This is a genomic window from Cedecea sp. AS113, from assembly GCF_037152415.1.
Classification (GTDB): Bacteria; Pseudomonadota; Gammaproteobacteria; order Enterobacterales; family Enterobacteriaceae; genus Cedecea.
The window spans coordinates 284,010-340,720 of record NZ_JBBCMI010000001.1 but is presented as its reverse complement, the minus strand read 5'-3'; the positions used below and the strand labels follow the sequence as shown (position 1 = coordinate 340,720).

At 56.6% G+C, this 56,711-nt stretch carries 50 protein-coding genes and 2 riboswitches; of the genes, 27 read left to right on the top strand and 23 right to left on the bottom strand.

Annotated features, from left to right (window positions below; translation table 11 throughout):
* Positions 1–37: 37 nt before the first annotated feature.
* The 5 genes from sanA to ldtB all read right to left on the bottom strand — a co-directional run bounded on the left by sanA (position 38) and on the right by ldtB (position 4,083).
* The gene (gene sanA, locus WFN87_RS01640) at positions 38–757 is read right to left on the bottom strand and encodes an outer membrane permeability protein SanA (protein ID WP_008455244.1); all 720 of its coding nucleotides are present in this window, start codon (positions 755–757) and stop codon (positions 38–40) included.
* Positions 758–888: 131 nt separating this feature from the next.
* On the bottom strand, positions 889–1,776 hold the full coding sequence (gene cdd / locus WFN87_RS01635; RefSeq protein ID WP_336981643.1) for a cytidine deaminase: 888 nt from the start codon (positions 1,774–1,776) through the stop codon (positions 889–891).
* Positions 1,777–1,904: 128 nt separating this feature from the next.
* On the bottom strand, positions 1,905–2,600 hold the full coding sequence (locus WFN87_RS01630; protein WP_008455241.1) for a CidB/LrgB family autolysis modulator: 696 nt from the start codon (positions 2,598–2,600) through the stop codon (positions 1,905–1,907).
* Positions 2,597–2,998 (bottom strand): CidA/LrgA family protein, encoded by a 402-nt coding sequence (locus WFN87_RS01625; protein WP_039295384.1) that lies wholly within the window; start codon positions 2,996–2,998, stop codon positions 2,597–2,599. Before WFN87_RS01625 ends, WFN87_RS01630 begins: the two co-directional genes overlap by 4 nt.
* Positions 2,999–3,168: 170 nt before the next feature.
* Positions 3,169–4,083, bottom strand: a complete 915-nt coding sequence (gene ldtB / locus WFN87_RS01620; RefSeq protein WP_008455237.1) for a L,D-transpeptidase — start codon at positions 4,081–4,083, stop codon at positions 3,169–3,171.
* A gap of 238 nt (positions 4,084–4,321) precedes the next feature.
* Between ldtB and WFN87_RS01615 the strand changes: the two genes are divergently transcribed.
* Positions 4,322–5,917: an ABC-F family ATPase gene (locus tag WFN87_RS01615; RefSeq protein ID WP_008455235.1), complete on the top strand. Its 1,596-nt coding sequence runs from the start codon at positions 4,322–4,324 to the stop codon at positions 5,915–5,917.
* Positions 5,918–6,019: 102 nt separating this feature from the next.
* Here WFN87_RS01615 and WFN87_RS01610 read toward each other — a convergent pair whose 3' ends face one another.
* Complete coding sequence (locus tag WFN87_RS01610; RefSeq protein WP_336981639.1) at positions 6,020–8,383, bottom strand: glycoside hydrolase family 31 protein; 2,364 nt, start codon at positions 8,381–8,383, stop codon at positions 6,020–6,022.
* A gap of 14 nt (positions 8,384–8,397) precedes the next feature.
* On the bottom strand, positions 8,398–9,699 hold the full coding sequence (locus tag WFN87_RS01605; protein WP_008455232.1) for an MFS transporter: 1,302 nt from the start codon (positions 9,697–9,699) through the stop codon (positions 8,398–8,400).
* A gap of 295 nt (positions 9,700–9,994) precedes the next feature.
* On the opposite strand from WFN87_RS01605, the gene WFN87_RS01600 reads away from it, so the two are divergent.
* The gene (locus WFN87_RS01600; RefSeq protein ID WP_336981637.1) at positions 9,995–11,065 is read left to right on the top strand and encodes a LacI family DNA-binding transcriptional regulator; all 1,071 of its coding nucleotides are present in this window, start codon (positions 9,995–9,997) and stop codon (positions 11,063–11,065) included.
* Positions 11,066–11,156: 91 nt separating this feature from the next.
* Positions 11,157–11,329, top strand: a riboswitch (M-box (ykoK) riboswitch).
* Positions 11,330–11,401: 72 nt separating this feature from the next.
* Complete coding sequence (locus WFN87_RS01595) at positions 11,402–12,448, top strand: magnesium transporter (RefSeq protein WP_205246625.1); 1,047 nt, start codon at positions 11,402–11,404, stop codon at positions 12,446–12,448.
* Positions 12,449–12,483: 35 nt separating this feature from the next.
* Here the strand turns inward: WFN87_RS01595 and moeB are convergent, their stop codons facing one another.
* Both moeB and moeA read right to left on the bottom strand, forming a co-directional pair.
* Positions 12,484–13,230, bottom strand: coding sequence for a molybdopterin-synthase adenylyltransferase MoeB (gene moeB, locus WFN87_RS01590; RefSeq protein WP_336981633.1), 747 nt, complete (start codon positions 13,228–13,230; stop codon positions 12,484–12,486).
* Position 13,231: 1 nt separating this feature from the next.
* Positions 13,232–14,464, bottom strand: coding sequence for a molybdopterin molybdotransferase MoeA (moeA, locus tag WFN87_RS01585; protein WP_336981631.1), 1,233 nt, complete (start codon positions 14,462–14,464; stop codon positions 13,232–13,234).
* Positions 14,465–14,707: 243 nt separating this feature from the next.
* Here moeA and WFN87_RS01580 point away from each other — a divergent pair, with 243 nt between their 5' ends.
* The 7 genes from WFN87_RS01580 to WFN87_RS01550 all read left to right on the top strand — a co-directional run bounded on the left by WFN87_RS01580 (position 14,708) and on the right by WFN87_RS01550 (position 23,979).
* A complete protein-coding gene (locus WFN87_RS01580) occupies positions 14,708–16,651 on the top strand; it encodes an autotransporter outer membrane beta-barrel domain-containing protein (protein ID WP_442892739.1) in 1,944 nt (647 codons plus the stop codon).
* Positions 16,652–16,865: 214 nt separating this feature from the next.
* Positions 16,866–17,819 (top strand): beta-aspartyl-peptidase, encoded by a 954-nt coding sequence (gene iaaA, locus WFN87_RS01575; RefSeq protein ID WP_166991090.1) that lies wholly within the window; start codon positions 16,866–16,868, stop codon positions 17,817–17,819.
* Positions 17,819–19,693 (top strand): glutathione ABC transporter ATP-binding protein GsiA, encoded by a 1,875-nt coding sequence (gsiA, locus tag WFN87_RS01570; RefSeq protein WP_336981626.1) that lies wholly within the window; start codon positions 17,819–17,821, stop codon positions 19,691–19,693. The genes iaaA and gsiA overlap by 1 nt, the downstream gene beginning before the upstream one ends.
* Before the next feature lie 12 nt (positions 19,694–19,705).
* Complete coding sequence (gsiB, locus tag WFN87_RS01565; protein ID WP_039304840.1) at positions 19,706–21,244, top strand: glutathione ABC transporter substrate-binding protein GsiB; 1,539 nt, start codon at positions 19,706–19,708, stop codon at positions 21,242–21,244.
* Between the two features lie 123 nt (positions 21,245–21,367).
* Positions 21,368–22,288, top strand: a complete 921-nt coding sequence (gene gsiC, locus WFN87_RS01560) for a glutathione ABC transporter permease GsiC (RefSeq protein WP_336981623.1) — start codon at positions 21,368–21,370, stop codon at positions 22,286–22,288.
* 2 nt (positions 22,289–22,290) lie between these two features.
* A complete protein-coding gene (gene gsiD / locus WFN87_RS01555; RefSeq protein ID WP_008455211.1) occupies positions 22,291–23,202 on the top strand; it encodes a glutathione ABC transporter permease GsiD in 912 nt (303 codons plus the stop codon).
* A gap of 36 nt (positions 23,203–23,238) precedes the next feature.
* Complete coding sequence (locus WFN87_RS01550; RefSeq protein ID WP_336981620.1) at positions 23,239–23,979, top strand: MipA/OmpV family protein; 741 nt, start codon at positions 23,239–23,241, stop codon at positions 23,977–23,979.
* A 680-nt stretch (positions 23,980–24,659) separates the two neighbouring features.
* Here the strand turns inward: WFN87_RS01550 and rimO are convergent.
* Positions 24,660–25,985, bottom strand: a complete 1,326-nt coding sequence (rimO, locus tag WFN87_RS01545; protein WP_008455208.1) for a 30S ribosomal protein S12 methylthiotransferase RimO — start codon at positions 25,983–25,985, stop codon at positions 24,660–24,662.
* Positions 25,986–26,228: 243 nt separating this feature from the next.
* Between rimO and WFN87_RS01540 the strand changes: the two genes are divergently transcribed.
* Positions 26,229–26,612: a biofilm formation regulator BssR gene (locus WFN87_RS01540; RefSeq protein WP_166872396.1), complete on the top strand. Its 384-nt coding sequence runs from the start codon at positions 26,229–26,231 to the stop codon at positions 26,610–26,612.
* Positions 26,613–26,723: 111 nt separating this feature from the next.
* The gene (locus WFN87_RS01535; RefSeq protein WP_336981617.1) at positions 26,724–27,845 is read left to right on the top strand and encodes a PQQ-dependent sugar dehydrogenase; all 1,122 of its coding nucleotides are present in this window, start codon (positions 26,724–26,726) and stop codon (positions 27,843–27,845) included.
* 1 nt (position 27,846) lies between these two features.
* On the opposite strand, the gene WFN87_RS01530 is transcribed toward WFN87_RS01535, so the two are convergent.
* Positions 27,847–28,473, bottom strand: coding sequence for a glutathione S-transferase family protein (locus WFN87_RS01530; protein ID WP_336981615.1), 627 nt, complete (start codon positions 28,471–28,473; stop codon positions 27,847–27,849).
* 248 nt (positions 28,474–28,721) lie between these two features.
* Between WFN87_RS01530 and dacC the strand changes: the two genes are divergently transcribed.
* Positions 28,722–29,927, top strand: coding sequence for a serine-type D-Ala-D-Ala carboxypeptidase (dacC, locus tag WFN87_RS01525; protein ID WP_008455204.1), 1,206 nt, complete (start codon positions 28,722–28,724; stop codon positions 29,925–29,927).
* Positions 29,928–29,931: 4 nt separating this feature from the next.
* Here the strand turns inward: dacC and deoR are convergent, their stop codons facing one another.
* The 3 genes from deoR to WFN87_RS01510 form a co-directional block, all read right to left on the bottom strand.
* On the bottom strand, positions 29,932–30,696 hold the full coding sequence (gene deoR, locus WFN87_RS01520; RefSeq protein WP_008455203.1) for a DNA-binding transcriptional repressor DeoR: 765 nt from the start codon (positions 30,694–30,696) through the stop codon (positions 29,932–29,934).
* Positions 30,697–30,769: 73 nt separating this feature from the next.
* On the bottom strand, positions 30,770–31,378 hold the full coding sequence (gene ybjG / locus WFN87_RS01515) for an undecaprenyl-diphosphate phosphatase (RefSeq protein WP_166992884.1): 609 nt from the start codon (positions 31,376–31,378) through the stop codon (positions 30,770–30,772).
* Entirely contained in the window at positions 31,375–32,097 is a 723-nt protein-coding gene (locus tag WFN87_RS01510; protein ID WP_336981613.1) for a phosphatase PAP2 family protein, read from the bottom strand. Before WFN87_RS01510 ends, ybjG begins: the two co-directional genes overlap by 4 nt.
* A 193-nt stretch (positions 32,098–32,290) precedes the next feature.
* Here WFN87_RS01510 and WFN87_RS01505 point away from each other — a divergent pair, with 193 nt between their 5' ends.
* Entirely contained in the window at positions 32,291–33,523 is a 1,233-nt protein-coding gene (locus tag WFN87_RS01505) for an MFS transporter (protein ID WP_336981611.1), read from the top strand.
* A 37-nt stretch (positions 33,524–33,560) separates the two neighbouring features.
* On the opposite strand, the gene metG is transcribed toward WFN87_RS01505, so the two are convergent.
* Complete coding sequence (gene metG, locus WFN87_RS01500) at positions 33,561–35,597, bottom strand: methionine--tRNA ligase (protein ID WP_336981609.1); 2,037 nt, start codon at positions 35,595–35,597, stop codon at positions 33,561–33,563.
* A 163-nt stretch (positions 35,598–35,760) separates the two neighbouring features.
* On the opposite strand from metG, the gene apbC reads away from it, so the two are divergent.
* Positions 35,761–36,873: an iron-sulfur cluster carrier protein ApbC gene (apbC, locus tag WFN87_RS01495; protein WP_336817927.1), complete on the top strand. Its 1,113-nt coding sequence runs from the start codon at positions 35,761–35,763 to the stop codon at positions 36,871–36,873.
* Positions 36,874–36,939: 66 nt separating this feature from the next.
* On the opposite strand, the gene WFN87_RS01490 is transcribed toward apbC, so the two are convergent.
* On the bottom strand, positions 36,940–37,365 hold the full coding sequence (locus tag WFN87_RS01490) for a GNAT family N-acetyltransferase (protein WP_008455191.1): 426 nt from the start codon (positions 37,363–37,365) through the stop codon (positions 36,940–36,942).
* A gap of 168 nt (positions 37,366–37,533) precedes the next feature.
* Here WFN87_RS01490 and WFN87_RS01485 point away from each other — a divergent pair, with 168 nt between their 5' ends.
* Positions 37,534–38,007 carry a DUF1456 family protein gene (locus WFN87_RS01485; RefSeq protein WP_008455188.1) on the top strand — a complete coding sequence of 158 codons (474 nt, stop codon included), beginning with the start codon at positions 37,534–37,536 and terminating at the stop codon, positions 38,005–38,007.
* A 68-nt stretch (positions 38,008–38,075) separates the two neighbouring features.
* Here the strand turns inward: WFN87_RS01485 and WFN87_RS01480 are convergent, their stop codons facing one another.
* Entirely contained in the window at positions 38,076–39,005 is a 930-nt protein-coding gene (locus WFN87_RS01480; RefSeq protein ID WP_008455185.1) for a LysR family transcriptional regulator, read from the bottom strand.
* Between the two features lie 71 nt (positions 39,006–39,076).
* Between WFN87_RS01480 and WFN87_RS01475 the strand changes: the two genes are divergently transcribed.
* The 3 genes from WFN87_RS01475 to WFN87_RS01465 all read left to right on the top strand — a co-directional run bounded on the left by WFN87_RS01475 (position 39,077) and on the right by WFN87_RS01465 (position 41,798).
* The gene (locus WFN87_RS01475; RefSeq protein ID WP_336981605.1) at positions 39,077–40,078 is read left to right on the top strand and encodes an aldo/keto reductase; all 1,002 of its coding nucleotides are present in this window, start codon (positions 39,077–39,079) and stop codon (positions 40,076–40,078) included.
* Between the two features lie 69 nt (positions 40,079–40,147).
* Complete coding sequence (locus tag WFN87_RS01470) at positions 40,148–41,371, top strand: MFS transporter (protein ID WP_336981602.1); 1,224 nt, start codon at positions 40,148–40,150, stop codon at positions 41,369–41,371.
* Positions 41,372–41,381: 10 nt separating this feature from the next.
* Positions 41,382–41,798 (top strand): GlcG/HbpS family heme-binding protein, encoded by a 417-nt coding sequence (locus WFN87_RS01465; RefSeq protein WP_336707451.1) that lies wholly within the window; start codon positions 41,382–41,384, stop codon positions 41,796–41,798.
* 40 nt (positions 41,799–41,838) lie between these two features.
* On the opposite strand, the gene WFN87_RS01460 is transcribed toward WFN87_RS01465, so the two are convergent.
* On the bottom strand, positions 41,839–42,852 hold the full coding sequence (locus tag WFN87_RS01460) for a LacI family DNA-binding transcriptional regulator (protein ID WP_442892262.1): 1,014 nt from the start codon (positions 42,850–42,852) through the stop codon (positions 41,839–41,841).
* A 201-nt stretch (positions 42,853–43,053) separates the two neighbouring features.
* On the opposite strand from WFN87_RS01460, the gene ascF reads away from it, so the two are divergent.
* On the top strand, positions 43,054–44,511 hold the full coding sequence (ascF, locus tag WFN87_RS01455) for a PTS cellobiose/arbutin/salicin transporter subunit IIBC (RefSeq protein ID WP_336707453.1): 1,458 nt from the start codon (positions 43,054–43,056) through the stop codon (positions 44,509–44,511).
* A 12-nt stretch (positions 44,512–44,523) separates the two neighbouring features.
* Positions 44,524–45,954: a 6-phospho-beta-glucosidase gene (locus tag WFN87_RS01450; RefSeq protein WP_336981599.1), complete on the top strand. Its 1,431-nt coding sequence runs from the start codon at positions 44,524–44,526 to the stop codon at positions 45,952–45,954.
* Positions 45,955–46,043: 89 nt separating this feature from the next.
* On the opposite strand, the gene WFN87_RS01445 is transcribed toward WFN87_RS01450, so the two are convergent.
* Together WFN87_RS01445 and WFN87_RS01440 are read right to left on the bottom strand one after the other, a co-directional pair.
* Entirely contained in the window at positions 46,044–48,176 is a 2,133-nt protein-coding gene (locus WFN87_RS01445) for a TonB-dependent receptor family protein (protein ID WP_336981597.1), read from the bottom strand.
* A 191-nt stretch (positions 48,177–48,367) separates the two neighbouring features.
* Positions 48,368–49,498: an ABC transporter substrate-binding protein gene (locus WFN87_RS01440; protein ID WP_336981595.1), complete on the bottom strand. Its 1,131-nt coding sequence runs from the start codon at positions 49,496–49,498 to the stop codon at positions 48,368–48,370.
* A 189-nt stretch (positions 49,499–49,687) separates the two neighbouring features.
* On the opposite strand from WFN87_RS01440, the gene hopBF1 reads away from it, so the two are divergent.
* Together hopBF1 and WFN87_RS01430 are read left to right on the top strand one after the other, a co-directional pair.
* Entirely contained in the window at positions 49,688–50,299 is a 612-nt protein-coding gene (gene hopBF1 / locus WFN87_RS01435) for a T3SS effector protein kinase HopBF1 (protein ID WP_008455173.1), read from the top strand.
* Between the two features lie 11 nt (positions 50,300–50,310).
* Positions 50,311–50,766, top strand: coding sequence for a GNAT family N-acetyltransferase (locus WFN87_RS01430; RefSeq protein WP_442892738.1), 456 nt, complete (start codon positions 50,311–50,313; stop codon positions 50,764–50,766).
* On the opposite strand, the gene WFN87_RS01425 is transcribed toward WFN87_RS01430, so the two are convergent.
* On the bottom strand, positions 50,753–51,688 hold the full coding sequence (locus WFN87_RS01425) for a LysR family transcriptional regulator (RefSeq protein WP_336981593.1): 936 nt from the start codon (positions 51,686–51,688) through the stop codon (positions 50,753–50,755). The two genes, WFN87_RS01430 and WFN87_RS01425, sit on opposite strands and share 14 nt — an antisense overlap.
* A 255-nt stretch (positions 51,689–51,943) precedes the next feature.
* Here WFN87_RS01425 and WFN87_RS01420 point away from each other — a divergent pair, with 255 nt between their 5' ends.
* Positions 51,944–52,555, top strand: coding sequence for an FMN-dependent NADH-azoreductase (locus WFN87_RS01420; RefSeq protein ID WP_205246341.1), 612 nt, complete (start codon positions 51,944–51,946; stop codon positions 52,553–52,555).
* A 65-nt stretch (positions 52,556–52,620) separates the two neighbouring features.
* On the opposite strand, the gene lpxO is transcribed toward WFN87_RS01420, so the two are convergent.
* Positions 52,621–53,523, bottom strand: a complete 903-nt coding sequence (lpxO, locus tag WFN87_RS01415; RefSeq protein WP_008455165.1) for a lipid A hydroxylase LpxO — start codon at positions 53,521–53,523, stop codon at positions 52,621–52,623.
* 137 nt (positions 53,524–53,660) lie between these two features.
* On the bottom strand, positions 53,661–54,587 hold the full coding sequence (locus tag WFN87_RS01410; protein WP_336981588.1) for a YadA C-terminal domain-containing protein: 927 nt from the start codon (positions 54,585–54,587) through the stop codon (positions 53,661–53,663).
* 235 nt (positions 54,588–54,822) lie between these two features.
* Here WFN87_RS01410 and WFN87_RS01405 point away from each other — a divergent pair, with 235 nt between their 5' ends.
* The 3 genes from WFN87_RS01405 to thiD all read left to right on the top strand — a co-directional run bounded on the left by WFN87_RS01405 (position 54,823) and on the right by thiD (position 56,701).
* Entirely contained in the window at positions 54,823–54,984 is a 162-nt protein-coding gene (locus WFN87_RS01405; RefSeq protein WP_336981586.1) for a hypothetical protein, read from the top strand.
* Positions 54,981–55,077, top strand: a riboswitch (TPP riboswitch). (Overlaps the previous gene by 4 nt.)
* A gap of 38 nt (positions 55,078–55,115) precedes the next feature.
* A complete protein-coding gene (thiM, locus tag WFN87_RS01400) occupies positions 55,116–55,904 on the top strand; it encodes a hydroxyethylthiazole kinase (protein WP_336981584.1) in 789 nt (262 codons plus the stop codon).
* On the top strand, positions 55,901–56,701 hold the full coding sequence (gene thiD, locus WFN87_RS01395) for a bifunctional hydroxymethylpyrimidine kinase/phosphomethylpyrimidine kinase (protein WP_166991168.1): 801 nt from the start codon (positions 55,901–55,903) through the stop codon (positions 56,699–56,701). Before thiM ends, thiD begins: the two co-directional genes overlap by 4 nt.
* Positions 56,702–56,711 lie beyond the last annotated feature (10 nt).

Genomic DNA, 56,711 nt, shown 5'->3' with positions numbered 1-56,711 from the left:
GGAAGAGGCGCTATCAAAATGACCGCAATAGTTTATCTCACTTCTTCTCTTTTTTCTGGATTTCCAGCAGTTGCTCCGGCGTAACGGCCGGATAGGCCTGCGCGTCTTCCGGGACTTCCTGCTGCGACGGAATAGGCACTAACGGGCCGAGAAAACGCGGCTCACGCTTGAAGAGATAGAGATCCGCTAATGCCCCCAGGCGAGCGGCAAATTCGCGGGTACGCACGGTCAGCATGTTTTTTGGGGAAGGTACCGCGTAGCACTGCGCCTGAATCCCCATATGCAGCGCGATAAACAGCGCACGCTCGCAGTGGAAGCGCTGGGTGATAATGATGAAATCGTTGGTATCAAAGACTTTACGGGTGCGGACAATCGAGTCCAGCGTGCGGAAGCCTGCGTAATCCAGCACGATATCCGCCGGATCAACGCCGCCTGCGATCAGGTCTTTGCGCATGGTCATCGGCTCGTTGTAGCTTTGCTGCGCGTTATCGCCGCTGAGCAGCAGGTAGTTCACCTTGCCGCTGTTGTAGGCGTTCAGCGCGCCCTGAATACGGTACAGGTAATACTGATTGATGACGCCGGTGCGGTAATACTTGGCGGTGCCGAGCACCACACCCACCTGGCGATAGGGCAAGTCCTGCAGTTCATCGTAGACGTAGGGGGCGGTTTTCCAGCTGATCCAGCGGTCGAGCCCGAGCGCAGCCGCCAGCATTAAGCCGATAACAATAAGCAGGCTGTAAAACACGCGCTTCAACATGGACTTGCAGACTCATTCGCGGGGTGAAATTTCATCCAAGGCTACTTTACCCGGCCCTCAAGAGCAAGAAACGCGGGTTCAGTTGGGGCAAATTTCAACAATGCGAGTGTGGGTACACCCGCAACGGAGAATTATTGAACAATATTAACACGCTCAACGGCTTCACAGCCCAGCGCTTTCAGCGTGGCGGAGGTGGCATCCCACTGCAGCAGCGGCGCATCGATTTTTTCTGCCAGCACGGCGCGCTTAATTTGTGGGTAGTCGTAACCATTCAGAGAAAGCAGGTTCAGCGCGGCCTGCAGCGGCGGAAGGGAAGGGTTAAACGCAGCGTTTTCCGCATAGCATCCGGTGAAGATTTTCCCGTCGACCATTTCCAGCGCAACGCCTGCCGGGGCTTGACTGTAAGGCGCATGACTGCGGTTAGCCGCGGTTATTGCCGCCTGGGTCAGGGCATCCCCTTTCAGCGCAAAACCGTGGTTTTCTTCATCCAGCAGCAGCGTTTTGATGTCCAGGTCGCGCGGGCCAAAGGCATCCGGCAGATATTCACCCAGAGTGGAAGGCATGCGGCCAGGCAGATGAATACCCAGCGCGGTGCCGCTGTTCAGTTCATTCATAAACTGACGGCAGTGACCGCAGGGCGTGTAGTTGACGGTGATATCAACCAGGCCTTTTTCGCCGCGCATCCACGCGTGGGTAATGGCGCTTTGTTCGGCGTGCACGGTTTGCTGCATGGTGGCACCCAGAAACTCCATGTTGCCACCAAAATAGAGATTCCCGCTGACGCCTCGCGCGACGGCGCCGACGTTAAAATGAGAGAGGTCTGCGCGGGCACAGGCTGCGGCCAGCGGCAACAGAGCGAAAGCCAGGTCTTGGTCACCCAGCCCGGTTTGATGTTTTAGCGCTTCAACTTCGGCTGCGGTAAACATAGCCGGGAAGTGGTCGTCGGCAAGCAGGGATTGCAAAGCGGTTTGCAGCGCGGCGGGGAGTTGCACAACGGCGGCATCAAAACGTGAACGCATGTTAAAGCCTCATCAAAGGTAACGGAAACGTAGTTTACGGATCTGTACCGGCCAAATATGTGATCTAGTTCTAATTGTTTATGCAACTTATGAAAACAAATCTGAAAGTGCGCGATCTCTCGCAAGCTTTAGCCGAAAAGCTTCAGCAGTACCGGGAATAAAAACGGAGCGATAAGCGACGTCATGACCCCGCAAATCACCAGCGCCAGCGAGCTAAAAGCCCCTTCCTGGAAGTCCAGTTCCGCACAGCGAGCGGTGCCGAGCGCGTGGGAAGCGGTACCCATTGCCAGCCCGCGTGAGGCTTTGGTATTGATGCGCATCATGTTCAGCAGCGTGTGGCCAAACACCGCGCCAAGAATACCGACGAAGATAACGCAGACGGCGCTGATAGCCGGGATACCACCAATGCCGCCGCCAACCGCCATTGCAATTGGCGTGGTGACGGATTTTGGCAAGACCGAAGCGGCAATTTCCGGGGACGCCCCCATCAATAACGCAATAGAGGTGCCGGTGGACATCGCCACCATGCTGCCAATAAAGCAGATGGTAATAATGGATTTCCAGCGGGCGCGAATCTGGTGTATTTGCTCATAGAGCGGGAAGGCCAGGGCTACAACGGCGGGCTGCAGCAGGTCGTTGAGCACTTCGCTGCCTTTAAAATAGTGGTCGTAAGGAATGCCGGTCAGCAGCAAAAAAGGAATGATCACCACCATGCAAACCAGCAGCGGGTTCAGCAGCGGGGATTTCAACCGGGCGGCCAGCTTGCGGGCGGCAAAAAACACCACCAGCGTTAACGGTAAAGACCACCATATAAAGTGCATCATTTTTTCTCTGCCTCGCCTTCACCAATCACTTTTCTTTCACCGTGTACCAGATGTGAGCTCCAGCTCACGATAACCAGCACCACCAGCGTGCTGATCAAACAGGATACCACCACCGGGCCAAACTGGGCTTTCAGCACGTCGTAATACTGCATCACGCCCACGCCAATAGGGACGAACAGAAGGGCCATATAGCGAATCAGCAAATGGCAGCTGGGTTTTACCCACTTCGCCGGCAGGATCTGCAGCGACAGCAGCACAAACAAAATCAGCATGCCGATAATGCTGCCGGGAATGACGATAGGCAGTAAAGAGGCGACAAAAATACCGGCGTATAAACACAGGTAAATTAAGACAAAAGCGCGAAGATACTGCCAGATTATCGTGAACGAGTTGCGCATGGAGGTTACCCTTTAAGAAACGCATTCATCATACAATTAAACTCAAAATTGTGCTATCCATCACATCATGAATTATCAGCATAACAAACATTCCCTGCGTGAAGGTTGTCGGGCGGATTTCGGGCAATAAAAAAGCGGCCCGGAGGCCGCTATTTTGCAAACTGCTGGACTTAGTTCAGACGAACCGGCATCCCGGAACGGTTCTGAATCGCCTGGTCAACAACGGTGGTGTCAACGTCGGACTGAGCGGTCACCTGCTGAACGCTGCTGGTCAGTTTAATCGGCACGATTTCATCGGAGTTGAACTGCGCTTCAGTGGTGGAAAGCGGGTTGTGAACTTCGATGTAGCGGCTGCCGTCTGGCTCGGTGGTGGCTTTTACCGGCTCATCAATGAATTGAACGCGGGTGCCAACCGGCACGTTGTCGAACAGGAACTTGATGTCTTCGTTACGCAGACGCACGCAGCCGTGGCTTACGCGCAGACCGATACCGAAGTTGGCGTTGGTGCCGTGAATCGCATACAGGTTACCGATGTACAGCGCGTACAGGCCCATTGGGTTGTCCGGGCCAGCGGGAACAACGGCTGGCAGCGGCGTACCGGCTGCGGCGTATTCCGCATGCATTTTCGCCGTCGGGGTCCAGGTTGGGCCATTTTTCTTACGCTCTACCTTGGTGGTCCAGTTGATCGGGGTATCTTTCCCCAGCTGGCCGATACCGATTGGCAGCACGATCACCGTGTTGGTGCCTTTCGGGTAATAGTAGAGGCGCATTTCGGCACTGTTGATCACAATCCCTTCATGCACGGTGTCCGGCAGGATCAGCTGCTGAGGGATGTTCAGAATGGTGCCGGCTTTTGGCAGGTACGGGTCAATGCCTGGGTTAGCTTCCAGCATGTTAGACAGACCCATCTGGTACTGTGCGGCATACTCTTCCAGCGGCGCGGTGCTGCCTTCAGGAATAGTGATAACCTGGTTTTCACCAACCAGGCGGCTACCGTTAGTCGGTAACGGATAAGTCACGGCGGAAGCAGAGAAAGACGCGACAGCCACAAAAGCCAGTAAAAGCGAGCGTAATTTCATATTCATGTTATGCGAGTGTTATGCCAGACGGGCCAGCTAGTGAGTGTTCATGGACGATTCAGCCGCGCATTATATGTGCATTACATTCATCTGGGAAATCAGATGTGGATGAAATCACAATTTTTTCACACTGATTAACTATTGTACGGTGAAGATGCGGGGCGACCCTTTATCATAGTTATGGCATAATGTGGCCGAAATCACATTCCAAAATCTCGACAACTTATTTCTCCAGGACATACCAGTGCTTGTATCCAGCAACGTTACCATGCAGTTTGGCAGCAAACCGCTGTTCGAAAATATCTCCGTTAAATTTGGCGGCGGCAACCGTTACGGCCTGATTGGCGCGAACGGAAGCGGCAAATCCACGTTCATGAAAATCCTCGGCGGGGACTTAGAGCCAACGCTTGGCAACGTTTCTCTCGACCCAAACGAGCGTATCGGTAAGCTGCGTCAGGATCAGTTCGCCTTCGAAAAATTCACCGTACTCGACACCGTTATCATGGGCCACGGCGAACTGTGGGAAGTGAAGCAGGAACGCGACCGCATTTATGCCCTGCCTGAGATGAGCGAAGAAGACGGTTACAAAGTTGCCGACCTCGAAGTGAAATACGGCGAGATGGACGGCTACACCGCAGAAGCACGTGCCGGTGAATTGCTGCTTGGCGTGGGCATTCCGCTGGAGCAGCACTACGGCCCGATGAGCGAAGTTGCTCCAGGCTGGAAGCTGCGCGTGCTGCTGGCGCAGGCGCTGTTCTCTAACCCGGACATCCTGCTGCTCGACGAACCAACGAACAACCTGGACATCGACACCATCCGTTGGCTGGAGCAGACGCTGAACGAACGTGACAGCACCATGATCATTATCTCGCACGACCGTCACTTCCTGAATATGGTCTGCACCCATATGGCTGACCTGGACTACGGCGAGCTGCGCGTTTACCCTGGCAACTACGACGAGTACATGACGGCGGCAACTCAGGCTCGCGAGCGCCTGCTGGCGGACAACGCGAAGAAGAAAGCGCAGATTGCAGACCTGCAATCCTTCGTTAGCCGCTTTAGCGCCAACGCCTCCAAATCTCGCCAGGCCACCTCCCGTGCCCGTCAGATTGATAAAATCAAGCTGGATGAAGTGAAGGCGTCCAGCCGTCAGAACCCGTTCATCCGCTTCGAGCAGGATAAGAAACTGTTCCGTAACGCCCTTGAAGTTGAAGCCGTGACCAAAGGGTTCGAGAACGGCCCGCTGTTTAAAAACTTCAACCTGCTGCTGGAAGTGGGCGAGAAGATTGCCATTTTGGGTGCCAACGGCGTGGGTAAATCTACCATGCTGAAAACCCTGGTCGGCGAGCTGACCCCGGAAAACGGCAGCGTGAAGTGGTCTGAAAATGCTCAGATTGGCTACTACGCCCAGGATCATGAATACGAGTTCGAAAACGATCTGACCGTCTTTGACTGGATGAGCCAGTGGAAGCAGGAAGGCGACGACGAACAGGCGGTGCGCAGCATCCTGGGTCGTCTACTGTTCAGCCAGGACGACATCAAGAAGCCGGCCAAAGTCCTTTCCGGGGGCGAGAAGGGCCGTATGCTGTTCGGCAAGCTGATGATGGAAAAACCAAACATCCTGATCATGGATGAACCAACGAACCACCTGGATATGGAATCCATCGAGTCGCTGAACATGGCGCTGGAAATGTACCAGGGGACGCTGATCTTCGTTTCCCACGACCGTGAGTTTGTTAGCTCGCTGGCAACCCGCGTGCTGGAAATTACCCCAGAGCGCGTGATTGACTTCACCGGCGGCTACGAAGATTACCTGCGTAGCAAAGGGATCGACGGGTAATTTTACCCTCACCCTAACCCTCTCCCTAAAAGGGAGAGGGAATAGATTATGTACTGTTCTGCCCTGTTGTTTTCCCCCTCGTCCCTTTGGGGTGAGCGGCAATTACAGCCCCCATACCTCGCATTCCACGCCGTTCACCAGCAATCGACGTCTTTCTCCCTCAGGCAAAGACAGCTTAATCTCGCGCCACGCGGGCAAATAATCCCCCTTGCGGCTAAAGGCCACGTTAATCTCGTTGGCTGAGCAGGTTATTTCCCAGCTAAGCCAGAGCGCGTTGCCTTCTTTATAGCCCCAGGATTCTCCGTCATCCTCAAACAACACGCCGTGGGACGTCCCGGTGCCCTGCAGCGGGTAAATTTTTATCTCACGAACGGTATCGTCCTGCGGGGAAACGTAGCTGATGCGTTCGCTGTGAGGCAGAGCCGCACCGGCGCGAACCAGCAATGGCAAACGCTCAAGCGGGGCGGGCAGGGTGATGGTCTGGCCGCCGCTAAACCACTGGCCGGAATAATAGTCGTACCAGCCGTGCTCATTGGCCGGCAGCCATAAAGTACGTTCGCGTTGTCCTGGCTCCACCACGCTTGCCACCAGAAGATCCCGGCCCAGCAGGAACTCATCGCATTCATCAAATGTCTTCACGTCATGTTCATGGTCGAGGAACGTCGGCCTCAGCATGGGTTCATCATCAGCGTGTGCCTGCCACAGCAGCGTGTAGAAATAGGGCAGCAGGCGATAACGCAGCTCAATGGCGCTGCGGATGGCCGGAGTCACCGCCGGATACATCCAGGGTTCGTTCACGGTGTGGTCATCATTCCACGAATGTATGGTGAAGCGCGGGTGCATCACGCCGTTCTGAACCCAGCGCACGAAAAGCTCGGCGTCAGGCTTGTCGCCCGAAAAACCGCCAACGTCATGCCCGACGTTAAACAGGCCGGACAGGCTCATGCCGACGCCCATCCGCGTGTTGTAACGCAGCGTATCCCAGCTGGTGCGGTTGTCGCCGCTCCACGTCTGGACGTAGCGCTGCATCCCGGCGCAACCGGAACGGGAAATCAGATATGGGCGTTTTTCCGGGGAAAATTTCTGCTGAGCCTCCATCGAAGCGCGCATCATCAGCAGCGGCATGACCGGGCGAATATGTTTGATGGCTATCGGCTGGCCAAAGCCGTGACAGCGCGCTTCCCCGTCCCACACTTCGTATTCGTTGTTGTCGTTCCAGGTGGAGCCAATGCCCATTTCCAGCAGCTGTGTGGTGACGCCAGCCTGCCACCACTTCACCGTGGCCGGGTTGGTGAAGTCCAGATGAGAGCCTTCATCGTCCCAGAAGCTGGAGTGTTCCGGCGCATCGGATTCCGAATCTTTGATAAACAGCCCGTCTTTGGCAACCTCCTCATAACGCGGATGATCCTGCAGCAGACAAGGCTTGATGTTGGCCGCAAGGCGGATCCCGGCCGCCATAAACGCCTGGCTCATCACCTTCGGCTGCGGCACCTTTTCATAATTCCAGTTAAACACGTAGCGTTTGTTATTGATGGAGGTGTAGCCCGACGAAAGCTGGAATGAGTCGCACGGAATCGCGTGCTGCTGGCTCAGCCGAATGAAGTCCATCAGCTGATTTTGGGCGTCGGGTGCGTCGGTGTAATGCATCGTTGAGCCGCTGTAGCCGAGGCTCCATTTTGGCCCGAAGAAGGTTTTCCCGGTCAGGCGCACGAAGGCCTTGGTGACGTCCAGCACGCGCGGGCCGAGAAACAGGTAATAGTCCAGATCGCCGGCTTCTGCCTGCCAGCGGCGATAGGCCAGATGATAGTTGTCTATCTCGTTGCCCAGATCCAGCCAGCAGCTGCTCAGGTTGTCATAGAACAGGCCAAAGCTGACGTCGTCCCGGCGCGTAATGGTGAAGGGAATATGCTTGTAAAGCGGGTCGGTCGACACCGCGTTATAGCCCATTGCGTCCAGATTACGCATCTCATAGCGCCTGCCGGTGCGGTTAAGCGGCCCGGCTTTTTCACCCAGCCCGTAAAAGCGCTCCCCGGCAAAGCGCCGCTGATAGTGGGCCACGCCATCGCCGTGAGCGTTAAGCTGGTAGGCGCTGGTGGGGCGATCGCAGGCGAGGGGCAGCCATTCGCCCTGGGCGGATTTGTATTCCCACTCCAGATAAAGCGGCTGGCGCACGGTCACGCGCAGGCTTTCGCTACTGATGATGAGCCTATCCGATTGCTGTTCCAGCGTGAAGCCAGGCAGGGTAAACCCGGCGTGGCTTTCGCGGTCGCGCCCCTCCCACGGGACATCCTGCTGCGGGGCGATGCTCCAGGTGCGGTCCAGCGCCAGGCCCTGTTGACGTTTAATCAGCACGCGAAACAGCTTATCTTCCAGCACATACAGGTGCAGAGAATGCTTGCCGTCGAGGGTCAGGATAACCTGGCTGTCATCTTGTTTTGCGAGCGTCCAGTTCTTAAGTGTTTTCATGAGAGACCATCCATTCAGGTGCGTTTTGCGCGGCGTTCGGCGATAAATGCCACCAGGAACACCGCGCCGATCAGATCAAAAAAGCCCATGGCGATAAACAGCGGGTTGAAGCCAATCTTGTCGGCGGTCACGCCGATGATCAGAGAGAAGATAAAGCTGGCAATCCAGGCCGCCGAACCGCGCATGCCGTTGACGGTGGCCATCTGGCCTTTATCAAAAGAGTCCACCACCAGCGCGCTGAGCATGCAGGAGATAATCTGGTGCCCGAAGCCGCCGATGGAGATAAGCAGGATGGCAATCCAGGGATCTTTGGTGACGGCGACCAGCGCCAGAGAAAGCATCAGGAACGCGCCGGTTACCGAACTCGCCACCACGGAATTGGTGCGCGAGCAGCCAAAAATACGGACGTAAACTTTGGTCAGATAGCCGCTGGCAATGCTGCCGATATCGGCAGCGAGGAACGGCAGCCAGGCGAACATAGCAATCTGTTTGAGATCCATTCCGCGTTCGTTGGCCAGGTAAAGCGGAACCCAAAAGCTCAGGACCGCCCAGGCGGGTTCCGCCATAAAAGCTGGAATGGCGATGCCGTAAAAGCGTTTATTTTTGGAGACGGTTTTCAGGGCGGTGAAAAACGGCAGTTTCACGGCGGGCGGCTCGTTGTCCTGCTTGATGAACGCCAGTTCTTCCTTGCTCAGGTTCGGGTGCTGTTCCGGGTTGTGGTAAAACAGCCACCACAGCACAACCCACCCTAGCGCCAGCGCGCCGCTGAACATAAAGGCACCCTGCCAGCCAAAAAAACTGTGGGCAAAATAGATAATCGGCGGAGCCAGCATTGCGCCGATGGAAAAGCCCACCCCGGCCCAGCCTGCGGCAATCGGTCGCTCTTTTTTCGGGAACCATTCACCCAGCGTTTTGGCGTTGGCGGGCGTGGCTGCGGCCTCCGCGCCGCCCATCATGAAGCGCAAAATAGCCAGCTGTAGCCAGCTCCCGGCGCCGGCATGCAGCATGCACATCACCGCCCAGATGCTGGCGCAGATCAGAAAGCCGATCTTCAGGCCAATCACGTCGATCAGCCAGCCGCAGAGAGGCTGGAACAGGGTATAGGCCAGCTGAAAAGCACCGACTATCCAGGAATATTGTTCGGTGGTAATGCCGAGGGAGGTTTTCAGTTCAGGCGCCAGGATCCCCAGCGCATTACGCGTGATGTAGTTCACGGTGACGCCAAGTAAGAACAGAACCAGAACCCACCAGCGCAAATGTCGGAAAACGCGTCCTGCCTTAACGGCGGTTATCGGTTGGTCGATGCCATGACTCATAGTTCACTCCACCTTGTAGGGTAATTAGTAGAATTGGTATGCCACTATTTTTGACGATGGGTGTAATTTAATTATTTGATTTTTATATTTTTAATTTTATTCTCACTTTCAGTGAGAACCTTATTGGTTAACAAAATGGAGCGTAATTGAGTTATCAGCCAACCAATAGCGCAATTTTTGCAAATATTTTCACTATCTCGATCCGACGCGAAGAAATAACGCTAAATCTCCGGCACTATGGCGTACTCACAGCCATGAAAATTTTTTCATTTCACAAACGGGCGTCGATCACAAAATGAGTAAAACGCTAAAAATCACCGAAATTGCCGCGCAAACGGGGCTGTCGATAAGCACCGTTTCCCGCGTGCTGGCGGGTAAGGGGAATACCAGCGAGTCGGCCCGCCAGCGGGTACTGACCTGCGCCAAAGCTAAGGGGGTATTACAGGGCATTGCCGCGGGCAGATTATTGGTCAACAGCCTGGTGGTTTTTGCGCCCCGTCGGGCGTTTGATGAGCGGCTGGACGTCTTCTACTACCGGGTGATGCAGGGCATCGGCAAGGCGCTGGTGCCTCACGACGCCAGGCTGCGCTTCTGCGCGCTGGAAGAGAATGACAGCGATACCGGACTGTTTCTCAGCAAGATGAACGAGCCGGAAACCGAAGCGGCCATTCTGCTGGGGATTGATGATCCGCACATCCACGATCTGGCGGCGGATCTGGGCAAGCCTTGCGTGCTGATCAACTGCCAGGATCGCAAAATGCGTCTTTCAGGCGTGGCGCCGGATCACCTGATGACCGGCCGCTTTGCCGCAAATTATCTGTTCGACATGGGGCATAAAGGCGTACTGACGGTAATGTGCCTGCGTCGCTACACCATGGAACAGCGCCTGGCCGGGATTCGGGATGCGTGGGACAGCCGTAATTTGTCGTTTGATGAGACCCGGCATTTGTTAGTCGCCCAAAGCTTCGGTGCCAAAGAGAGCGAGGCCTTAATCAGCGACTATCTGGCCGTTACGCCGCGACCGGCCTGGCCGAGTGCGCTGTTAGTCGGCGGCGATTTTATGGCGGCAGGTGCCGTTAGTGCTCTGCAAAAAGCAGGGCTGCGCGTGCCGCAGGATATGTCAGTAATGAGCATCGATGGCTTTAACCTGGCCGAAATCCATGACGTGCCTTTAACCTCGGTTCATGTTCCCAGGGACGAGCTGGGTGAGGAGGCGGTTCAACTGCTGCAGCAGCGCCTGATGCGCCCGGAAGCGCCGGTGGTGAATATTCTGTTGGGCGGTACGCTAAAGGTGCAGGCGTCAGTGCGGCGCGTGGGAGCGGGGAAAGGTCGACCGGCGGTGACCAGCGATAAACTCTACGACTGAGCAGAAAAAAAGCATAAATAAACCCTAAACAGCGCAGGTTCTTTGTCTTGCGCCCGAAGTTTAAATCCCTACTATAGGCCGCGGAAGACTTGCAGTATCTCGTTAGGCGAGGCTCCTGTACAAACATAGGTTGCTGATCTGACGACGTCGAGAGACGCCCAAGATTAGGACAGGTTATATCGAGCGAAGGTATAACCCCAGGTAACTTCCCCCGCTTTAGGGGATACGTTGTGCAGTGCTAAAACCGAGACATGGAGATAGCGTCAGCACTCTCATATCTTGCTTCGCCCCAGGATGAGGACTGTTTATTTTTAAAACAGTAACCGGGGAAAAATCATGACCTTTTCAACTAATACCTCAGCGCACTCCCGCGCTTCTCTGGCCGTGTCCGTCAAGCTGCCATCCTCAGACTCACAAAACACCGTGCTGGCTTACCTGAGCCAGGATTACATCGCTTTACCGCCGGGCACTTCGGTGCAGGATGCGCAGGCGTTGTTCTGTTCGGGCATTAAAAATGAGCAGATCCCGTCGCAGATATTTGTGGTGGACGACGATGCTCATCTGTTTGGCCTCGTGCCGGTAAAATCACTGCTGCAGGCCGACAAAGAGGCGCTACTCAGTGATCTGATGCGGCCCGTGGCGTTCTCATTAACGCCGGAAAAAACGCGGCATGAAGCCTGCGTGGATATTAAAAAGGCGGGCGCTAACTACATCCCTGTTTTGAGCTACGGCAAGCTGAAAGGCGTGCTGGGCCCGCAGGAAATCGCTCAGCTGCTTGAGGACGAAAACACGCTGGACAGCCAGCTGCAGGGCGCGTCGTCGCCGCTGGAAACGCCCTATCTGCAAAGCAGCGTCTTTACGCTGTGGCGCAAAAGATCGGTCTGGCTGCTGCTGCTGTTTGTGGCCGAGGCTTACACCAGCTCGGTGATTAAATCGTTTGAAGATCAGCTTGAGGCGGCGATTGCGCTGGCGTTCTTTATCCCGTTGCTGATTGGCACCGGCGGCAATACCGGCACACAAATTACCTCGACGCTGGTCAGGGCGATGGCGCTCGGCGAAGTGGGGCTAAAGGATTTGGGCGCTATTTTGCGCAAGGAGATCTCGGCCTCGGTGCTCATTGCCTTAACCATTGGCACCGCCGGGTTTATTCGGGCCTGGATGCTGGGCGTGGGTATGGAAGTGATGATGGTGGTCAGCCTGACGCTCATCGCCATCACCGTCTGGAGCGCGATTGTTTCTTCGATTATTCCGATGCTGCTTCGTAAGGTGAATATCGATCCGGCCGTGGTGTCGGCGCCGTTTATCACCACCTTAATCGACGGAACCGGGCTGCTGATTTACTTCGAAATTGCCAAGGTGATGCTCACCGATCTGGCGGTCTAAAAATAACGGGGATAATGATATCCCCGTTTTCGTTTCTACCCGCACACTTCACACTGCGGGTTACGTGTCAGCTTCATCTCTCTGAACTGACAGGTCATCGCATCGTAAAGCACGATTTTCCCGCGCGCTGGGGTGCCGTAGTTTGCCAGCAGCTTGATGGCCTCCATGGCTTCCAGCGAGCCGATAATCCCGACCAGCGGGGCCATAACGCCAGCCTCAACGCAGCTCAGCGTACTTTCGCCAAACAGACGGCTCAGGCAGCGGTAGCAGGGCTCGTTATCCTGATACGTGAAGACGCTAATCTGGCCCTCCATGCGAATGGCCGCCCCGGACACCAGCGGGATCTTATGCTGATGGCAGCCGCGATTGAGCTGGTTGCGTATAGCCACGTTATCCGTGCAGTCCAGCACCACATCGTGGCGGGCGATTAACCCGGAAAGCTGAGGGTATTCGAGCATCGCATTGACGGTGTCGAGTTGGATATGCGGATTAATCGCCGCCAGTGAATCCCGCGCGGAATCCACCTTCGGTTTGCCAATTGTGGCATCGCTGTGCAGCGTTTGCCGCTGGAGGTTTGAGAGCGAAACGGTGTCGAAATCGAGCAGCGTGAGCTGGCCCACGCCCGCGGCCGCCAGATACTGTGCCGCCGCGCAGCCCAGCCCGCCCAGCCCGACGATGAGCACTCGCGAAGCCTTAAGCTTTTCCTGGCCGTCAAAGTCAAAGCCGCGCAGCACAATCTGGCGGTTGTAGCGCAGCATCTCCTCATCGCTAAGCTCGACCATTTCAGCCTCCGAACAGCGGATTAAACGGTTCGACCTCAACCCATTCCCCGGCCTCTACGTTGCCGCGTTCGCGCTCCAGCACCACAAAACAGTTGGCCTGGCTGAAGGAGCTGAAAATATGCGATCCCTGATGCCCGGTGCTTAACACTTCCAGGTCGCCTTGCTCATTGCGGCGAAGAATGCCGCGCTGGAAGTCGAGGCGGCCAGGGGATTTCTTCAGCTTGCCGACGGTGCGAACGCGCATGCGCGGCGGCAGAGGGCTGGCGATTTGCCCGCTCAGCTTCGCCAGCAGCGGCTGCACTAGCTGGTAGAACGTCAGAGCGGCGGAAACCGGGTTGCCCGGCAGACCGCAGAACCAGCTGTTTTTCAGGCGTCCAAAGGCAAACGGTTTGCCCGGTTTAATCGCCAGCTTCCAGAAGCCGACTTCGCCCAGTTCTTCGAGGATTTGTTTGGTGTAATCGGCTTCGCCCACGGAAACACCGCCGCTGCTGATGACCACATCTGCCCGGCTGTCCGCTTCGTTAAACACCGCGCGAAGGGCCGCCTGGTCATCCCGAACGATGCCGAGGTCGATCACTTCACAGCCCAGCTGCTCCAGCATGGCGTGCACCGCCAGGCGGTTGGTATCGTAGATTTGGCCTTCGGCCAGCGGCTGGCCCGGAAGTTGGAGTTCATCGCCGGTGGAGAACACCGCCGCACGCACTTTGCGAAAGACCTTCACTTCCGGGATGCCCAGCGAGGCAATCAGCGGCAGTTCGGCGGCGGTTAATTTCACGCCTGCGGCCAGCACGCTGGCGCCCTGATGGATATCCTCACCGCGACGGCGAATATTCTGGCCGTTCTTCACCGGAGCGTTAAAACGCACGCCGCTTTCGGTGACTTCCGTCTCTTCCTGCATCACAACGGCTTCAGCTCCGACAGGGATCGGCGCGCCGGTCATGATGCGCACGCAGGTGCCTGCAGGCCATTCACCGCTAAACGGTTGTCCGGCGAAGGCTTTCCCGGCGACGGGCAGTGCGCCCCCGGCTTTGATATCCGCCAGCCGCACCGCGTAGCCGTCCATCGCTGAGTTATCGAAACCGGGGACATCCAGCGGCGAGACCACCGGGGACGCCGTGACGCGGCCCGTGGCCAGCAGCAGCGGCAGGGTTTCTGTTTCAGACAACGGATGAATACGGGACAGCATCTGTTCAAGTGCGGTTTCAAGCGGGATCAGCCCGGCGGTAAATTCCATTCATGACTCCTGGGGCAGGGGCAAAATAAGGCCTTAGTATGGCAGAAAACGCCGCCTGACGGCATGTCTGGGATCAGCAAAAACCTTTCGTCAGTGGTCGGACATGCGTTACATCACGTTGTCACGTTTCTTCTTTACGCTCGGCCTGCGTGTCAATCGCCATTGGCTATAGTCATTGTGGCTAATAAAAAACCTTGCAAGGAAGAACTGATGATAAGCAAACAAAAAGCATTCAAATTCAGTATGCTGGCCGCCGCTGTGGGCTTCACCTCATCTGCATTTGCCTTTGATTCCCTCACCGTTTTTGGCGACAGCCTCAGCGATACCGGCAACAACGGGCGCTGGACCTGGAACAGCAGCCAGAACAAGCTCTATGACGAGCAGCTCGCCGCACATTATGGCCTGACGCTGACGCCTTCCCGCGAAGGTGGGAGCAACTATGCCGCAGGCGGGGGCACCGCTGTGCCCGCGCTTAATCCGGCCGATAATACGCAAAGCCAGGTTCAGCGCTACCTGAGCCAGACCGGTGGGCGGGCGGATGGCAACGGCTTATATATTCACTGGATCGGTGGCAACGATCTTGCCGCGGCCGCCACTCAGCCTGCGCTGGCGCAGGGGATAGCGGCCAATAGCGCGGCCAACGCCGCCGCTCAGGTGGGGGCTTTGCTTGATGCGGGCGCCGGGCTGGTGGTGGTGCCGAACGTTCCGAATATCGGCGCCACGCCAACGCTAATGGAACTGGTACTCAGCGCCGGGCTTGGGGCGGCGGCCACGCCTGCGATTCAGGCTGCCTATGCGTCTTTGGATGCGGCACAAACGCCTGACCTGGCGAGTCGTCAGCAGGCGATTCATCAGGCACTGCAGGCGGCGGCTTCCGTTGTCAGTGCCAATCCGCTCGTTCAGCAAGGGGTAGCCGCGCAGCTGATAGCCGCCTACGATCGGGCCGTGCAGCAGGCCGCTTTGCTTACCACGTTCTACAACAGCGCCGAAGATCAGGCCCTGCTGCAGCATGGGGGGAATATCGCCCGGGCGGATATCAACGGTGTCTTCCAGGAGATTCTGGCTAATCCTCAGGCCTTCGGTCTGACAAACAGCGCCGGGATGGCCTGCCCGCCGGGCGTGGCGGCGACCGACTGCACCAGCTCCACGCCGGGATTTAACGCCGCGCAGGATTATCTGTTTGCCGATCATTTCCACCCGAGCCCGCAGGTTCACAGCATCATTGCCCAGTACATTGAGTCGATTATCGTCGCGCCCGTCCAGGTCACTCGCCTGAACCAGGGCACGCAGGCGATGGTGCGCGGCAGCCGGGCAACGCTCGACAGCCGCTATCAGCAGTTGCGGCAGGGCGATAACGCCACAGGTTCACTGGGCGTGTTTGGCGGCTACAGCGGCGGGTATCAGCGGTACAGCGGCAATAGCGAAACCGGCGACGGCAAAGGTAACACCAATAACCTGACGGTCGGTCTCGACTATCAGCTGAACGAAAACGTGCTGCTGGGCGGGCTGATCGCCGGTTCGCTGGACAATCAGCGCCCGGACGACGGCTACCGCTACGATACCCGAGGTTTTCAGGCGGCGCTCTTTGGCCAGCTTCGCGCGGGCCAGGCCTGGCTGAACTGGGACGTGCATTATCTCTCTGCCGACTTCACCAATATTCAGCGCGATATCACCCTGGGGCAGCTTACCCGCACGGAAAAAGGCGACACCGACGGCAGGCTGTATGGCGCGCGATTGACGGCTGGCTACGATATCCCCGTCACGGCCTGGCTAACCACGGGGCCGGTGCTGCAGTACGCCTGGGATTACAGCCACGTAAACGGCTACAGCGAAAACGGCAGCAGCAGCACGGCTATGCGCTTTGGCGACCAGAACGGCCATTCGCAAATCGGCAGCGCGGGCTGGCGCGTGGACACGAAGCTGGGCGTCATCAATCCCTGGGCGCAGGCAAGCTATCGCCATCAGTTCGGCGATGACAGTTATCGGGCGAACGGCGGCCTAAAATCCACGGCGCTGACCTTCAGCCGCAGCGGTGAACAGCTGGATAAAAACTGGGCCGATATCGCCGTCGGGGCAGATATGCCGCTTTCGAATACCGTGTCCGCATTCGCGGCGGTGGCACAAACGGCAGGCTTAAGCGACGGGAACCAGACCAGCTACAACGTGGGGATCAGCGCGAAGTTCTAAGATTTTGTTATTACCACAGAAATAGCGGCTTTGGTTTAATTGGCCGCTATTTCTCCTTCCCGCCAGGGCGGCAAAAGGCTCATAGAGTAAAGTCAATTTTCTTTACAACACTTTTACGTCTTTCTATATTCAAAAATCGTATCAATGTTTGGCAACGATTCTGATATTTATAGAAAAAACGCTGCCGGATATCACTTTCTACAGGCAATGCCGAATGACCAAAGCCGTTATCGCTATTCATGGCGGGGCCGGAGCCCTGACCCGCGCCCACCTGACGCCGGAAAAAGAGCTGCAGTTTATTAGCGCACTCTCCGACATTGTTGAAGCCGGGCAGCAGATCCTTGAACGCGGCGGCAGCGCGCTGGACGCGGTGACCGAGGCGGTGCGCCTGCTCGAAGAATGCCCGCTGTTCAACGCCGGGATAGGATCTGTGTTCACCAGTGAAGGTACACATGAGCTGGACGCCTGCGTGATGGATGGCAACAGCCTGAATGCCGGGGCGGTGGCGGGCGTGAGCCATATTCGCAACCCGATCCTGGCGGCAAGATTAGTGCTGGAAAACAGCCCGCACGTGCTGATGATTGGCGAAGGGGCGGAGCGTTTTGCCGCGCAGAATGGGCTTGAGCCGGTCGAAGCCACGCTCTTTTCGACCGAAGAACGCTATCAGCAACTGCTGCGCGCCCGTGAAAGTCAACAGACTCTGCTGGATCATGACGGGGCTGAGCCGATTGATGCCGATAAAAAATTTGGCACGGTAGGCGCAGTGGCGCTGGATAAACTGGGGAATCTGGCGGCGGCAACGTCCACCGGCGGAATGACCAATAAACTGCCGGGCCGGGTAGGGGATTCTCCCTTAGTCGGCGCGGGCTGCTATGCCAACAACGCCAACGTGGCCGTGTCCTGCACCGGCACGGGCGAAGTTTTTATCCGCACGCTGGCGGCCTACGATATTGCGGCCCTGATGGAGTATGCCGGACTAAGTCTGCAGCAGGCCGTTGACCGCGTGGTGATGGAGAAACTGCCCGCGCTGGGTGGCAGCGGCGGCATGATTGCCATCGACAATCAGGGGAACGTCGCGCTGCCGTTTAACAGCGAAGGAATGTACCGTGGCTTTGGCTTTGTCGGCGATGCCCCGAACGTAGGAATTTATCGTGACCAGGAGAGTTAATGCCGCACAGTCATGAGCTACCGGACGAGCAGGTGCTTGCCGTTAGCGACCTCAATATTCGCTTTCGCCAACAGCAGCAGGTTGCCGACGCGGTACGCCACCTGTCGTTGACCCTTAACCGGGGCGAAACGCTGGCTATCGTGGGCGAGTCTGGTTCCGGGAAGTCGGTCACGGCGATGGCGCTGATGCGCCTGCTGGAGCAGGGCGGCGGGCAGGTTAGCTGCGACAAGCTGCTGCTGCGTCGGCGTAATAAAGAGGTGCTGAACCTGCCTGAGCTGAGCAACGCCCAGATGCGTCGCGTGCGCGGGGCGGATGTGGCCATGATTTTCCAGGAGCCGATGACCTCGCTTAATCCTGTGTTCACCGTGGGCGAACAAATCGCTGAGTCCATCCGTTTACATCAAAAGCTTGATGGACGTGCGGCGCTGGCGGAAGCAAAGCGCATGTTAGAACGCGTGCGTATTCCTGAAGCACAGGCCATCCTGAACCGCTATCCGCACCAGCTTTCCGGGGGGATGCGCCAGCGAGTGATGATTGCTATGGCGCTCTCCTGCCGCCCGGCCGTATTGATCGCCGATGAGCCGACAACTGCCCTCGACGTGACTATTCAGGCACAAATCCTGCAGCTTATTCGCGTTCTGCAGGATGAAATGCAGATGGGCGTCATTTTCATCACCCACGATATGGGCGTGGTGGCGGACATCGCCGACAGGGTGCTGGTGATGTACCGGGGGGAAGCGGTTGAAACCGGTACCGTGGAGCAAATATTCCAGAACCCGCAGCACGCCTACACCCAGGCTTTGCTGACTGCCGTGCCAAGGCTTGGCGCCATGAACGGCAGCGATTTACCGCGCAAATTCCCGTTGATTGTCCCAGGCCAACCGAATCAGCAAGAGCCCGAAACCGAGCAGGATACGATTCCTCCCGGCGCGAAGCCGGTGCTTGAAGTTCGCGATCTGGTGACCCGCTTCCCGCTGCGTAGCGGAATATTCAACCGGGTGACGCGCCAGGTGCATGCCGTTGAAAAGGTGAGTTTTGATTTATTGCCCGGCGAAACGCTGGCGCTGGTGGGCGAGTCCGGCTGTGGTAAATCGACCACCGGGCGCTCGCTGCTGCGGCTGGTGGAAACCCAGGGCGGCACCATCACCTTTAACGGTCAGCGTATTGACAATTTGCCTAACGGCGAGCTGCAGCACGTTCGCAAAGACATTCAGTTTATTTTCCAGGATCCGTATGCCTCGCTGGATCCGCGCCAGACCGTCGGCTACTCCATTATGGAGCCGCTGCTGGTGCACCAGGCGATGCCTAAAGAAGAGGCCCAGCAGCGCGTTGCCTGGCTGCTTGAGCGAGTCGGCTTACAGCCTGAGCACGCGTGGCGTTACCCGCATGAGTTCTCCGGCGGCCAGCGGCAGAGGGTTTGTATTGCCCGCGCGCTGGCGCTGAATCCGAAGGTGGTGATTGCCGACGAATCCGTCTCGGCGCTGGATGTGTCGATTCGGGCGCAAATCGTTAACCTGCTGCTCGACCTGCAGCGCGAATTTGGCATCGCTTTTCTGTTTATTTCCCACGACATGGCCGTCGTGGAACGCATCAGCCATCGCGTGGCGGTCATGTATCTGGGTCAGATTGTTGAAATTGGCCCGCGCCGCGCCGTGTTTGAAAACCCGCAGCATCCGTACACCCGCAAACTCATGGCGGCGGTACCGGTGGCTGACCCAACCCGCAAGGGACGCAAGCCTGTTTTAGTGTCTGATGAGATCCCCAGCGCCACACGCAGCCTGGGGGATGAACCGCACGTAGCACCGCTGGTTGCGGTGGGGCCGGGGCATTTTGTCGCCCGCCACCCCATCGGCAGCAGTGAAAATCGCCTATAAAGGAAAACAATAATGACAGCTAACACAACGCAAAAATGGCTGCTGGCGGCGGGACTTGCCTCCGCCGTTATCGCCACGCCCGCTTTCGCTGCTAAAGATGTCGTCGTAGCGGTGGCCTCAAACTTCACCACGCTCGACCCTTACGACGCGAATGACACACTGTCCCAGGCGGTGGCCAAATCGTTCTATCAGGGGCTGTTCGGGCTTGATAAAGACATGAAGCTGCAGAACGTGCTGGCAGAAAGCTACAAAGTGTCTGACGACGGCCTGGTGTACACCATCAAGCTGCGCACTGGCGTGAAGTTCCAGGACGGCACTGACTTCAATGCCGAGGCGGTAAAAGCGAACCTCGATCGCGCCAGCAACCCGGACAACCACCTCAAGCGCTACAACCTGTATAAAACCATTGCCAAAACGGAGGTGGTCGATCCTTCCACGGTGAAAATCACCTTAAAAGAGCCGTTCTCGGCGTTCATCAATATTCTGGCCCACCCTGCGACGGCGATGATCTCCCCGGCTGCGCTGCAAAAATACGGCAAAGATATCGGCTTCCATCCGGTGGGTACCGGCCCGTATCAGCTGGATACCTGGAACCAGACCGATTTTGTGAAGGTGAAGAAATTCGCCGGTTACTGGCAGCAAGGCCTGCCGAAGCTGGACAGCATTACCTGGCGCCCGGTCGTGGATAACAATACCCGTGCGGCGATGCTGCAAACCGGCGAGGCGCAGTTCGCGTTCCCGATCCCTTACGAGCAGGCGGGCGTGCTGGAGAAAAACAGCAAGCTTGAGCTGGTTGCCTCGCCGTCGATCATGCAGCGCTACATCAGCATGAACGTCACCCAAAAACCGTTTGATAACCCGAAAGTCCGCGAAGCCATCAACTATGCGATTAACCGCCAGGCGCTGGTGAAAGTGGCGTTCTCCGGCTTCGCTACGCCAGCAGAAGGCGTGGTGCCGCCGTCGCTTGCCTATGCCGAGAAATTCAAACCCTGGCCTTATGACCCAGCCAAAGCCAAAGCGCTGCTGAAAGAAGCGGGCTTCCCGAACGGCTTTGAAACCACGCTTTGGTCCTCGCACAACCACAGTACCGCGCAGAAAGTGCTGCAGTTTACCCAGCAGCAGTTGGCGCAGGTGGGTATCAAGGTGAAAGTGACGGCGATGGACGCCGGGCAGCGTGCTGCCGAAGTGGAAGCAAAAGGGCAGAAAGAGAGCGGCGTGAGAATGTTCTACACCGGCTGGTCGGCGTCAACCGGCGAAGCTGACTGGGCGCTGTCGCCGCTGTTTGCTTCCCAGAACTGGCCGCCAACGCTGTTTAACACCGCGTTTTACAGCAATCCGCAGGTGGACAAAGACCTGGCCGATGCGCTGAAAACTACTAAACCGGAAGAGAAGGCGAAGCTGTACAAAGACGCGCAGGATACGATCTGGAAAGAGTCTCCGTGGGTGCCGCTGGTGGTGGAAAAACTGGTTTCTGCCCACAGCAAAAATCTCACCGGCTTCTATGTGATGCCGGATACCGGGTTTAGTTTTGATAATGCGGATTTGAAGTAGCGTGATAATGACCCTCACCCCGGCCCTCTCCCTAAAAGGGAGAGGGGGGAAAGCTAAGCCTGTTGGTGCCTTGTCTCTTGATTCCCTCTCCCCTCAGGGAGAGGGTTAGAGTGAGGGGCTGCGATGTTTAACTATTTCCTCAAACGCCTTTTGGGCCTGATCCCGACGCTGTTCATCGTGGCGGTGCTGGTATTCCTGTTCGTGCATCTGCTGCCCGGCGACCCGGCGCGGCTGATTGCCGGGCCGGAAGCGGATGCCACGGTCATCGAACTTGTTCGCAAACAGCTGGGATTGGATCAACCGCTGTGGCGGCAGTTCCTGCATTACATCACGCACGTCGTGCAGGGGGACTTTGGCACCTCGCTGGTTTCGCGCCGCCCTGTGTCTGAAGAGATTGCCAGCCGCTTTATGCCCACGCTGTGGCTGACGCTGACCAGCATGGCATGGGCGACGCTGTTTGGCCTGGTGACCGGCATTGTGGCCGCCGTCTGGCGCAACCGCTGGCCGGATCGCGTGAGCATGACGATTGCCGTGTCCGGCATTTCATTCCCGGCCTTCGCGCTGGGAATGCTGCTGATGCAGGTTTTCTCGGTTGAGCTGGGCTGGCTGCCCACGGTGGGGGCCGACAGCTGGCAGCACTACATTCTGCCGTCCATTACCCTTGGGGCGGCAGTGGCGGCGGTCATGGCGAGATTCACCCGCGCGTCGTTTGTGGATGTGCTGCACGAAGATTACATGCGTACCGCCAGGGCGAAAGGCGTAAGCGAAACGCTGATCGTGGTAAAACACGGCCTGCGTAACGCCATGATCCCGGTGATCACCATGATGGGGTTGCAGTTCGGCTTCCTGCTCGGTGGGTCTATTGTGGTGGAAAAAGTGTTTAACTGGCCGGGATTAGGGCGTCTGCTGGTGGATTCAGTGGAGATGCGTGATTACCCGGTTATTCAGGCCGAGGTTCTGCTGTTTTCGCTGGAGTTTATTGTGATCAACTTAGTGGTGGATCTGCTGTATGCCGCCATTAACCCGGCCATCAGGTACAAATAAGGATGCGACTTTTAAACTGGCGACGCCAGGCCATAGTCAACGCGATGCCCGTGGTACGTGCCGGGCAAATTCGTACCCCGTGGAGCGAGTTTCTGCGGCGTTTTCGCCAGCAGCCCGTGGCGATGACTGCCGGGCTGTTTGTGCTTTTGCTGATAGTGATTGCGCTCATAGCACCGTGGATTGCCCCCTTTGATGCGGAAAACTATTTCGATTACGACAGGCTGAACGACGGGCCGTCGATGCTGCACTGGTTTGGCGTTGATTCGCTCGGGCGGGATATTTTTAGTCGTGTGCTGGTCGGGGCGCAAATCTCGCTGGCCGCTGGCGTCTTTTCGGTGCTTATCGGCGCGCTAATCGGTACCTTCTTTGGCCTGCTGGCGGGCTATTACGAAGGGTGGTGGGACCGCATTATCATGCGAATCTGCGACGTGCTGTTCGCTTTCCCCGGTATTTTGCTGGCAATTGCGGTGGTGGCGGTGATGGGCAGCGGCATGACCAACGTGATTATTGCGGTGGCGATTTTCAGTATTCCGGCCTTTGCCCGCCTGGTGCGCGGCAACACGCTGGTGCTGAAACAGCAAACTTTTATTGAGTCTGCTCGTAGCATTGGTGCCCCGGATGCGACTATCATCTTCCGGCATATTTTGCCGGGAACCGTTTCGTCGATTGTGGTGTATTTCACGATGCGCATCGGGACCTCGATTATTTCCGCCGCAAGTCTGTCATTTCTCGGCCTGGGGGCTCAGCCACCTACGCCGGAGTGGGGCGCTATGTTGAACGAGGCGAGGGCGGATATGGTGATTGCCCCGCATGTGGCTATTTTCCCGAGTCTTGCCATCTTCTTGACCGTGCTGGCGTTCAACTTGCTGGGGGATGGACTGCGGGACGCGCTGGATCCGAAAATTAAAGGCTAAGCTGAGGCAGTAGATTCGTTGCCCTGGAGTGAAGAAATGAGAAAAATAACCGGGGCACTTCTGCTAAGCCCGTTGCTGATTGCCACTGCCTGCCCGGCGGCCAACTGGTCGCTTGGCGCGCAGGGGGGCCTGTATCAAACCCCTTACCAAACCCGGCACCAGCTTCGCTGGGCGCTGCCCTACGTCGGCTACGACGGCAAAACCTGGTACCTCGACGGCACCGAAGCGGGCTATAACTTCATCAATACCGACACGCTGCTGCTGCGCGCTAAAGTCTATTACTACGATACCCTGTATCAGGCAGATACCGGGCAGACGCCCGCGCTGCGGGGGCTGAATAATCGCCATAGCACGATGATGGGCGGTATGACGATGCAATACACCACGCCGATAGGCGCGTTCAGCGCGACAATTGCGGGCGACACGCTGGGCGTCAGCAACGGCCTAACGGCGAATACGGCCTATATTGCAATGGCGCAGTGGGGCGATTTCACGCTGGTGCCGGAAGCGGGAATGGACTTTTCGAATGCGCAAAATACGCGCTATTACTATGGCGTTTCAGAGAAAGAGTCGGCAAAAACAGGCCTTGCGGCATGGCGGCCACAGGGCAGCATAGTGCCTTACGCGCAGCTGGCAATGAACTACGCCTGGACGCCGCTCTGGAACACCTGGGCGCAGTTCACCCAGCGTTTTTATCCGAGTACTATCAGCGACAGCCCAATGGTGAATAAAAATAACCTGCGGGAGTTAACGGTAGGGATGAGTTATACGTTTTAGGCGTGTGTTCAATGGTGATTTCGTATTTAAAAAAACTCTTTCTGAAGGGCTGGATAAGGTTCCGTTCACTTCAAGTCCATCTTTACATGTAGCTACTGAAACGGTGAACGTGTCAGGGGGCATTACGCCATGCCCCCTGACAACCCCCGGCGCCCGGCGAGCTCATCGCCGCTGAAGCGGTAAACCCACCGGCTATCACCCAAACATTCGGGGTCGTTCGCGATTCGTTCCCGACGATCGCTCTCTTTCGCTGTTCCCGACAGCTCAACCCCGCCTGAGTTGGGTCATAGCCGGGGGCGATGAGAGCCGGGAACAAGGGAGTGGCTTGTAGGACTTGCAGCAACGTTAACGTTCCGTGTGGCTGCGGGTTTAAAGCGAGGCACGGTTCCGGCTTAAATCGCCTGCGTTTTCTCTCCGACTGGCCAGGGTCCGGACGTCGGGAACGGCCGGAGGCTGAGAGCGTCGGGAACGCATCTCAGCCGACCCAGGACTGGGAGATAAAACGGAGGTCTGCCGCTTCAGCGGTCGATTTATTTGGCCGGGAGTCCGGGTTCTTAGGGGAGTGACGGTGACTCCCCTAAGACGTTCACCTATGCCGGGTTACATATAAAACAGGGTTGGAAGTGAACGGGATATTCACCGATCTCACAAAGAGCCCTTTGTTATGCAGGACGGGCAAACTAAACCACTGAACCCCACAGATCGTACTCATCCGCGTTTTCAACTTTCACACGGACAACGTCGCCTGGTTTCAGCTTGGTTTCGCCATTCAGGTAAACCGCGCCGTCGATTTCAGGGGCATCCGCCATGCTGCGGCCGATGGCGCCTTCTTCGTCCACTTCATCCACCATGACCAGAATCTCGCGGCCCACTTTTTCCTGCAGGCGCTCGGCAGAGATTTTCTGCTGCAGCTGCATAAAGCGGTTCCAGCGCTCCTCTTTCACTTCTTCCGGCACCTGGTCAGGCAGCTCGTTAGCGGTTGCGCCGTCAACCGGGCTGTATTTGAAGCAGCCCACGCGATCCAGGCGCGCTTCTTTCAGGAAGTCGAGCAGCATCTCGAAGTCTTCTTCGGTTTCACCCGGGAAGCCGACGATAAAGGTCGAGCGCAGGGTCAGATCCGGGCAGATTTCACGCCACTGCTTGATGCGCTGCAGCTGACGATCCGCAGAACCTGGGCGCTTCATCAGCTTCAGAATACGCGGGCTGGCGTGCTGCAGCGGGATGTCGAGGTACGGCAGAATCTTGCCTTCCGCCATCAGCGGGATCACATCGTCAACGTGTGGATACGGGTAAACGTAGTGCAGGCGAGTCCAGACGCCCAGCTTAGCCAACTGTTCACACAGGCTAACCATGCTGGTTTTGACCGGAGCGCCGTTCCAGAATCCGGTGCGGTGTTTAACGTCCACGCCGTAAGCGGAGGTATCCTGGGAGATCACCAGCAGCTCTTTCACGCCTGCTTCAACCAATCGTTTTGCCTCTGCCAGCACGTCGCCGATTGGGCGGCTGTCCAGATCGCCACGCATGGACGGAATAATGCAGAAGGTGCAGCGATGGTTGCAGCCTTCGGAAATTTTCAGATACGCGTAGTGACGCGGCGTCAGCTTCACGCCCTGTTCCGGCACCAGGCTCAGGAACGGGTTGTGCTGCGGTTTGGGCACGTAATGGTGAACGTGCTGCAGAACCTGCTCGTAGCTGTGTGGGCCGGTGATTTCCAGTACCTTCGGATGCACTTCGCGGATCTGATCTTCTTTTGCACCCAGGCAACCGGTGACAATCACCTTACCGTTTTCATTCAGCGCTTCGCCGATGGCTTCCAGCGATTCCTGGACGGCGCTGTCGATGAAACCGCAGGTGTTGACGATGACCATGTCGGCGTCGTCATAGCTTGGCACCACGTCATAGCCTTCGGTGCGCAGTTCAGTCAGGATGCGTTCGGAGTCCACGAGGTTTTTCGGGCAGCCGAGGGAGACAAACCCGATACGGGGTTGTTGGGTCACATTGCTCATAGCTTAAAAAGTGTTCAATTATTAGAAAGATTAGGGCAGGGATTCTACAGAGGTTGGGCGGGAATTTGTACTGGAGAATTGCAGTTTGCGTTAGACGTGATTTATTCCGCTTCGGTTTACCCACCGCATACCCCGGCTTGCCCGATAAATAGCATCAAATGCGAAAGATATTCGCTGCGAATCCCCACCCCTTGACCATACTTACTCTGTGGGTTAATGGGTAACCCACGAGGAGGATGCGCTATGTCCGGACGTACGCTCAAACACGACCTGCTGCAAAAGCTGCAGGTCGCGAAGGGGGAGATCGCCGCCTACCTGGCGTTGAGAAAGGCCAAAGGGTATATGTCTGTCAGCGAAAGCGAACAGCTGCGGACCCGCTTGCTGGATGTCTGCCACCGGAGCCGCGATGCTGCCTTTGTGCTGCAGGCGAGCCTGGCCGACGATGAAAAAGATGATTTTCGCCATGCCGTTGAGGCGTGTTCATCCGCCGCACTTTGCCTGATGAGCGGGCGTAAAGACTGCCCGCAATACATCGCGGTTGATGCGGCAAAGCTTGAAACCAGCCTGATGCAGCTCACCCGTAGCCTGAATGCACTGGCAGAACGCGGAAAGGCCATTGAAGCCTGACCCGAGCGCGGGGAGTCTGCCAGGCTCCCCGTTCTTAATGTTATGTAAAACCAAGCAGTCGATTATCTCCGGCGGCTACCCTTAAGGAATAGCCAAAACCAGGAGATTGCCATGCCGCCGTTCCCGTCCCGCACGCTTATTGCCGCCGCGCTACTTTTCTCTGCCTCTTATGCCCTGGCTGCCAAAACCAACGTTGAAGTCCTGCAAACCAACCTGCCCCACCCGTGGGCGCTGGACTTTTTACCGGATAACCAGGGCATGTTGATTACCCTGCGTGGCGGGGAGCTGCATCTGTGGCAGCAGGGCAAGAGACTGTCCGCGCCGATCGGCGGCGTGCCCGTTGTCTGGGCCCACGGACAGGGCGGTTTGCTGGATGTTGTGCTGGCCCCGGACTTTGCCAGTAGCCGCCGCGTGTGGCTTAGCTTTGCCGAAGGCGGCAGCGACAATAAAGCCGGTACTGCCGTCGGGTATGGAACGTTAAGCCGGGATCTGAAGCGGCTGGAAAACTTTAAGGTTGTGTTCCGCCAGACGCCAAAACTCTCCACCGGCAACCATTTCGGCGGACGCATGGCGTTTGACGGGCAAGGCCATGTGTTTATCGCGCTGGGGGAAAACAACGAGCGCGCTACGGCTCAGGATCTCGATAAGCTGCAGGGCAAAGTGGTGCGGCTTAATGCCGATGGTTCCGTCCCGCAGGATAACCCGTTTATAGGCAAACCAGGCGTCCGGCCTGAAATTTGGTCTTACGGGCACCGTAACCCGCAGGGATTAGCCATTAATCCGGCCAACGGGGAGCTGTGGCTAAACGAGCACGGGCCGAAAGGTGGCGATGAAATCAATATCCCGGCAGCCGGGAAAAACTACGGCTGGCCGCTGGCGACCTGGGGCATTAATTACAGCGGGTTTAAGATCCCCGAAGCCAAAGGAGGGGAAGTTGAAGGCACCGAGCAGCCGATTCATTACTGGAAAGTCTCTCCTGCCATAAGCGGCATGGCGTTTTATTCGGCTGACACCTTCCCGCAGTGGAAAGGCAAGTTGTTTATCGGCGCACTCAAAGAAAAGAATCTGATTGAGCTAACGCTGGACGGCGACAAGGTGACGACCGAACAGCGGCTGCTGGGGGATCGTAAAAAGCGTATTCGCGATGTGCGCGTCGGCCCGGACGGCTATCTGTATGTCCTGACCGACGAATCTGACGGCGAGCTGCTAAAAATCAGTCCGGCCGAAGACTAAATCAGGTCAGCGGGATCATCACAATTTTCTTGAACGCCGGGCGCTGGGTCAGTTGCTGATACCAGCGTTGAAGATTTGGCACCGCATCCCACGGAATATCAAGGTTGAGCAGGCTGTAGATTTGCGGGCCGAAGGCGAGGTCGCCCAGGCCAAAGGCTTCGCCACCCAGCCAGGGCTGTTTAGCCAGTTCCGCATCTGCAATCGCAAACAGCTTGTTGCAGGCCACAATGCTTTGCTCAATCAGCTTCCGATCGCGCTCTTCCGGCGGGGTTCTGACCAGGCTGGCGTACACCCCACGGTAGGGGCCAGCGACCGCCGTAGCGGACCAGTCCATCCATTTTTCACCTTTGGCACGTTCCGCCGGGGCATTTACCCACAGCGAATCGCGACCATATTCAGCCGCCAGGTAGCGCACGATGGTGTTGGATTCCCACAGCGTCAGCCCGTGTGCGTCGTCGTGAATGCACGGCACCAGGCCATTCGGGTTCATCGCCAGGTATTCAGCGTCGTGCGTCAGGCCAAATTTCCCGCCCGCGGGCACGGAGCGGTACGGCAGTTGCAGCTCTTCCAGACACCACAGCACTTTCTTCACATTGGTGGAGTTATCTCTGCCCCAAACGGTAATCATGGTGGTTCCTTTTTTTGCAGGTGGACATCGAGTATGCCAGGCTCCGGTCACGAAAACACCACTGTTTCTCAACCGAAGCTAAAAAAAATGGCGTGACGGCGGCAACTCGCGCAGATATCGAATAAACTTAAAAAACTTTACCAACTCTATGTTTCTTTAAGTGGATTCGTGCGTTATTACTCACACCCTGACTTTTGGGTGGCGGTGCGCACCGTGAATTTTTTAAGAATGGATACTCAGGTGGTTTTATGACGATCTTGCAAATGCCTGCAACACTACGTGGTTTAGTCGCAGGGACAACCCTGCTGCTGATGGCGGCTCCTGCGCTAAGCGCTGAGCAGACCGCAGATGCGCCCCAGGTCGATGGCAGAGCCTGGATTTTGATGGATTACGCCAGCGGGAAGGTGCTGGCGGAAGGAAATGCCGACGAAAAGCTCGATCCGGCAAGTCTGACCAAGCTGATGACCAGCTACGTAGTAGGGCAGGCGCTGAAAGCAGGCAAGATTCACCTGACGGATATGGTGACTATCGGGAAAGATGCCTGGGCCACCGGTAACCCGGTGCTGCGCGGCTCTTCGCTGATGTTCCTGAAACCCGGCGATAAAGTCTCGGTGGAAGATCTGAACAAAGGCGTCATTATTCAGTCCGGGAACGACGCCAGCATTGCGATTGCCGACTATGTGGCGGGCAGCCAGGACTCGTTTGTCAGCCTGATGAACAACTACGCGCAGAAGCTCAAGCTCACCAACACCACCTTTAAAACTGTTCACGGCCTGGATGCTCCGGGGCAGTACAGCACCGCGCGCGACATGGCGCTTCTGGGCCAGGCGCTGATCCACGACGTGCCGGACGAGTACGCGGTACACAAAGAGAAAGAGTTCACCTTTAACAATATCAAGCAGCCGAACCGCAACCGCCTGCTGTGGAGCTCCAACCTGAACGTTGACGGCATGAAAACCGGCACCACGGTGGGCGCGGGCTATAATCTTGTCGCGTCGGCAACCTCCGGCGATATGCGCCTGATTTCCGTGGTGCTGGGGACAAAAACTGACCGCATTCGCTTCAACGAGAGCGAAAAGCTGCTGACCTGGGGTTTCCGCTTCTTCGAAACCGTAACGCCAATCAAACCTGACGCGACTTTTGTGACCCAGCGTGTCTGGTTTGGCGATAAGAGCGAAGTCAATCTGGGGGCAGGCGAGGGCGGCTCGGTGACTATTCCCCGTGGCCAGCTGAAAAACCTGAAAGCCAGCTTTACCCTGAATGAACCTCAGCTAACCGCGCCGCTGAAGAAAGGCCAGGCCGTCGGTACCATCGACTTCCTGCTGAACGGCAAATCCATTGAGCAGCGCCCGCTGCTGGTGATGGAGCCGGTTGAAGAGGGCGGCTTCTTCAGCCGCATGTGGGACTTTGTGCTGATGAAGCTCCACGGCTGGTTCGGGAGCTGGTTCTCTTAAGCGCCTACCACGTTAGCGTCAGGTTTTCCGCCGCGGCATAGTCTATAAACTCCGCGGCGGGAGGCCGGTTGGTAATAATCGTATCAAACGCCGTCAGCGGCCCCATGCAGGCGGCGCGAACCTTGCCAAATTTGGTGTCATCCACCACCAGAATATTACGCTGGGCCATGCTCAGCGCCCAATGCTTCACCGCCAGCTCATTCAAATTAAAGCAGGTTGCACCGTAGCGCAGGTGGACGCCGGCCGCGGATAAAAAGGCGATATCCGGGCAGATATTCCCCAGGCACTCCTGGAAGTTAATCGGATTGAAAATCGCATTGCTGGCGTGAAACTCGCCGCCGCTTAAAATCACCCGGCAGTTCGGCTTCTCCTGCAGCGCCAGAAAAGTGTTGAGGGAATAGCACAGGCCAGTGAAAGGCAGATCGTCGTCAAGGGCGTCAATAATGTAAGGCGTGGTGGTGCCGCAGTCGAAGAACACGGTCTGGCGCGGGCGAACACGCTGCGCGGCGAGCCTGGCGGCGTGGCGTTTCTCTTCAACCTGGCGCGTTTTTTCATCGCTAAGCAGATAGTAGCTGGCCCCGGCGCTGCGAGGCTCCAGCACCACGTATCCCCCCAGCAGAACAACCTGACCCGGTTCGCTGTTAATGTCGCGGCGGATGGTCATTTCGGAGACGCCCAACAGCTGAGCGGCTTCTTTGAGATGAATTTTATCGCTGCGCTTCAGCGCCTGTAGCAGGCGGTTAATGCGCTCTTCACGGCGGGTTTCCATAGCGGCCTCTGAACATTAAAAAGCCCCGCTAAGGCAGGGCTTTAGTTAATGCATATTACCTGTGGCGCACAGCTTAGTCACGCACCCAGCCTTTACGGATGGGGAGCGCGAAACAGTAGCGGTAAATCTGATGCAGGCGCTGGTGGATTTGCGGCCCGCGCAGGTTCCAGACGATCTGCGACAGCAGACAGGCGCTCATGCCGACCAACAGGCCGCCGAGCATGTCCAGCGGCCAGTGCACGCCGAGATAGACGCGGGACCAGGCAATCGCGCAGCCGATCGCAAACAGCATCACGCCCGACCAGATGCGATGCCAGCACAAAAATGCCAGGGCGAAGGTGAAGATTACCGTGCCGTGGTCGCTCGGGAAAGAATCATCCGGCGCATGATGCAGGAAGTTGTAGCCCAGCCCGACCACAAAAGGGCGAGGGTGCGGGAACGCATGACCGATGATCCACGACAGCGCCACGCTAATCACCAGCGCCATGCCGGTTTTGATCACCACCTTGCGCTGGGCCGGCATTTGCTTACGCTGGCCCCACAGCCAGAGCGCGACGATCAGCAGCGGGACGATGCTGATCAGATCCCGGGCGAAGAAAATCGCCAGTTTTATCATCCACTCCGGCGATGACGGGGTTGCATTTATGAGCAAAAACAGATTCTGGTTGAGCGTTTCCATTATGACTTGTCCTGTGCTTTAACTGACCAGGTGGATATCGCGCCGTAAAGCACCACCTGGGTTAACCATACCCACCAACCTGCCCACAGGTTGTGGCTGAAAAAGTGCGCGCCGCGCATCACCTGGCCGTACCCCATTCCCAGGCCGAGAAAAACGCCAAGGCCGAGGAAAAACCACGCCAGACGCGGGCGTTCACGGTAAAACAAAAAAAACAGCGCCATAACGCCAAAGCCGCTGGAAGCATGGCCGCCGGGAAAACATCTTCCTGGCCCGCTGCCTGCCGGAGCGGGGCTGAAAAGTGGGTACGAGGCGGCATTCCCGCCGTACTCCACCAGGCTCCACGGGCAGGAGTGGTGGCTAAACCCTTTCAGGACGCCGACCGTTAATGCCCCAAGCCCGATGAGCAACGCCACTACGACCAGCCGTGGCTGACGACGCCAGAGTCCCCATAGCAGCGCGATAACCCCGCCTGCAATCACCAGGTCCTTTAACAGGCGGTGGTTGAGCAAATCCAGCCGCCGATCGTTTTGCAGCGGAAAACTGTGGCTGGCGGCATCAAACCAGAACCCGGTCAGCCGGCGATCCAGCTCTTCATTCCGGGAAAGCCAGCTAAAAACGGCAGCCAGTATTATCAGGATGCAAAGCTGGAAAAGATAGAAGCGGGACGGTAGTCGGTAAAGCAGTTTTGTCTTATTTACCGTTGGTTTAGGAAAACATTTCATCTTGTAGTTGGCGAAGACCGTACTGACCTTAAATGCATGGCAGCAGAATATTCATCACAGATTAAGAAATCCTTAATAGAATTGAGGTATGATGTGCGCGGCTTTACACCCCGTGCTATTTGTCAGCCGCTGACTACCGCTGGTACGGGCAATTGAATACACTCTGCGCGTTTCTTTATCTTCTGAGTTCCTAATGCAACATAATACGATAGCTAACAAAACGTTAGGCCGTCAGGCGCTGCTGTTCCCGCTCTGCCTGGTGCTCTACGAATTCTCAACTTACATCGGCAATGACATGATCCAGCCGGGCATGCTGGCCGTGGTGGATCAGTTCCAGGCGGGCGTGGAATGGGTGCCGACCTCAATGACGGCTTACCTGGCGGGCGGGATGTTCCTGCAGTGGCTGCTCGGGCCGCTGTCTGACCGTATTGGCCGCCGCCCGGTGATGCTGACCGGCGTAGTCTGGTTTATTGTCACCTGCCTTGCAACGCTGCTGGCCCAGGATATTCAGCAGTTCACCTTCCTGCGTTTCCTGCAGGGCGTCAGCCTGTGCTTTATTGGCGCGGTAGGCTACGCCGCTATTCAGGAATCGTTCGAAGAGTCGGTTTGCATCAAGATAACCGCGCTGATGGCTAACGTGGCGCTCATCGCGCCGCTGCTTGGGCCGCTGGTCGGCGCGGCGTGGATCCACGTCGCTCCGTGGGAAACGATGTTCGTGCTGTTTGCGCTGCTGGCCGCTATCTCTTTCTTTGGGCTGCACAAGGCGATGCCGGAAACCGCGACGCGTCTTGGCGAAAAGCTTTCGCTGAAAGAACTTGGGCATGACTACAAGCTGGTGCTGAAAAACCTGCGTTTTGTCTCGGGCGCGCTGGCTACGGGCTTTGTAAGCCTGCCGCTGCTGGCGTGGATTGCCCAGTCGCCGGTGATCATCATCAGCGGGGAGAATCTCAGCACTTATGAATACGGTCTGCTGCAGGTACCCATCTTTGGCGCGCTGATCCTCGGTAACCTGGTTCTGGCCAAACTGACGTCCCGGCGCAGCGTGCGCAGCCTGATCATCATAGGCGGCTGGTGGATTGTGCCGGGCCTGATTGTGGCGGCAGTGGCTACGGTGGTTTCTTCTCATGCTTATTTGTGGATGACCGCTGGCCTGAGTCTGTACGCCTTTGGCATCGGCCTGGCGAATGCGGGCCTGGTGCGCCTGACGTTGTTTGCCAGCGAGATGAGTAAAGGCACGGTGTCGGCGGCGATGGGCATGCTGCAAATGCTGATCTTTACCGTCGGTATTGAGCTGAGCAAGCACGCCTACCAGTTCGGCGGCAACGGTCTGTTCAGCCTGTTTAACCTGCTTGGCGGGGTGGTTTGGCTTGGCCTGATGGTGTTGTTCCTGAAGGATAAAACTGTCGGGCAGGCAAGAGACGCCTAATAAGAAAAAACCCCGGATTTCCGGGGTTTTTTCTCGGTTACTTAACCGCCATGCCGGGCTGAGCACCGCTGTCCGGGCTCAGCAGGAAGATATCTTTCCCGCCAGGACCTGCAGCCATCACCATCCCCTCAGACACGCCAAAGCGCATCTTACGTGGAGCGAGGTTGGCCACCATCACGGTCAGGCGACCTTCCAGCTTAGACGGATCCGGGTAAGCGGGACGAATGCCGGAGAAGACGTTGCGTTTTTCGCCGCCGAGATCCAGCGTCAGGCGCAGCAGCTTGTCGGAGCCGTCCACGAATTCTGCTTTCTCAATCAGCGCAATACGCATATCCACTTTCGCGAAGTCATCAAAGGTGATGGTCTCCTGAATCGGATCGTCAGCCAGCGGGCCGGTTACCGGCGCCGCATTCAGCGCTTTCACTTCTTCTTTAGACGCTTCCACCAGGGCTTCCACCTGTTTGGTTTCAATGCGGTTATACAGAGCCTTGAAGCTGTTTACCTTGTGGTTCAGCAGCGGCGTAGCGATGCTGTCCCAGCTCAGTTCAGCATTCAGGAAGGCTTCTGTACGCTCGGTAAGCGACGGCAGAACCGGCTTCAGGTAGGTCATTAGCACACGGAACAGGTTGATGCCCATGGAGCAAATGGCCTGCAGATCGGCATCGCGACCTTCCTGCTTAGCCACCACCCACGGAGCCTGCTCGTCCACGTAGCGGTTAGCAATGTCTGCCAGCGCCATGATTTCGCGAATAGCACGGCCGAATTCGCGGCTGTCCCACGCTTCGCCGATGCTTTCTGCCGCGTCGGTGAAGGTTTGATACAGCTCTGCATCGGCAATCTCTGCGGCCAGCACGCCGTCAAAACGCTTGGCGATAAAGCCGGCGTTACGGGACGCCAGGTTAACCACTTTGTTGACGATGTCGCTGTTCACGCGCTGCACGAAGTCTTCCAGGTTCAGGTCGATATCGTCGATGCGGGAAGAGAGCTTCGCGGTGTAGTAGTAGCGCAGGCTGTCGGCGTCAAAGTGGTTCAGCCAGGTGCTGGCTTTGATAAAGGTGCCGCGAGACTTGGACATCTTCGCGCCGTTAACCGTCACATAGCCGTGAACAAACAGGTTAGTTGGCTTGCGGAAGTTGCTGCCTTCGAGCATGGCCGGCCAGAACAGGCTGTGGAAGTACACGATGTCTTTGCCGATGAAATGATACAGCTCGGTCGTAGAATCTTTCTTCCAGTATTCGTCGAAGCTGGTGGTGTCGCCGCGCTTGTCGCACAGGTTCTTAAAGGAGCCCATGTAGCCGATTGGCGCATCCAGCCAGACGTAGAAATATTTGCCCGGTGCGTTCGGAATTTCGAAGCCGAAGTAAGGTGCATCGCGGGAGATGTCCCACTGCTGCAGGCCAGATTCGAACCACTCCTGCATCTTGTTCGCCACCTGCTCCTGCAGCGCGCCGCTGCGGGTCCACGCCTGCAGCATTTCGCTGAAGGATGGCAGGTCGAAGAAGAAGTGCTCGGAATCACGCATTTCAGGCGTCGCGCCGGACACCACGGATTTTGGATCGATAAGCTCAGTTGGGCTGTAGGTGGAGCCGCACACTTCGCAGTTATCGCCGTACTGATCCGGGGCTTTACATTTCGGGCAGGTGCCTTTGACAAAACGGTCCGGCAGGAACATGCCTTTTTCCGGATCGTAGAGCTGAGAGATAGTGCGGTTTTTAATAAAACCGTTCTCTTTCAGGCGGCCATAAATCAGCTCCGACAGCTCGCGGTTTTCGTCGCTGTGGGTGGAATGATAGTTATCATAGCTGATGTTAAAGCCTGCAAAATCAGTCTGATGCTCCTGACTCATTTCGGCAATCATCTGCTCTGGGGTGATACCCAGCTGCTGCGCTTTCAGCATGATAGGCGTGCCGTGGGCGTCGTCTGCGCAGATGAAGTTAACCTCGTTGCCGCGCATTCGTTGGTAACGGACCCAGACATCAGCCTGAATATGCTCCAGCATGTGACCGAGGTGGATTGAGCCGTTTGCGTACGGCAGGGCGCACGTTACCAATATTTTCTTCGCGGGTTGAGTCATAGTGGGAATTGCATCTTCTGATTTTAAAAAAGGGGACTTGATATTACCGGATTGGCAATTGTTTAGTAACCCCAAAGCCCGCAATAACCGTATATGAATCGGTGGTGTGGTTTCTGGTATGCTTAGCGGATTGCAATGTCCGATAAAAACATAAGGAGTCGGGATGAATTCGCAATCCCCGTCCAGCAAGTCCCCGGAACAGCTACGCGCGATGGTTGCCGGGACCCTGGCTAATTTTCAGCACCCTACCTTGAAACACAACCTCACCGCGCTGAAAGCGCTGCACCATGTCGCCATGCTTGACGACACGCTGCACGTTGAGCTGCAGATGCCGTTCGCCTGGCAAAGCGGATTTGACGCCCTGAAAGAGACCTGCAGTTCAGACCTGCTGCGGATCACCGGCGCGAAAGCAGTAGACTGGAAGCTAGGCCATCACATCGCCACGCTGAAGCGAGTGAAAAACCAGCCCGGCATTAACGGCGTTAAAAATATTATTGCCGTCAGCTCCGGCAAAGGCGGGGTGGGGAAATCAACCACCGCGGTAAACATGGCGCTGGCGCTGGCGGCCGAAGGGGCCAAGGTCGGCATTCTGGATGCCGATATTTACGGCCCGTCGATCCCAACCATGCTGGGAGCTGAACACGAGCGCCCAACGTCCCCGGACGGCAAGCACATGGCGCCGATCGTGGCGCACGGCCTGGCAACTAACTCGATCGGTTACCTCGTCACCGACGAAAATGCCATGGTGTGGCGCGGCCCGATGGCCAGCAAAGCGCTGATGCAAATGCTGCAGGAAACCCTGTGGCCGGATCTGGACTACCTGGTGATCGATATGCCGCCGGGCACCGGTGACATTCAGCTGACGCTGGCGCAAAACATTCCGGTTACCGGGGCGATGGTCGTGACCACGCCGCAGGACATCGCGCTGATCGACGCCCGTAAAGGGATCGTGATGTTCGAGAAAGTTGAGGTGCCGGTGGTCGGTATTGTCGAGAATATGAGTATTCATATCTGCAGCAACTGCGGTCACCAGGAGCCGATTTTCGGCACCGGCGGCGCGGAGAAGCTGGCGCAGCAGTATCACACCACGCTGCTGGGGCAGTTGCCGCTGCACATTACCCTGCGTGAAGACCTCGACGCCGGTAAGCCGACGGTCATTAATCGCCCGGAAAGCGACATCACTACGCTGTACCGCGACCTGGCGGGGCGCGTGGCGGCTCAGCTCTACTGGAACGGGGATGTGATCCCAAGCGAGATCGCCTTCAGAGCGGTGTAAAAACTTAGCCGTAGCTCCGTTTCTTGTTTTTCCCTCTCCCTCTGGGAGAGGGCCGGGGTGAGGAAGCTACCTCAACACAAAATGCATCAAATAGTATTCACCGTCCGGCCCCTCTCCCGGAGCCTCAATATGCCAGCCGTTACGCCGATAAAACTCAATCGCGTGTTCATTTCTCGCCAGGCACTTTAGCGAACCCGTTGCGGTAAATTCACTCTGCACTTTCTTCAGCAGCGCCTTTCCCGCGCCCGTTCCCTGATGTTCCGGGCTGACGAACAGGTTATGCAGGAAGTTATCCTGCACCCAGACGGAAGCGAAGCCGATGCGGTGGCCGTTATCTTCGGCTACCCAGATGCGTTCATCCTGAGTGGCGCTGTCAAAGTCTTCGAGCTGCCAGGCGCTGCCGTCGAGCCAGGGCCAGGCTTTGCGGCGGGCGTGAAGGTAAAGGGTGCGTAAGAAGGGACGATCGGATTCTTGCCAAAGTCGTAGGATCAAATGATTGCCTTTTAGGATGAAAGTTAGCCCATTGAGTCTACCCTTAAGCCTGAAGAGTGCCAATTCACCGCCGGTAAATTTAGCTCCGGCGGACAAATCCGCGCGGTTTTTGTTACAACGCGTTCGCTTCTCTATATACTGCCCGCTTTTGAGCCCTGAGATTGCCCCATGTTGAATAATGACGTACTGCTTAGCGTTCGCTACATGCTGAACCTGAATAACGATGGAATCGTTAAGATCCTTGCCCTGACCGGCACCGACGTCCCTGCGGAACAGATCGTTCCGTGGTTAAAGAAAGAAGACGAAGAAGGCTTTAAAGCCTGCCCGGACCTGATCATGGCGAACTTTCTTAACGGTTTGATCTACTTCAAACGCGGCAAAGACGAAAGCAAGCCGGAGCCGAAGCTTGAGCGTCGGATGACCAACAACATTATTCTGAAAAAGCTGCGTATCGCCTTTGAGCTGAAGTCTGACGACGTGCTGGAGATCCTGACCGCCCAGCAGTTCCGCATTTCTATGCCGGAAATTACCGCCATGATGCGTAACCCGGATCATAAAAACTACCGCGAGTGCGGCGATCAGTTCCTGCGCTACTTCCTGCGTGGTCTGACTCAGCGCCTGAAGCCAGCGAAAGCGGAATAAGACGTTGGGCGGGTGAGCGCCTCTCACCCGCTTCATAACTAGTCGTTGTTTCTTCTACCCGATAAAAATCAGTACAGCGTGGCCTCCCGCATCATCTCGATAAGTCTCCGCAAGCCGGGATGGAGCTGCCTGCGGCTGGGGTAATACATCACCATCGGTTCATCTTCACACACCCACTCCGGAATAACCTGCACCAGCTGCCCGCTTTCCAGCAACGGCCGCACTCGCACATCCAGGCAATAAGCCAGCCCGAAGCCGTTCAGGGCGGTATCAATGATCATTTCGCTTTCATTGAGGATCAGCGAGCCGGGTACATCCAGCGCCAGCGCCTCTTTGCCCCGGTTAAGCTCCCATTTATACAGCGTGCCGTTGCCGAGCCGCATCCGGATGCACTGGTGCTGAAAGAGATCGTCCGGGTGGTTCAGTGGGAGGTGCGCGGTAGAGGTTAAATACTGCGGTGAGGCCACCACAATCCACCTAAGCTTACGCGTCACGGGCATCGCAATCATGTCTTTAGGGACGCTCTCCCCGTAGCGAATCCCTGCGTCGTAGCCGCTGCCGATAATATCAACCAGCGTGTTATCGACGGTAATCTCCATCTGCAGCCGGGGGTACATCGCCATAAATTTTGCCAGTACGGGCGCAAACAGCAGCTGGGCGGCGTCTCGCGGGATATTGATCCGCAGCCGTCCGACCGGGGATTCGCGGTAATGATCCAGCTCATCAAGCGCCATACGGATATGGGAAAACCCCGTTTCCAGATGCCCAAGCAGCGCTTCACCGGCGTCGGTAGGCACAACGGAGCGGCTGGTGCGGTTGAGCAGGCGCACCCCAAGTCGCTCCTCCAGCCCGCGCATCGTGTGGCTTAGCGCAGAGGTAGACACGCCCAGCTCAGAGGCGGCGAGGCGGAAGCTTTTCCGGCGGCAGATGGTCAAAAAAACGTTGAGATCGGCGAGTTCACCACGGACCGGAACCGGCATAAAAGGGGCCTCTGTCATCAAGGGTTCGTTGAAATTAATTCAACTTAACATGAGTTACAATTGGTTCACAGAACAGACAGGGGTAAATCATGGCAATCGAAACAATTCACATCGCGGGCATCTCTGAGCCCGTCAGCCGTATCGGCCTGGGCACGTGGGCCATTGGCGGCAGCATGTGGGGCGGCAGCCACGACGGGCAGTCGATAGCGACGCTGCACGAGGCGCTGGAGCGCGGCATCAACCTTATTGATACCGCGCCGGTGTACGGCTTTGGGCATTCCGAAGAGGTGGTGGGCAAAGCGCTGGTGGGCCGCCGGGACAAGGCGATTATTGCCACCAAAGTGGCGCTGGACTGGGACGACGCCGGGCGGGTGACGCGTAATTCCACGCCGCAGCGCATTCGTCAGGAAATTGAAGATTCGCTTCGCCGCCTGCAAACGGATTATATCGACCTGTACCAGGTACACTGGCCGGACGATTTAGTGGCGATAGACGAAACCGCGCGCGTGCTGGAAACGCTGCATCAGCAGGGGAAATTCCGCGCCCTCGGCGTCAGCAACTATTCCCCAGCGCAAATGGACAGATTCCGCAGCGCCGCGCCGCTGGCAACCATGCAGCCACCGCTCAACCTGTTTGAACGCGGCGCGACAGAAACGGACCTTCTGCCCTATGCGAAATACCATCAGATGGTGGTGCTGGCCTACGGCGCGATTTGCCGGGGCTTGCTGTCCGGTCGCATGACGCCGGAAACCGCGTTTGGCGAAGGCGACCTGCGCAGCTTTGATCCGAAATTCCAGCCGCCGCGCTTTGCGCAGTATCTGGGCGCAGTCGAAGCATTGAAAGCGTTTGCTGCAGAGCGTTACGGCAAGAGCGTGATGGCCCTGGCACTGCGCTGGGTGCTGGATGCCGGCCCAACCATTGCGCTGTGGGGCGCTCGTCGTCCTGAACAGCTCAACGGGGTGGAAGACGTGTCCGGCTGGACGTTGACCGCCGAAGACAAATGCGATATTGATCACATTTTAGCCAGGCATATTAGCACCCCGCTGGGGGCCGAATTTATGGCACCTCCGCACCGGAAAACATCGCTTTAGTTCTCTCCCGCGCCCCGCTGAATCGCGCCGGGGCGTATTTTGTTGTTCACCTGCACAAGTCAAAAAACTATGTCATCACTGAATGAACAAACCCTGGCACAGGGGGCCGAGACGGTTTCCCTGTCGCGAGCGGGGCTGCTAAAAGCGCTGTTCGCGCTCGGCATGGGCGGCTTCGCCATCGGTACCGGCGAATTCGTCATCATGGGACTGCTACCCGATGCCGCAAACGGGCTGCACGTTTCTATTCCTTCTGCAGGCCACCTGATCAGCATTTATGCGCTGGGCGTGGTGGTTGGCGCTCCGCTGCTGGCGGTGCTGGGTGCCCGCATGGCGAGGCGTGACTTTCTGATTGCCCTGATGGCGATGTTTGCCGTTGGCAACCTGTTGAGCGCTTTTGCACCAGGCTATTACTCCATGATGCTGGCGCGCTTCCTGGCCGGTTTCCCGCACGGCACGTTCTTTGGCGTCGCGGCTTTGCTGGCGGCAAGCCTTGTGGAGCGTTCGAAGCGGGCGCAGGCGGTGTCGATGGTGCTGCTCGGCCTGACGATAGCCAACTTACTGGGCGTGCCCGCCGTGGCGGCCATTGGGCAGCTATTCGGCTGGCGCAGCGCGTTTGCTATCGTGGGCGGGCTTGCCGTGCTGACGCTGATTCTGGTGTGGATCTGGGTACCGTGGCATGCCGGGGATAAAGACGCCAGCCCTCTGCGTGAGCTGACCGCGTTGACCCGCAAGCAGGTGCTGCTGACGCTGGCTATCGGCGCGATTGGCAGCGGCGGAATGTTCTCCGTCTTCAGCTACGTTAAGCCAACGATGCTGGAGCTGGCGCACCAGTCGGTAGGCATGATCCCGGTGATCCTGTCGATGTTCGGCCTGGGCATGATTGTCGGCAATATCGTCGGCGGCCGTCTGGCGGATCGCGGGCTGGAGAAAACCGTTCGCCTGCTGCTGATTTGGGCGATTCTGGTGCTCAGCGCTTACGTTTACACCTCGCACTATCCGTGGCTGGGCGCGGTCACCGTGATGCTGGTGGGCACAATGATGTCGCTTTCTTCGGTGCTGCAAATTCGCCTGATGGACGTGGCCGGTGACGCGCAAACTATGGCGGCGGCGATGAACCACTCGGCGTTCAACATTGCCAACGCGTTAGGCGCCTGGCTTGGTGGGGTGACCATTTCCGCAGGCTTTGGCTGGGAGTCCACCGGCTGGGTTGGGGCAATTCTGGCGGTATTTGGCCTGCTGATCCACACCTGGGCGGTTATTGACGCCAAAAAACATCCGCCGTTAGCACATTGAGGTTTTCATCATGACAGTCAGTTTAGTGCTTGCAGAAGCGCTGATCGCCGGCGTCAAAACGGCGGTGGAGGCCCACAGCTTTCCTCCGGTTTCCGTGGTGGTGCTGGACAGCGGCGGCCACCTGACGGCCTTTGCCCGCATGGACGGGACATTCCTGGCCACCATTGATATCGCCATTCGCAAAGCGCGTACGGCGGTGCTGTTCCAGGCCAATAGCGAAGATGTCGGCGCTAATTTGCACCCGAACGGTCCGGCGTATTCGCTGGAGAACAGCAACGGTGGGCTGGTGGGCATTGACGGCGGTATCCCGCTGCGCAACGCGGAGGGCGCGGTTATTGGCGCGATTGGCGTGTCGGGTGCGACAAAAGAGCAGGATGGGCAAATCGCTGCCTTTGCCGTAGAAGCGGTGTTTGGCTGCCGAGCGTAATGACAGAAAAGGAGCGAAATTCGCTCCTTTTGCTTTTACCCTATTTTGGCTGAAAATACGGTCCTTTCGTCACAGAATCGCGCACGATCATCTCAGAACTGTACAAGTTATCCCGTGAGAAATAGCCGCCGTCCAGCATCGCCGTCAGGCGGTTAATCACTTCATGGATCATCTCGCTCACCGGCTCTTTCACGCTCGACAGCGGCGGGGTGAGAAAAGTCCCGGTCGGGACATTATCAAAGCCAATAACCGACACATCGCGCGGCACCGACAGGCCCGACTGGCCGAGTCTGCTGATAGCGCCGATAGCCATGTCATCGTTGCTGGCGACCAGGGCGCTAAAATCCTGTTTCGCTGAGAGCAGCGTTTCTACCGCCGCCGACCCGCTGACAGGCGTCCATTTTCCGGTGGCGATAAGCTCGTCCCGGACCGGCAGCCCGGCCTGCTCCAGCGCTTCGCGGTAGCCAGACAGACGCTCTCTCGCCGTGGGAGAGTCGAGGACGCCGGTGATAAAGGCGATATCCCGATGGCCCTGGTCAATCAGGTAGCGCGTGGCCTTGAAGCTGGAGCCTTTGTGATCGCAGCAAATGCAGTGGCTCTGGTGTTTACGCAGCTTGCGGTTCATCACCATGATCGGCTGCTTATGCTGCTCAATCAGCGCATCCATCTCATCCACGCTTAAAAAACGCGGGTAAATGATCACCGCGTCGCAGTGCAAATCGAGCAGAAACTGCACGGCAGCCTGCTCTTCCTGAGCGCTATGTTTGCCGTCGACCAAAATCAGTTGCCGCCCGCTGGCTTCGAGCTTTAGCGCAGCCTGGGAAAGCAGTTCGCTAAAATAGTTCCCGCTGTACAACGTGTTGGTCACCACCAGGCCGATGTAGCCTGATTTGCTGGTCGCCAGATTGCGTGCCAGCAGATTAGGGCGATATCCCGTTTCCTGAATGGCCTGGTACACCTGCGTTTTAGTGGCCTCGCTCACGTAGCCCTTGCCCGACAACACGCGCGAAACGGTCGCCTTTGATACGCCTGCTTTTTTCGCCACTTCCTGCATCGTCGACATAAAGGCTTCTCGTAAGTTCGTCATTTCTTACCATTTTACACTTTTCGCGGCCAGGGCGCAGCGTAGCCTGTATTTCGATGTAAATCACAAAAATCGATCTCAATAAAAATAATCATTGTTATCTAATTTTCAAATACACATGATTATGTGGAACCGGTTACCTACAAAATCATAACAAGAGAGTTTCACCTCATGGCTAACAAGTACGAGGCAGTATCCCGACAGATTGTTGAGGCTTTAGGCGGCGCGGAAAACGTGGTGGCGGTAACCCATTGCATGACGCGGCTGCGCTTTGTATTACAGGACGATGCAAGGGTGGACATTGCCCGGCTGAAGGCCATTTCCGGCGTGCTGGGCGTGGTGAAAAACGACCAGCAATGTCAGGTCATTATCGGTAACACGGTGTCTCAGGCCTACGCTGAAGTGCTGAAACATCTCCCCGAAGGGGCTGGCGACAGGCCGCAGGCGGCAAAGGGCAAACTGACCCTGAAACGCATCGGCGCGGGCATCCTGGATGCGCTGATTGGCACCATGTCGCCGCTTATCCCGGCGATTATCGGCGGCTCGATGGTGAAGCTGCTGGCGATGATCCTCGCGATGACCGGAGTATTTGAAACGACCTCCTCGACGCTTACCATTCTTAACCTCATCGGCGACGGCGCTTTCTTTTTCCTGCCGGTGATGGTGGCGGCTTCTGCCGCCGTGAAATTTAAAACCAACATGTCGCTGGCGATTGCTATCGCCGGGGTGCTGGTACATCCGGCCTTTATTGACCTGATGGCGAAGGCGGCCCAGGGGCAGGCGGTTGATTTTATGGGCATACCCGTCACCGCCGTGAAATACACCTACACCGTGATCCCCGCGCTGGTGATGACCTGGCTGCTGTCGTACATCGAAAAAGGCGTGGATCGCATTACGCCAGCGGTGACCAAAAACTTCCTCAAGCCGATGCTGATTGTGCTGGTTTCCGCGCCGATAGCGATTTTACTGATTGGGCCGTTAGGTATCTGGATTGGCAGCGGGATCTCCTCGCTGGTGTACACCGTTCACGGTTATCTGGGCTGGCTTTCCGTCGCCATCATGGGGGCTATCTGGCCGCTGCTGGTGATGACCGGCATGCACCGCGTGTTTACGCCAACGATTATCCAGACCATCGCCGAAACAGGCAAAGAAGGCATGGTTATGCCGTCGGAAATTGGCGCTAACCTGTCCCTCGGCGGGTCGTCTTTGGCCGTCGCCTGGCGAACGAAAAACCCTGAACTGCGTCAGACGGCGCTTGCTGCCGCAGCCTCAGCAATCGTGGCTGGCATTTCAGAGCCTGCGCTTTACGGCGTCGCGGTGCGGCTGAAACGCCCGCTGGTTGCCTGCCTTATCAGCGGTTTTATTTGCGGTGCCGTCGCCGGTATTGGCGGGCTCGCCAGCCATTCCATGGCTTCACCGGGGCTGTTCACCAGCGTGCAGTTCTTCGATCCTGCCAACCCGATGAGCATCGTTTGGGTGGGGGCGGTGATGATTCTGGCCGTGGTGCTGTCGTTTATTACTACGCTTATTCTCGGCTTTGACGATATTCCCGTCGAGGAGCCGAAAGCCAAAGAGCAGGGCAGCAGCACGGCGTTTGTACGACCAGATAATGCAGTAAAAACACTTTAAGCAGAGGTAAGCATGGCTGAGACAGTTTTTCCAAAAGGATTTTTGTGGGGCGGCGCTATCGCGGCTAATCAGGCTGAGGGCGCGTACCAGGCCGGCGGCAAGGGGTTAAGCACCGTCGATACGATCCCCCATGGCGACAACCGCCTTGGGGTAAAGCTCGGGGTGGAAAAGCGGTTTGCGCTGCGCGACGATGAATTTTACCCGAGCCACGAGGCCATAGATTTTTACCATCGCTATAAAGACGACATCGCGCTGCTGGCAGAAATGGGCTTCACCGTTTTCCGAACCTCCATTGCGTGGAGCCGTATCTTCCCCAAAGGGGATGAAACGACGCCGAACCCGGAAGGGATCGCGTTCTACCGCGACCTGTTTGCCGAGTGCAAGAAATACAACATCGAACCGCTGGTAACGCTGTGTCACTTCGATGTGCCGATGCACCTGGTGCAGGAATACGGCTCATGGCGCAACCGTAAAATGGTGGAGTTTTTCAGCCGCTACGCGCGCACCTGCTTTGAGGCGTTCGACGGCCTGGTGAAATACTGGCTTACCTTCAATGAAATCAACATCATGTTGCACAGCCCGTTCTCTGGCGCGGGGCTGGTCTTTGAAGCAGGCGATAACAAAGAGCAGGTGATGTACCAGGCCGCGCACCACGAGCTGGTGGCCAGCGCGCTGGTCACTAAAATCGCCCATGAAGTTAACCCGGTAAATCAGGTTGGCTGCATGCTGGCGGGGGGGAACTTCTACCCGTACAGCTGCAAGCCGGAGGACGTTTGGGCGGCGCTCGAGAAAGACCGCGAGAATCTGTTTTTTATTGACGTGCAGGCGCGCGGCGCTTATCCCGCTTACGCGGCACGAATGTTCCGTGAGAAAGGGATTGAGATTGTCACCGAGCCTGGCGACGACGAGATCCTGAAGAACACCGTCGATTTTGTCTCCTTCAGCTATTACGCCTCGCGCTGTGCTTCGGCAGACATGAACGAGGGGAATACCAACCCGGCTAACATCATTAAATCGCTCAAGAACCCGCACATTACTTTCAGCCAGTGGGGCTGGGGCATCGACCCGCTCGGCCTGCGTATCACCATGAACATGATGTATGACCGCTACCAGAAACCGCTGTTCCTGGTGGAGAACGGGCTGGGCGCGAAGGACGAGGTGAATGCCGACGGGGAAATCAATGATGAGTACCGCATCAGCTATCTGCGGGAACACATTAAAGCTATGGGTGAGGCAATTGAGGACGGTATTCCGGTCATGGGCTACACCTCGTGGGGCTGCATTGACCTCGTGTCAGCGTCAACCGGCGAGATGAGCAAACGCTACGGCTTTGTGTATGTCGATCGTGATGATGAAGGGCAGGGAACGCTGGCGCGCACGCCGAAGAAGTCGTTCTACTGGTATAAGAAGGTGATTGCCAGTAACGGCGGGGATCTGGCGTAATTTTCCCCTCTCTCTCCCCAGAAGGCAGGGGAGAAATACCGTTTTATCCCCTCTCCCTTTTAGGGAGAGGGTTAGGGTGAGGGTCGTTATCAGAACGCCATCGAAGCCTGTACGAAGTAGGTACGCGGCTCACCTACGTATTTCCCGGAGTTATTGTCATTCGAACGCGTGTAATAACGCTGATCGAACAGGTTTTTAATCCCGGCACCCAGCTTCAGGTGAGACAGCGACGGCCCAAAGTCGTACTCGCCGCGCATATTCCACACCATATAGCCTGCGATATTACCAAACTGCCCGTCCGCGCTTTCGTCGGTGATGTAGTTCGGCCCGGTACCCGGAGAGCTCTGTTTAGACTGTGCAAAACTGTCCAGATTCCATACCCAGTTACCGGTCGCGTAGCGGGTGCCCACGGTGTACACCTGGCGAGAGTAGAACGGCAGATCTTTCCCGGCGAAGTCCCCTTTGTCACTGGTGGCTTTGGTGTAGGTGTACGTGGTGTAAACGCTCACGCCGTCCAGTGCGCGGTCGACTTCGCTTAGATCGTAATTTAGCGCCAGTTCAAGGCCCTGGTGTTTGGTTGCACCGAGGTTCGTCCAGCCCACAATGTTGTTGATGTACTGCAGCTGATCGTCGAAGTCGATGTAGAACAGCGTCGCTTCAGCCTTCAGCGCGGTGTCGTCATAACGGGTACCGAACTCATAGGTATGCGCTTTTTCCGGGCTCAGGCCGGCTGCCGGCTGATTGCCGCTGCCGCCGCGGGTCAGCTGGAAGTACTGCATACTGCCGAAGGAGGTGCTGGCGTTGGCGAACAGTTTCCAGGCATCAGACATTTGGTACATCACGCTGATAGAAGGCAGCGGCTGGCTGTAGGTCTTCTCGCGATCGATGTTCTGGAAGGAGTCGCTGGTGTGCGTTTTGATGCTTTCATAGCGCAGACCCGGCGTAATCGTCCAGTCGCTGACGTTGATGGCATCATCAATATAGAAAGCGTTCGCTGCAGTACCGCCCGAGCTGTGCTGGTAGTACTCGGTCATGTCCGGTTTGGTGAAGGTTGTCGCAGGATCATACGCTTTTGGCGTGCGGTAACCTTTCTCGTCCGACGTTTCGTTTAGGTAGCGGTAGCCCAGGGTGACTTCATGAGACATATCCCAGAAGCGGAACAGCTGGGAATAGGTTGGCTCAATCGCCCAGGTGGAGTAGTTGCGAGGCGCTGAGTTCAGGGTACGTTTGTTGCCCTTGAAATACTCCAGATCGCTGCTGCGGTAGCTGTCGGTGAAGTAGGTCAGGACTTCCAGCTTTTTATCGTCTTCTGCGTGCTTATATTTGAAGGACATGTCCTTGCGGCGGCCTTCAAAGCTGTCCCAGCGGCGGTCCGACTGGAACGGATCTTTTGCATACTGTGCGGTCGTCAGGCCGCCTGGCATACCTGACTGGGCTTCGTAATAGTGGAAGTTAGCCTGCAGCTCATCGCGATCGGTGAAGTTGTACTTGGTCTTCAGCATGAAATCGTCGATGTCGGTATTGTCGTTGCTTTCACGGTAGCCCTGGCCGTGCAGGCCAGAGTAGAGCAGTTCTGCACCAAAGCCGTTATCGGACGTGCCGCCCACGGACGCGCTGGTCAGCGTTTTCAGGCCACCGTGGCTGGCGCCCTGGGTCTGCGCGCTGACGGTACCGCCAAACTCTTTTGGAATGTCGCGCGTAACAAAGTTAATCACGCCGCCAACGTTTTGCGGCCCATAACGCACTGCGCCGCCGCCGCGAACCACGTCCACGGACTGAATGTTGCCCATGCCCAGCGGCGCCATGGAAAGCTGTGGCTGGCCGTAAGGGGCAACCGCGAGCGGCACGCCGTCCATCAGGATGGTTGAACGTGGGGACAGGCGAGAAGTCAGGCCGCGCACGCCAACGTTAAGGGAAATGTCGCTGCCGCCGGTGCCGTTGCTGTCACGCACCTGCACGCCCGGAATGCCTTTTAGCGCATCGGCTAGCGTCTCTGAACCTTGCTCACGAAGCTGCTGATCTGTAACGATCGAGCGTGCGCCGGGGTGGTTAAGCAGCACGGTGCTGGTGTCTGGATTATCGAGCCAGTTGCCGACGACGGTAATGTCGTCAGCTTTTTTATCTGCGGGAGCTTTATCTGTTTGTGTGTTATCAGCGGCGAGCGCTGGCAGCGCAAATGCTATCGCGCTTGCCAGGAGAGAGACACGAAAAAGGGGGCGCATCATCATTCCTATAGAATTATGGGGTTGTCGTTATGAGTTTTTTTGGAAATGACAATCTTAATGATAATTATTTTCAAGTAAATAGTTTTGTTGCGGAATAATTCGGGATAAGGCGAAAAGTAAGCAAAAAAAAACCGAGTGGTTGGATGACCCCTCGGCAGTACAGATGAACAGACCGGGAATTCAGGCTGTTAAGGGGTAACCCAGAACACGCCGCTGTAATCCAGGGCGGTAAACTGCTTGTGAGCTTGCTCGATGTCGGCCTGTGGATCGATGTCTTTGAACAAATCCGGGTGCAGGAACTTAGCGATGGTTTCCACCGCAATATAGTTCAGCGGAGAGTCGTAGAATTGATGGTAAATCGCCATCACGCGTTTCTCTTTCACCGCCGTGAGCACGTTAATGCCGGTCCGGCTCATCAGCCCTTTGAGCTTCTGTTCGGCCACGGCTTTATCGGCCATATAGCCCAGCGGCACGGCTTTTGGCGAACGGTTGCCGCGGTTCCAGTCGGCACCCGTCATCAGGTAAAAGTCCGGGTTGCTGGTGATCACCTGCTCGGTATTCACCTGGCCGCTCATTTCAGGGAACAGCTTGCTGCCAATATTGTTGCCACCGGCGGTATCAATAAACTGGCCGTAGCTGCCCTTGCCGAAAGTCTGGCAACATTCGTCGCCGCGAATGCCCGCCGCGCGTTCAATAAACACGCTCGGGCGCTGCTCAGGTTTCAGCGTCGCCACGCGCTCGCGCACCAGGTTCATCCTCTGCTGGTAGTACTGAATAAAGGCGTCTGCGTTTTTCTGCTCATCAAACACTTTGCCGAGTAACTCAATGCTGGGCAAAGTGTTGGTCAGCGGCTGCTGGCGGAAGTCGATAATCAGCACCGGAATACCCACTTTTTCCAGCTGGCTCAGCACGCCGCTGTTCTTCAGTTTGGCCAGCACGCCGATGTCAAAAATAATCAGATCCGGCTGTAAGGTGACCGCTTTTTCAACGCTGAAATCCGTGTAGTACGGATTTTCAAACATCGTGATTTTGCTTACCTGGGGGAATTTTCGCGCATAGGCGTCCGCCAGATCGGGCGCTTTGGTCTTCAGCGAGTTATCCCAGGCGATGATGTTTTCCAGCGGATCCTTCGGGTGAATAATATTCAGCGCCAGCAGGGCGCGCGCATCGGCCAGCATCACGCGCTTTGCCGGATGGGGCAGCGTCACTTCCCGGCCCGCTACGTCGGTAACAACAATCGGGGCGGCCTGGGTGGCGAAGCTCAGCAGGGCAACGGCGGCGAGCAGCCAGCGAGCTTTGGCGGTAAACACTGTGAACATGGATGACCTTCAGAACGGGAAAATTTAGGAAGGGAATGATAATCGATCTCATAGCGTTTGGAATGGGGACGCGGGAATTTTTCTGGTTACGAAAGATGCCAGGGCGAGGCTGACGGGAACCTGTCGTCTGCTTTGGCCACTCAAGGGCTTTACTGAACCGTGGTGTTGAACCACACAGGAGAGTCCATCGTGTATAGCGTTTCAAACAATGCAGCCCAGGGGCGGCACTTTCATACGTCTAATGTACAGACACCGGCCACGGCGTTTCAGGATGTACCGTCGCTGGGGCAGAAAATTGGCGCAGGCAGTCAAAAAGATGTTTTTCACTCACGACAGGATCCGCGCAAGTGCCTGTGCCTGTTCAGACCCGGCACCACTGGCACCATTTCAGCGGAGCAGTACGCTTTAAAAGAGCTGGAAACGACCAAACAGCTTAAGCATCTCGGTTTTCCCGTGGTGGACGCTCATGCATTGATTAAACATGGCGGTCACGTGGGCGTGGAGAAAGACTACATTCACAACGCTTTTGATTCCGAAGATATCGTGAATAATAAGAAAAGCCTGCCGGACGATAAGAAATTCAATCAAAACGTCCTGGCCGACTGTAACGCCATTATTAACAAGCTGAAAAATCATGAATTGCACATCGACGATCTGCAATTCTTAGTCGACAGCCATGGCCGCGTGCTGATTAACGATCCGCGCGATGTGATTCGCTCCTCGCCGGAGAAAAGCATCAGTAAAGTTAACGAGCTGCGGGCTCATGCTTTAAATAACCTGCTGGATATTGATAGCGACTAGCAGTGGGATTAATGGGAGGGATAACCGTGCTGCGGATAATGTTGGTGATGCCGGATAACAAAGGCTTTGCCTCACTCAAAGCGCAAAGCGTTGAGGAACAGTACAATATGCTGCGCCGGCTTGAAGCCAACTGGCTTAGCGGAGAAAACCGTTTTGACTTGCCCGGAGAAAAACTACTGGGTGTCTTTGCCCGTGAGGAACTGGTCGGCATTGGCGGGCTTAATCGCGACCCGTTTTCAGCAGACGAACGCGCGGGGCGTATTCGACACCTGTACCTTAGCCCGGCCTGGCGGGGAAAAGGAGCGGGGCAGCAACTGCTGCAGGCCCTGGTTGCCGGCGGAGACCACTGGTTTGATTTTTATAACACCCATGCTCCCGAACACGCCTTTCGCTTTTATGAAGCCGCCGGGTTTCAGGCCGTTTCCGGTGAGGAGAGGGTGACTCACCGGTTGCTTACTCGCCGCTAGTTTTGGGCGAACTGGCGGCCAGTTTTGCCGGGCAGAGGTTTTTAAGCCGTTCAAGCAGCCAGCGTCCGGCCGGGCCGGGCGGGGAGGCAATCGGGTAGACGCCAAACATCGGCAGTGCGAGCCCTGCCGGCGGAACATCCTCAATGTTCAGCCGCACCAGCCGCCCCTCGCGAATATCTCGTTCGACAACGTGTGACGGCATGCTGCCCCAGCCTAGGCCATCGAGCAAAAAGGCGTGTTTGGCCAGCAGATCGCCCAGCCGCCAGGTGGAAGGTGACATCACGCCAAACTCTTTCCCTTTGGAAAGCTCCGAGCGGTCGGTCAGCACCAGCTGAACGTGTTTGGTCAGTTCGGACTTTGGAATGATGCCTTCGAACTGCGCCAGCGGGTGATCGGGCGCGGCTACCATCACCAGCGAAACGCCGGTCAGACGCTCCCCGGTCAGCGAGGCCGGCATATCCGGCAGTGAGCCCAGAATACCAATCCCCGCGCTGCCGTTAAGCACCGGTTTGTAGCCCCCACCCAGCGCCTCTACAAACAGACGCAGCGGCGTGCCGGGAAACTGTTCGCGGAAGGCTTTGGCTGCCGAAGTCATCGCCTCCAGCGGGAAGAAAACGTCCACCACCACCGAAAGTTCAGATTCTAGCCCCGACGACATACCGCGCGCTCTCGCCTTCATAAAATCGACGCCAGAAACAATGCAGCGGGCGTCGATCAGCAGCACTTCACCTTCTGGCGTTAGCTTTGGATAGCGGCCGGAACGGTCGAACAGCTGCACGCCGATCTGGGCTTCCAGCCCCTTAATCAAATCGCTGATCACCGACTGGGCGCGGTACATCTTGCGAGCAGCCGCAGAGAAGCTGCCTTCGTCGACGGCGGCAATAAACGTGCGAAGTTGGTCCAGCGAAATACCGTCCAGCATTGTGGTTCCTGCCTGGCTGTCAAGGGATGAAGCGCAATATAGCCCTTCGGCATGGGTTTGTCATTGGCGATGATGTATCGGATATGACGATGGATTGCATCGAAATATAACGGCTATTCGGGTGGGAGAGGCGGTGGCATAGTGGCTGCCATGTTCAGCGAATCTTAAAGATTGAGCACACCTATGTTAACGGCTCTAAAAAAACTCTTAACGCGCTTATCCCCTAAATCAGACTCCATTTCAGAGGCTAAAACGATGTCGACTATCCTGCATATTGATACCAGTGTTCTGGGCGGTTATTCCGTCAGCCGCCAGCTGTCCGCGGAGATTGTTGCCCGCCAGAAAACGCTGCACCCCGGTGCCACCGTGATTTACCGCGACCTGGTGCAGTCCCCGGCTCAGCACCTGTCCGACAAGCACATTGCCGCTTTCCAGGGCGCGGAAGTGACCGACGCTGAGCTGGGCGCAGACCTCGCGGCCGGTGGGGCGTTTATTGACGACCTGTTCGCCGCAGACGTGATTGTCATTGGCGTGCCGATGTACAACTTTTCTATTCCATCCCAGCTTAAGGCGTGGATCGACCGAGTTTGTGTGGCTGGACGCACCTTCCAGTACGGCGCCAACGGCCCGGAAGGCCTGCTGCCAAAAGGCAAAAAAGTGTTTATCGCTTCTTCGCGCGGCGGCCAGTACACCGGCGACAGCCCGGCGGCATTCCTGGAGCATCAGGAATCCTATTTGAAAGCGGTACTGGGCTTCATTGGCCTGACCGATGTGACCATTATTCGCGCAGAAAACCTGAGCCGTGGCGACGAAGCGAAAAGCGCCGCACTCGCCGATGCGAAAAACCAGATTGCGTCACTGGCCTGATTACGGATAACGAATAACGAGCCCTGGCTATTACTGCAAAGGCTCGTTTATTTCGCGGAAGTGAACTAAAACGCCCGCCAGATAAGCACGGCAATCCCGCCAAACAGGATCCATTTCACGATGTAATACACCGTTTTATTCCAGCTTTTTAACTTCTTGCCGACGATACGAATCTGATAGATGTAGCGGAAAGCGCGGTTGATCCCACCGATGCGGTCGTTTTCATCGTTAGGTGCCGACGCGGCGCTCATCAGGTTGCGCCCCAGCCAGTGGTTAACCGCCTGAGCCCAGCGGTAGCGCATCGGTCTTTCCACGTCGCAGAACAGAATCAGGCGATTTTCGCCGCTGGTGTTTTCCGCGTAGTGAATATAGGTTTCATCGAACAGCACGCCTTCACCGTCCCGCCAGCTATAGCGCTTCCCGTCCACTTCAATAAAGCAGCGATCGTCATTCGGGGTCGCAAGTCCAAGGTGAAAACGCAGCGAACCGGCGTACGGATCCCGGTGCCTCGGCAGGCGGCTGCCGTCGGGCAGGGTGGCGAACATCGCAGCTTTGATGGAAGGAATGGTGCGCAGCAGTTCGGTGGTTTTCGGGCACAGTATGCTGGCCGACGGGTGGGCGTTTTCATACCATTTCAGGTAAAAGCGCTTCCAGCCTGTTTTAAAGAAGGAGTTGAAACCGGCGTCGTTAAATTTATCCGCGGCTTTTATCTGCTCCATTTGTTGCAGATGCATACCTTCGTCGCGAATCACTTCCCAGTTTTCCCGCAGCGTTGTCAGCTCGGGAAAGGTTTCCGGTGTTAAATAGGGCGTATTCGGCACCCTGGAGAAAAGATACATAAAACCGTTAAGCGGGGCGGTAAACGTGGAATGGTCCGACAGCTGCCGCCAGAAACGAAAGCGAATCTTGCCGCGATAATGCACATAGACCACTGAAATAATAATGATGAGTAAAATAATATATTTCATGTTGTTATCTGACCACTGTGTTTTTTTGCTCATTCCCTGCCGGGCCAAAGCCCCGACTGCCCAAAATGCGCCTTTGAAAAGGCGCTGAAATAGAGCATAGCAGTGGTTTTAACGAAGTAAATGTTGCCTGGGAAAACTTACCAGCCTACAGATAACCCCGCGCCGTAACCCATATTGTTTTCTGTATCATCACTGACGGTGGCTTTCACAACAACAGCATTTCCGATACGTGTAGAGGCGCCCACGGCTAAAGCATTTTCACCTTCATAGCCGCCAATCCCTGCCCCTATAGCCACGGTTTGATTATTCATCACCTGCGGTATATTGCTCATTGCCATCGCGCCAGAGATACCCGCGTTGGCCTCTTTTTGATTATTGTTAACTTCGTCTTTTAATGCAGAAAATGCATTATTTAATTTGTCTATCGATAGGCTGTTGGCCTGAATCAGGCGGGTATTATTTTCTGCATGTCCCGTATTTAAAGAAATATTGTTAGCGTTAGTGGATACGCGTGCCTGCGTTGCCGTATCAAGTTTCGTTTCGGTGGTTATCAGGCCATTTTTGCCATTTGTTCCGTTTTTACCATCAGCGCCGTTTTTAACCTGAGACTGGACATATTCGATCATCGCTTTATCTTTGGCTGCCTGGTGGTCGGCATCTGTCTCCGGGCTGTCCAGGTGTGAACTTTTATCGGCTGTGGACGGTACAACCGGATCCATAATTATCGCCGTTGAAGGGGTAAGCGTGCTGGCGACGATTGAGTGGGGAGCATCGGGATGCGGCGGAACGGGCTCTGAATGATTCCCGTCCATATGCGGGGTCGTCACCGTCCCACTCACAAAATCGCTGGTATAGTTTGTCTGATGGACGCGATCGTAATCCCGTACAGCCTGCTGCTGCGACGCATCCATACTTTCAAAACAGGCCTTTGCTTCCTGCCAGGTAATAGATTTATTCACCATATTATTATAGAAGTCGCTTACCACATCAGCCCTGGCTGAAGTCGAAAGGACCAAAATACCAAACACCAAAGCCATTGATTGACCAAAGTTAAAGGATTTCATTTTTCTCTCACCATAAATAAATTGAACGTTCCAATGCATTATTGAGTGCACTAATAACGGCAATGAACTATCCCGAAATGTGACAATGCAATCCTTGATCTAAATCATAAGAAAATTCTTAGTGGAGAGTGTTTAAAAGCGATAAAACAGGCCGTTCACATTCATTATTTGCGCTGGTGCCAGGCTGCTCACACCGCTGTTACAATCGGGGTGAAAAGGGGTAAGGCGCTTACGTTTGAAAGTGCAGTTACTCGCGGGCCGCTTGATGGCAGAAGAGCGTGGAGCGGCTAAATTTGACGGGATGATGACCGTTTTTGCCGTTTACAAGACTTCCCGCTGGCATTACCATCCTCTGCACGGATTAATGACCTGCATTAATCACAACATATTGCTGTAAATGACTCGGGGTGCCCTTCTTTGTGAAGGCTGAGAAATACCCGTACCACCTGATCTGGATAATGCCAGCGTAGGGAAGTCAGATGCCTGTCCGGCGTCCCTTCTTTCACGCCGGACAGGAGCCTTACCGTTATGCAACCTGACCTGCTACCCGGCGCAACCGCCGCCTCTGTTTTACACCACCTCCGTCAGCATTCGCCGCTGGTTCACTGCATGACCAATGACGTAGTGCAAACCTTTACCGCTAACGTGCTGCTGGCGCTTGGGGCTGCCCCGGCGATGGTGATTGAAGCCGAAGAAGCGGCACAATTTAGCGGGCTTGCCAGCGCGCTGCTGATCAACATTGGCACCCTGACTTCAGAACGCGCGACGGCGATGCTGGCTGCTATTCACGCCGCCAATAGCGCCGGAACGCCGTGGGCACTAGACCCGGTCGCCGTGGGTGGTTTGGCTTTCCGCACGCGTTTCGCTCGCGACATTATTCAACTGAAACCAGCCGCCATTCGCGGTAATGCGTCTGAAATCATGGCGTTGGCAGGGGAGCAGGCCGGAGGCCGTGGCGTAGACAGCACCGATGATGCACTTTCGGCGATCCCGGCGGCGCAAAAGCTGGCCCGCGAAACCGGTGCAGTGGTTGCCGTAACCGGAGAAACTGATTACGTCACCGATGGCGAACGAACGTTTGCCGTGACCGGCGGGGGAGAACTCATGACGCGTGTGGTCGGCACCGGCTGCGCGCTTTCCGCCGTGGTTGCTGCGTGCTGTGCTTTACCGGGAGACAGGCTGGACAACGTCGCCAGCGCCTGCCGCTTTATGTCGCTTGCCGGCGAGCAGGCCATCGCCGCCAGCCGTGGGCCGGGCAGTTTTACCCCAGCCTTCCTCGACGCCCTTTATCTGCTGAATGCGGAGGGGCTTGCATGAAACGCATCAACGCATTAACTATTGCCGGAACCGATCCAAGCGGTGGCGCGGGGATCCAGGCCGATCTGAAAACTTTCTCCGCGCTCGGCGCTTACGGCACAAGCGTGATCACTGCGCTGGTGGCGCAGAATACCCGTGGCGTGCAGTCCGTTTATCGTATTGAGCCTGAGTTTGTGGCGGCGCAGTTAGATTCTGTCTTGAGCGACGTGCGAATAGACACCACAAAAATTGGCATGCTGGCAGAGGCCGATATCGTTGAAGCCGTCGCAGAGCGACTGGCGTTCTATAAGGTACCAAACGTGGTGCTGGACACGGTGATGCTGGCGAAAAGCGGCGATCCGCTGCTGGCCCCATCGGCGGTAGAAAGCTTACGTCGGAAGCTATTGCCGCATGTCGCGCTGATCACGCCCAATCTCCCGGAAGCGGCAGCGCTGCTGGATGCGCCCCACGCGCGCAGTGAAAAAGAGATGCGCGAACAGGGTGAAGCGCTGCTGGCAATGGGCTGCGAGGCCGTGCTGATGAAAGGCGGGCACCTCGACGACGCAGAAAGCCCGGACTGGCTATTTACTAGCCACGATGTCCAGCGCTTTACCGCGCCGCGCGTGCAAACAAAAAACACCCACGGCACTGGCTGCACTTTATCTGCCGCGCTGGCTGCGCTCCGCCCCCGCCATGACGACTGGGCGCAAACCGTGGCTGCCGCAAAAATCTGGTTGTCGAAGGCGCTGGCTCAGGCGGATTCGCTGGAGGTCGGGCACGGTATCGGCCCGGTACATCATTTTCACGAATGGTGGTAACTGTCGGTTA

Excerpts from the sequence above, each read along its gene's own strand:
- cdd (WP_336981643.1), bottom strand. The coding sequence starts at position 1,776 with ATGCGTTCACGTTTTGATGCCGCCGTTGTGCAACTCCCCGCCGCGCTG.
- WFN87_RS01595 (WP_205246625.1), top strand. The coding sequence starts at position 11,402 with ATGACCTTTTCAACTAATACCTCAGCGCACTCCCGCGCTTCTCTGGCC.
- WFN87_RS01610 (WP_336981639.1), bottom strand. The coding sequence starts at position 8,383 with ATGAAAACACTTAAGAACTGGACGCTCGCAAAACAAGATGACAGCCAG.
- WFN87_RS01540 (WP_166872396.1), top strand. The coding sequence starts at position 26,229 with ATGTCCGGACGTACGCTCAAACACGACCTGCTGCAAAAGCTGCAGGTC.
- deoR (WP_008455203.1), bottom strand. The coding sequence starts at position 30,696 with ATGGAAACCCGCCGTGAAGAGCGCATTAACCGCCTGCTACAGGCGCTG.
- WFN87_RS01420 (WP_205246341.1), top strand. The coding sequence starts at position 51,944 with ATGTCGACTATCCTGCATATTGATACCAGTGTTCTGGGCGGTTATTCC.
- WFN87_RS01465 (WP_336707451.1), top strand. The coding sequence starts at position 41,382 with ATGACAGTCAGTTTAGTGCTTGCAGAAGCGCTGATCGCCGGCGTCAAA.
- WFN87_RS01460 (WP_442892262.1), bottom strand. The coding sequence starts at position 42,852 with ATGCAGGAAGTGGCGAAAAAAGCAGGCGTATCAAAGGCGACCGTTTCG.
- moeB (WP_336981633.1), bottom strand. The coding sequence starts at position 13,230 with ATGGTCGAGCTTAGCGATGAGGAGATGCTGCGCTACAACCGCCAGATT.
- WFN87_RS01510 (WP_336981613.1), bottom strand. The coding sequence starts at position 32,097 with ATGAAATGTTTTCCTAAACCAACGGTAAATAAGACAAAACTGCTTTAC.
- WFN87_RS01485 (WP_008455188.1), top strand. The coding sequence starts at position 37,534 with ATGTTGAATAATGACGTACTGCTTAGCGTTCGCTACATGCTGAACCTG.
- WFN87_RS01550 (WP_336981620.1), top strand. The coding sequence starts at position 23,239 with ATGAGAAAAATAACCGGGGCACTTCTGCTAAGCCCGTTGCTGATTGCC.
- apbC (WP_336817927.1), top strand. The coding sequence starts at position 35,761 with ATGAATTCGCAATCCCCGTCCAGCAAGTCCCCGGAACAGCTACGCGCG.
- WFN87_RS01600 (WP_336981637.1), top strand. The coding sequence starts at position 9,995 with ATGAGTAAAACGCTAAAAATCACCGAAATTGCCGCGCAAACGGGGCTG.
- ascF (WP_336707453.1), top strand. The coding sequence starts at position 43,054 with ATGGCTAACAAGTACGAGGCAGTATCCCGACAGATTGTTGAGGCTTTA.
- gsiB (WP_039304840.1), top strand. The coding sequence starts at position 19,706 with ATGACAGCTAACACAACGCAAAAATGGCTGCTGGCGGCGGGACTTGCC.
- moeA (WP_336981631.1), bottom strand. The coding sequence starts at position 14,464 with ATGGAATTTACCGCCGGGCTGATCCCGCTTGAAACCGCACTTGAACAG.
- WFN87_RS01475 (WP_336981605.1), top strand. The coding sequence starts at position 39,077 with ATGGCAATCGAAACAATTCACATCGCGGGCATCTCTGAGCCCGTCAGC.
- gsiA (WP_336981626.1), top strand. The coding sequence starts at position 17,819 with ATGCCGCACAGTCATGAGCTACCGGACGAGCAGGTGCTTGCCGTTAGC.
- WFN87_RS01425 (WP_336981593.1), bottom strand. The coding sequence starts at position 51,688 with ATGCTGGACGGTATTTCGCTGGACCAACTTCGCACGTTTATTGCCGCC.
- gsiC (WP_336981623.1), top strand. The coding sequence starts at position 21,368 with ATGTTTAACTATTTCCTCAAACGCCTTTTGGGCCTGATCCCGACGCTG.
- thiD (WP_166991168.1), top strand. The coding sequence starts at position 55,901 with ATGAAACGCATCAACGCATTAACTATTGCCGGAACCGATCCAAGCGGT.
- WFN87_RS01480 (WP_008455185.1), bottom strand. The coding sequence starts at position 39,005 with ATGACAGAGGCCCCTTTTATGCCGGTTCCGGTCCGTGGTGAACTCGCC.
- sanA (WP_008455244.1), bottom strand. The coding sequence starts at position 757 with ATGTTGAAGCGCGTGTTTTACAGCCTGCTTATTGTTATCGGCTTAATG.
- WFN87_RS01625 (WP_039295384.1), bottom strand. The coding sequence starts at position 2,998 with ATGCGCAACTCGTTCACGATAATCTGGCAGTATCTTCGCGCTTTTGTC.
- ldtB (WP_008455237.1), bottom strand. The coding sequence starts at position 4,083 with ATGAATATGAAATTACGCTCGCTTTTACTGGCTTTTGTGGCTGTCGCG.
- rimO (WP_008455208.1), bottom strand. The coding sequence starts at position 25,985 with ATGAGCAATGTGACCCAACAACCCCGTATCGGGTTTGTCTCCCTCGGC.
- WFN87_RS01440 (WP_336981595.1), bottom strand. The coding sequence starts at position 49,498 with ATGTTCACAGTGTTTACCGCCAAAGCTCGCTGGCTGCTCGCCGCCGTT.
- metG (WP_336981609.1), bottom strand. The coding sequence starts at position 35,597 with ATGACTCAACCCGCGAAGAAAATATTGGTAACGTGCGCCCTGCCGTAC.
- thiM (WP_336981584.1), top strand. The coding sequence starts at position 55,116 with ATGCAACCTGACCTGCTACCCGGCGCAACCGCCGCCTCTGTTTTACAC.
- gsiD (WP_008455211.1), top strand. The coding sequence starts at position 22,291 with ATGCGACTTTTAAACTGGCGACGCCAGGCCATAGTCAACGCGATGCCC.
- WFN87_RS01505 (WP_336981611.1), top strand. The coding sequence starts at position 32,291 with ATGCAACATAATACGATAGCTAACAAAACGTTAGGCCGTCAGGCGCTG.
- WFN87_RS01630 (WP_008455241.1), bottom strand. The coding sequence starts at position 2,600 with ATGATGCACTTTATATGGTGGTCTTTACCGTTAACGCTGGTGGTGTTT.
- WFN87_RS01580 (WP_442892739.1), top strand. The coding sequence starts at position 14,708 with ATGCTGGCCGCCGCTGTGGGCTTCACCTCATCTGCATTTGCCTTTGAT.
- WFN87_RS01470 (WP_336981602.1), top strand. The coding sequence starts at position 40,148 with ATGTCATCACTGAATGAACAAACCCTGGCACAGGGGGCCGAGACGGTT.
- WFN87_RS01530 (WP_336981615.1), bottom strand. The coding sequence starts at position 28,473 with ATGATTACCGTTTGGGGCAGAGATAACTCCACCAATGTGAAGAAAGTG.
- WFN87_RS01605 (WP_008455232.1), bottom strand. The coding sequence starts at position 9,699 with ATGAGTCATGGCATCGACCAACCGATAACCGCCGTTAAGGCAGGACGC.
- dacC (WP_008455204.1), top strand. The coding sequence starts at position 28,722 with ATGACGATCTTGCAAATGCCTGCAACACTACGTGGTTTAGTCGCAGGG.
- WFN87_RS01410 (WP_336981588.1), bottom strand. The coding sequence starts at position 54,587 with ATGAAATCCTTTAACTTTGGTCAATCAATGGCTTTGGTGTTTGGTATT.
- WFN87_RS01535 (WP_336981617.1), top strand. The coding sequence starts at position 26,724 with ATGCCGCCGTTCCCGTCCCGCACGCTTATTGCCGCCGCGCTACTTTTC.
- WFN87_RS01450 (WP_336981599.1), top strand. The coding sequence starts at position 44,524 with ATGGCTGAGACAGTTTTTCCAAAAGGATTTTTGTGGGGCGGCGCTATC.
- iaaA (WP_166991090.1), top strand. The coding sequence starts at position 16,866 with ATGACCAAAGCCGTTATCGCTATTCATGGCGGGGCCGGAGCCCTGACC.
- WFN87_RS01430 (WP_442892738.1), top strand. The coding sequence starts at position 50,311 with ATGGGAGGGATAACCGTGCTGCGGATAATGTTGGTGATGCCGGATAAC.
- lpxO (WP_008455165.1), bottom strand. The coding sequence starts at position 53,523 with ATGAAATATATTATTTTACTCATCATTATTATTTCAGTGGTCTATGTG.
- WFN87_RS01445 (WP_336981597.1), bottom strand. The coding sequence starts at position 48,176 with ATGCGCCCCCTTTTTCGTGTCTCTCTCCTGGCAAGCGCGATAGCATTT.